The organism is Niallia sp. Sow4_A1 (assembly GCF_052116745.1).
Taxonomy (GTDB): Bacteria; Bacillota; Bacilli; order Bacillales; family Cytobacillaceae; genus Niallia; species Niallia hominis.
In genome coordinates, this window is sequence record NZ_JBQKKM010000003.1 from 1 (window position 1) to 57,671 (window position 57,671).

Here is a 57,671-nt window from a genome sequence, read left to right on the forward strand (position 1 = left end):
CCCTTTCCTAGACACCCAAATCAACACTTCGAACAAATCTATTTGAATACGAAGGTGATCATCTACCTTGAGAAGTTGAAAAGTCATTTACACAAAAATATTGACAGTACCACTAAAAAAGGTTATGTATGAAAAGAAAAGCTTACATATTCCAAAAAAAAACGCAAATAATTTAAAAATAATTTCTTAAGTAGCAGAATGAAAAATAAGTAAAGTAAAAAGGAGTTTTTAATATGTTAGAAGCAGCCATGTGGGGGGCAATTGCTAGCTCTTCATTGCTTGCAGGTTCTGTCATAGGATTATTTCTTTCCATTCCAAAAAGAATTATTGCCTATTTTATGGCTTTAGGAACAGGTATTTTAATAGGTGCCTCTTCTTTTGAACTTTTAATTGAAGCTGTAAATAAAAGTGGTATGTTTACTACTGCTATCGCTTTTTTAGCAGGAGCATGTTTATTTACCATTATTGAAATTTTCCTTTATCGAAAAGGCGGATCTAATCGAAAACGATCACATAAAAATCCAGAGGGACATTCAGGTTTAGCGATTTTTGTCGGTACTTTAATGGATGCTATTCCAGAATCCATGATTATCGGTCTTAGCTTGTTATATACACAAAAAGTGGATCTCCTATTTTTAATAGCAATTTTCATCAGTAACTTTCCAGAATCTTTATCTTCCACAGTAGGATTAAAAAAAGATCAATATTCACATAAAAAAATATTAATGCTTTGGAGTAGTGTGATTGTCATTTCTGCTATTAGTAGCTCAGTTGGGTATTTATTTTTAGAAAATGCTTCCCCTACTATGCTTTCAAGCATTCAGTCATTTGGGGCTGGTGGATTAATTGCGATGGTTTGCTCAACTATGTTGCCAGAAGCATTTGAGCAAGGAGGACCTACCGTAGGATTTGTTGCATGTGTAGGATTAATTTTTTCATTAAGCATGAGTCATATTGGATAGCGGCTGCCGAAAAACATGCTATGTTTTTCGGCAGTTTTACTAGAGGTAAATATAATTAGTATTACTTTGCAATAGATCTTGATGTAGTTACATGTAAAGCAGGATCTTTTGCTTTTCCTTTTTTCTTAGGAAAAATATATAAGTTTAGTGCACCTACAAAGAATGCCCCTCCAACAATATTACCAATCGTAACTGGGATGAGATTGTGCAATGCATTTGCAACGGTAATTGTTTCTGGATGAGGAACAATTAGAGAAATGGCGAAAAGAGCCATATTTGCAACACTATGCTCATAACCTGAAATCATAAAGGAAAATACAATTAATAATGTTGCAATTATTTTCCCGACATCTCCTTTAATATTCATTGGTATCCAAATAGCTAAACAAACTAACCAGTTACAAAGGATTCCTCTAATAAACAATTCTAGTGTTGTAGCACTCATTTTTGAATTGGCTACATCCATAAGCCAAGTTGTTTTGGGAGCTAAGCTAAATAATCCAGAATAATAGATTAATAAAGCAAAAAATAGCGCGCCAACTAAATTACCAAAATACGTAGTAACCCAATTATAAATGGTATCCTTCCAACTTGTTGCTCCAGACAAGGTGCTCATTGCAAAAGCCATGGTGTTGCCAGTAAATAATTCACCTCCACCATAGGAAATAAGTACAAGAGCCATACCAAAAAATAAACTAGTCATCATGTATGTTGCAGGTGAATGAACATCAAAAAAGGGTTGTGCTAAACGATAACATAGCATTAAAGCAAATCCGATATATATTCCTGCTAAAATTGCTTTTACAAAATAACGGAAAAAGGAATCATCAATTGTTTCTTTCTTTTTCATCGCATAGTTGATCGCTTTATCGATAGGGTGTATATCCATTGTAAAACCTTCCTTTCTGTATATAATAATTATACAAAAGGGAAAATGAATTACATTGTGAAAATATGAACATTTCTTAACAATTCATTTATTCCAAAAAGGCACACCCAATACTTTCAATATGATATGTACTTTTTGACCACATCCACTTACACAGCATAAGTTATCTTGATTAGTGTGTCGTGGTTGTTAATTTATTCTTCTGTTGAATGGCTACAGAAAACTGAGATCTTGGCTTTGTAAAGCTAATTTTGATACCGGATTTTTTCATTTTATTTACCAATTCAACTAGCTGTTTTTTAGCCATAGTAACTACTCCTTTACTTCTTATAATAGTTTTAGTGTACTAGAAATTTATGAAGAAATTATGAACAAATCATAAATAAATTTAGACATTATTCTTGTTATTTTAAAAATTTCTTAACCAAGATAATACGTTCTATATTATACATTCTATCCTTGGAAAGAAAACCCTTTATTTTTTGATTATTTTTTACCCTATCCACCTATTATGATAAACATGTTTCCTTTTTTCCATCAGACATATTACATATTTTTATATAAGAAATTCCTATACCGAACCTGGAAACTCTAAAACCAATTGCAATTAGACGCACTTCCTCTAAGAATATATTATTCCCTACTGTTATTTAAATAGATAGAATAGAACGAAAGAACAATTTGATATGTAAGCTTATGAAAATAATTCGCGCTTCTATTCTAAAAATGATATAATTTGAAGGATATTGTAGTTTGGAGGATTTTAAATGATAACAGTTACGAATGTAGGTCTTCGATATGGTGATCGTAAATTATTTGAAGATGTTAATATTAAATTTACACCAGGAAATTGCTATGGATTAATTGGAGCAAATGGTGCTGGAAAGTCCACTTTCCTAAAAATTCTTTCTGGTGAGCTAGAAGCACAATCTGGAAATGTTTCTTTAGGTCCTGGTGAAAGACTTGCTGTTTTAAAGCAGAACCACTTTGAATACGAAGAACATGAAGTGCTTAAAGTAGTAATTATGGGTCATGCAAGATTGTATGAAGTTATGCAGGAAAAAGATGCTATTTATATGAAAGAAAATTTCACAGATGAAGATGGTATGAAAGCAGCTGAGCTAGAAGGAGAATTCGCAGAACTTAATGGTTGGGAAGCCGAATCTGAGGCTGCCATTCTTTTAAAAGGTCTAGGAATTGGTGAAGAACTTCATTCTAAGACAATGGCTGAATTAAACGGTTCCGATAAAGTGAAGGTCTTACTTGCACAAGCTCTTTTCGGTGAACCAGATGTTCTTCTACTAGATGAGCCTACTAACCATCTTGATATAAATGCGATTAAGTGGTTAGAAGAATTTTTAATTAACTTTGAAAATACGGTAATTGTTGTGTCCCATGACAGACATTTCTTAAACAAAGTTTGTACCCATATTGCCGATTTAGATTTCAGCAGAATTCAAATTTATGTTGGTAACTATGATTTCTGGTATGAATCTAGTCAATTAGCAGCTAGAATGGCAAATGATGCAAACAAAAAGAAAGAAGAAAAGATCAAAGAGCTTCAAAACTTTATTGCTCGTTTTAGTGCAAATGCTTCTAAATCGAAACAGGCAACTTCTAGAAAGAAATTACTTGATAAAATTTCGTTAGATGACATTAAGCCATCTTCTAGAAAATATCCATATGTCGCCTTTACACCAGAGCGTGAAATCGGCAATGACTTATTAAGAGTTGAAAACTTATCAAAAACAATTGATGGAGTAAAAGTACTTGATAATGTAAGCTTTATTATGAATAAAGATGATAAAATTGCGCTCGTTGGTCCAAATGAAATTGCTAAAACCACTCTTTTCCGTATTTTAGCAGGCGAATTGGAGCCAGATAGCGGCACTTATAAATGGGGAGTTACCACTTCTCAAAGCTATTTCCCTGCTGAAAACTCAGAGTACTTTAGCAATGATGATGCTACACTTGTGGATTGGCTCCGTCAATATTCTCCAAATGACCAAACAGAAAGCTTCTTAAGAGGATTTTTAGGTCGTATGTTATTTTCAGGTGAAGAAGTGTTGAAAAAGCCTAGTGTTTTATCAGGTGGAGAAAAAGTTCGTTGTATGTTATCTAAAATGATGCTAAGTGGAGCAAATGTACTTCTTTTAGATGAGCCCACAAACCACTTAGATTTAGAATCTATCACAGCTTTAAATAATGGTTTAATTAATTTTAAAGGTTCGTTGATCTTCACTTCTCATGACCACCAATTTGTATCTACAATCGCTAATCGTATTTTGGAAATTACGCCTAGTGGACTTGTTGATAAGCAAATGAATTATGATGAGTATTTAGAAGATGCCGATTTACAAAAAAATATAGCTGCTATGTATAAGTAATAAAAAAAACCGGGATTCCCGGTTTTTTTCTTATCCTCTAAAAGAATGTGAAATGCTCTTCTCTAATTTAGCTATTTACAAATGCCCTTGTTTCCCATACTGGTTATCTACTTTATATAAATACTCAGGTGATATAGACACTCGAAGCGCCGAATAGGATACGAGCGATTACATATTATATTTGCTATTTAGTTTATTCTGCCTATCGAGGTTACCGTCTAATTGCTCTTCTCTTCATATAAAAAAGAAAGAATAACGCTAACGGAATAATAAAGACGATTCCGGGAAATGAAGATTTCTTCTCTTCTCTTACAGCTTCTTCAGGAATATCTTCTTTAAATGTTTCCTCTGCTGGCAACACTTTTGCTAATTGTATCGATTGTAGAATATCGCCTTTGTCATTTTCAATCATTAATACACCACTTGAGGATACTTCTTCTTCCCCATTTGTCCGAGCAACTGTAATTTTCTCCTCTTTCGTTGTTTCATAAGTTGTCCCATTTACAAAAAAAGATTTTCCAGCAGGAATCACTTTATGTGTATATTGATTAAAACCAAAATCAAATAAATCCTCCGTATCATTATATACATCCCGCTTATAATTCCCTTTTAATACAATAGCTACTAGTTGTAGCTCTCCATTATCTGCTGTTGTTGCCAATGTTTGTTTCGACTCATTAACAAATCCGGTTTTTCCACCAGTAACCTTATCATATGGTCTAGACCCATTTACCATTTGATGATGACTAACTAAGGTCGTGTCCCAAGATAATCCATCCCACTTTAATTCATTTGTTCCAAATATCTCTCTAAACGTTTCATTTCGCATTGCATATTGCGTAATTAATGCTAAATCGTTAGCCGTTGTATAATGCTCTTTATGAAAAAGACCATTGGGATTTTTGAAGTTTGTGGAATGAACATTTACTTCTTCTTTTAAAAACTGATTTATATTCTTTTCAAAATTACTAATTGAACCATCAAGATATTCTGCAATAGCTACTGCTGCGTCATTTCCAGAATTAATTAACATTCCATCAAGCAAATGTCTTAATGTTACTTGTTCCCCTTTTTCTAAATAAACTCTTGTCCCTTCTGTTGAATATGCGTTGTCACTAACTGTAATGACATCATCCATATTACCTTTTTCTATTGCATAAATTGCTGTTGCTATTTTGGTTAAACTCGCAGGATACATTCTCTTATATCCATTCTTTTCATATAATACTGCTCCCGTATCACTATCTAATAAGAATGCCGCCTCGCTTACTAGTTCTGGTTCCCCATTTTCTTTTGCTTGACTTATTGTAGGAAGACATACTAGTAGTAATACGAAACAGATCGTGCTGATTGTTTCTCTCATTTTCCCCCACCTATTATTTTTCTGTGTTTAAATACCATGACTATTGTACCAAATAAATTTAAATAATAAAGAACATCTATCATTTTGTCACAAAGTTGAAATCCTTTTGTATTTTAAACAATAAATATTGATCTATACGTAAAGGGTACTACTCACTTGTTAAGCCCCTTAGAATAGCTGTTGCATTTTTCTTGATCTTTTTACTGACTTCCATTAAGAGAAGGAATACTGCCATTAAAAATGGTAGGAGATAATAGCCGACACGATACAAAAATAGGACAATTAGCATCTGTTCTGACTCTACACCTAATGATTCAATCCCCCATAAAAATATTAATTCAAAAGAGCCCATTCCCCCTGGAATCATACTGATAATGCCTGTACAGGCAGCAACTAAAAATAACAAGAAGAAATCCCCGACAGAGACAGGAAGCGCAATTAGTTTTGCAATTAAAAATAAATAGGAAAACAAGAAAATCCATTCCATGAGCGACACACATATTAAACCAAGGATTTGTTCTCTTTCAAAAACAAAGTTATGTAATTTTACCTTCTGATAACTAACGACCAAAACAGGAAATATTAAGCCTACAACAATAATGCTAGCAAATATCCAAATATGTTCATCTATTAAATTTAATCTTTTACTATATAAGATAGCAATCCATGCCAAAATACTAATCCCTGTTAAATAAAATAAAGTTACAACAGCAATCCCTTTTAATAATTTCTTACGATCCGTTTCATATTGCTTGTAAAAAAAGTTTCGTAAAGCGATACCTATTAGTCCACCAAAACCAACTAAGTTAGAAATTGAATTGCTTATAAAAGAATATTTCCCTAATTCTACAAAGGGAATATCCTTCTTTAAATGCTTTGCAAGATAAAAATCGTAAAAAAACATTGGTAAGGTTGCCATGAACCCCCCTATCACAATATAAAACAAGCTCTGAATAGGGATTATCTGCAAGTATCCATATATAAGGTGTATATCTGTTGAAACAATCATATTCTTTATTTCTCGCACAACGATGATAAATAGGACAATTGGTAAGAGTATCTTAGCCATATTAATCCAGATTTTTTTCATACCGTTTGACATATTTACCACCTCTTACATGATGTTTGAATAATTCTATCCATTCTGACCTAGGATTAATCATATATTAAAAATATTAGTAAAGAAAAGGAAATTTTTAAAACTACTTTCTTTCTATCAATCGTTTATTTCTTATCAATAGTATGGTCAAAATGTAAATCACTATTCTATTAAAAGGAAAACTTCTCCTCTTCTCCAATTTTTACTGTATAAATTTTATACACCTTCACACTATTGTATAACAGTTTGATAAAATAACCAAAAAATTATATAACAGTTGTTTTCGATTTTTTTTACAACCCCTCCTTAACCATCTTTGCTTTTTCGTCTTAATCCCTTGATATTATTGATGTTCACATTTATGCCACAGAATATTCGCAAGATGTACACATTTATTGTGATAGTTATCACATAAAATCTGTTATAGTTAAAACAGAAAGAAAAAAGCTTTCTGTTATATATTTTTATTAAATCATGAGGTGATTATAATGGAAAAAGTAGAAACAACTAATTATTGGGAAGGCTTTAAAAAAGGTTCTTGGCAAAAAGAAGTAAATGTTCGTGACTTCATCTTAAAAAACTTTAAGCCGTATTTCGGAGATTCTACATTCTTATCTGGTCCAACATTAGAAACTACACAATTATGGGAACAAGTAATGGAATTAAGTAAATTAGAAAGAGAAAGAGGCGGTGTTTACGATTTAGATACTGATATCGTATCAACGATTACTTCTCACGGTCCTGGTTACTTAGATAAAGCAAAGGAAAAAGTTGTTGGTGTTCAGACAGATGAGCCTTTCAAACGTTCTTTCCAACCAAACGGTGGTATTAGAATGGCAGTTCAAGCTTGTGAATCTTATGGCTATAAAGCAGACGAAGAATTAGAAAAATTCTTTACCGAACACCGCAAAACTCACAATGCTGGAGTATTTGATGCCTATACTGATGAAATGAGATTAGCAAGAAAAGCTGCAATCATTACTGGTCTTCCAGATGCTTATGGCCGCGGAAGAATTATTGGTGACTATCGCCGTGTTGCACTATACGGAGTAGACTTCTTAATCAACGAAAAACAAAAAGATAAAAAAGCTACAAGCTCCGTTATGACAGAAGAAACTATCCGATTAAGAGAAGAACTTTCTGAACAAATTCGTGCATTAAACGAATTAAAAGAATTGGGAGCAAGCTACGGATTTGATTTATCAAAACCAGCAGCAAATGCTCAAGAAGCTTTCCAATGGGTATATCTTGGCTACCTTGCTGCAATTAAAGAACAAAACGGTGCAGCAATGAGCTTAGGACGTGTATCTACATTCTTAGATATTTATGTAGAAAGAGATTTGGAGAATGGCACCTTAACAGAAAAAGAAGCTCAAGAAATTGTCGATCACTTTATTATGAAGCTTCGTCTTGTAAAATTTGCTCGTACTCCTGACTATAACGAATTATTTAGTGGTGACCCAACATGGGTAACAGAATCTATTGGTGGTATGGCTAATGACGGAAGACCTTTAGTAACAAAGAACTCATTCCGCTTCCTTCATACATTAGACAATCTAGGACCTGCTCCAGAGCCAAACTTAACAGTTCTTTGGTCCACTCAGTTACCTGAAAACTTTAAAAAATTCTGTTCTCAAATGTCTATTCAAACGAGCGCTATCCAATATGAGAACGATGATATCATGAAACCTCAATGGGGAGATGATTACGGTATTGCGTGCTGTGTTTCCGCAATGGCAATCGGTAAGCAAATGCAGTTCTTCGGTGCACGTGCTAACCTTGCGAAATGTTTATTATATGCAATCAATGGTGGTAAAGACGAGAAATTTAAAATCCAAGTTGGTCCTAAATTTGCGCCAATAACTTCTGAATATCTAGACTACAAAGAAGTAAGTGAAAAATTCGATAATATGATGGAATGGTTAGCTGGACTATATATTAACACATTAAACGTTATCCATTATATGCATGACAAATACAGCTATGAAAGAATAGAAATGGCTCTTCACGACACAGAAATCCTTCGTACAATGGCTACAGGTATTGCAGGATTAAGCGTTGTAGCAGACTCATTAAGTGCAATTAAATATGCGAAAGTAAAAGTTATCAGAGACGAAAATGGTCTTGCTGTTGATTTTGAAACAGAAGGCGATTTCCCTAAATACGGAAACAATGATGATGCGGTTGATAGCATTGCGGTTGGTATTGTTGAAAGCTTTATGAAAAAATTACGTAAACATCAAACATATCGTAATTCTATGCATACTATGTCTATCTTAACAATCACTTCAAACGTTGTGTATGGTAAGAAAACTGGTAATACTCCAGATGGACGACGTGCAGGTGAACCATTTGCTCCAGGAGCTAACCCAATGCATGGACGTGATACAAAAGGAACTTTAGCTTCTCTATCTTCTGTAGCTAAATTACCTTACGATTACTCATTAGACGGAATTTCAAACACATTCTCTATTGTGCCGAAAGCATTAGGTAAAGAAGATGATATCCGTGTAAATAACTTAGTATCTATCCTTGATGGCTATGCAACAAAAGCGGGTCACCACTTAAATGTTAACGTATTTAACAGAGAAACATTATTAGATGCTATGGAACACCCAGAATTGTATCCACAATTAACTATCCGTGTATCTGGATATGCAGTAAACTTTATTAAATTAACACGTGAGCAACAACAAGACGTTATTAGTCGTACTTTCCACGAATCTATGTAATGTAAGTTTGGTCGAGGGATTATTCTTAATCCCTCTTCCCTACCTCTTACAGTATTACTTCGAAATTCCGTGGGTCTATTATAAGGAGGAATTAATCATGAACGGCAATATACATTCAATTGAAACATTTGGAACGGTAGATGGTCCTGGTATTCGCTATGTTGTGTTTACACAAGGCTGCTTACTTCGCTGCCAATTTTGTCATAACGCAGACACTTGGGAAATTGGTACTGGGAAACAAATGTCAGTTATGGACATTATGAATGATTTAAAAACATACCTTCCTTTTATCGAACCTTCTGGTGGAGGTATTACTGTAAGTGGCGGGGAGCCATTACTACAAATTCCATTTTTAATCGAGATATTTAAAGAATGTAAAAAACTCGGTATTCACACAACCATTGACTCTTCTGGCGGTTGCTATTCTAAAGCTCCCTTATTTCAAGAACAGTTAGACGAATTAATGAAATATACCGATTTAGTTTTACTCGATTTAAAACATATCGACCGTAGAAAACATATTAAACTAACAGGAATGGGCAATGATCATATATTAGATTTCGCTAAATATTTATCAAACAAAAAAATACCTATCTGGGTAAGACATGTATTAGTACCAACGATTAATGATACGGAAGAAGACCTAACAAGATTAAGTGATTTTATTGCCACATTAGAAAACGTAGAAAAAATCGATATTCTTCCTTACCACAAATTAGGTGTCTATAAATGGGAAACACTAGGACTAGAATATCCTCTACAAGGAATTGAACCACCTACCCAAGAATCTGTTGAGTTCGCTACTACTATTCTGAATAGAAGCATGTAGATAAAGCTTAAATAAAAGAGGCATGGTTTCACAGCATGAAACCATACCTCTTTATTATTCCTCTAATTAAACATCTCTGTTTGCATATGGAGGATAGGGCGGAAATGGTGGCTGCGGTCGGTTACCATGGTGTTTTTTTCCTATCTTAAATTCATATTCAAAGGATACAGGAATATTTAAAAAAACAAAATCAACATCAAAACCAAAAATTTTAAACATTTATTTCCCTCCTTTTGATTTTTTCGTACAATATATTATCATATTTACATATTTTGTACTTTCATTATAGAATATGCTAAATTTAAGGACATGCTTGTGCAAAGTTCTTATTTTGATAAAGAAATAATAGGATAATTAGCTTTTTATAAAAAAAGGAACCGAATAAATATTCGACTCCTCGTTTTTTCTATTATGCTTTCCACCATTCGTCAAACATAGAAACTGGAACTTGTCGTTTATGCTCTGTTACTAAATAGCGTGCTTCTATTTTTTCAGCAACGTCTGAACTAACTTCTTTTCCTTCTAAATAATCATCTAGTTGATCGTAAGTTATTCCAAGCTCTGTTTCATCAGCTTGTCCCGGTTTATTGTCTAATAAATCAGCTGTTGGAACTTTTAGATAAATTGCTTCTTCTGCATTTAATTCTTTTAATAGTTGCTTCCCTTGTCTTTTAGACAAGCCTGTTAAAGGTAGAATATCAGCACCACCATCACCATATTTTGTAAAGAAGCCTGTAACAGCTTCAGCTGCATGGTCCGTACCAATAACAAGTAGATTCTCCTGGCCGCCAATTGCATATTGAGCAATCATACGCATTCTAGCCTTTACATTTCCTTTATGATAATCGGATAATGATGTTTCACTCATTCCATCAAATACTTCTTTTACACCATCGACCGGCGTTTTTACATTAAATACATATTCTTTGTCCGCTTTGATAAATTCTAATGCACGTATCGCATCTACTTCATCTGCCTGAACTCCATATGGTAGTCTTACCGCAATAAAGGTTGCGTCATATCCTTCCTCACGTAATTGTTCCACTGCAAGTTGTGCTAATCTCCCAGCTAATGATGAATCTTGACCACCACTTATTCCTAAGACAAAGCCTTTCGCTTTCGCTTTTTTTGCATAATCCTTTAAAAACTGGACTCTTTTTTCAATTTCCTCTTTCGCATTAATTTCAGGTTGGACATTTAAATCCTTCATAATTTTTTGTTGTAAGCTACTCATGATTTTTCCTCCTTATTTTCGATTTTGAATAGTTACCTTTACTTTTTCTAAAAGATTCATTTTATTTTCCCAACATAATGGGCTTAAATCTACAGGGTATTCTTCTGGATTTAAAGAACGCTTATATTCATCCCATAGTATTTCTAAGCTTTGCTGTGAATACTTTTGAATCGCAAAGATATCAGGCGTATCATATACTAATTTTCCATTTATAAATATATCTTGGTGAATATCTACAGCTGTAAAATTCGTAACGAATTTACTGATATACGTATGGGTTGGATGGAACATCTTTAAACGCTCTTCCGTTTCTGGATGTTCCGATTCTAAACAAATATAATCCCCTTCTGACTTCCCATTTATATCGTTTATAATTCGATATACCCTTTTTAGCCCAGGTGTAGTCACTTTTTCTGGGTTGCCACTAATTTTTATCGTATCTTGCATCGTACCATCCTCGTCTTCTATCGAAACAAGTTTATAAACACCACCAAGAGCTGGTTGATCATATGCAGTAATTAATTTCGTGCCAATTCCCCAAATATCTATTTTTGCACCTTGTGCTTTTAAGTTAATGATTGTATATTCATCAAGATCATTACTTGCAACTATTTTTGCATCTGTAAAACCTGCTTCATCGAGCATTTTCCTTGCTTCTTTCGATAAGTAAGCAAGGTCTCCACTGTCTAAGCGAACACCGCGAAAATTAATGCTTTCTCCTAATTCTTTCGCCACTTTAATTGCAGTTGGCACACCAGAACGCAAAGTATCATAGGTGTCTACTAAAAACACACAGTCCTTATGTCTTCTTGCGTATTTGTGAAAAGCAATATACTCTTCATGATATGCCTGAATCATGGAATGGGCATGTGTTCCAGAAATAGGTATTCCAAATAGCTTCCCTGCTCTAACATTCGAAGTGGAACTAAAACCGCCAATAAAGGCAGCGCGTGTACCCCAGAGGGCTGCATCTAACTCATGGGCACGTCTGCTTCCAAACTCCATTGCTATTTCATCACCAATCACATTTTTAATTCTTGAAGCTTTAGTCGCAATCAATGTTTGGTAATTCACAATATTTAAAATAGCTGTTTCTACGATTTGTGCTTGCGCAAGAGGTGCTTCTATTCTCATTAATGGTTCATTTGCAAAAACAACTTCGCCTTCTTTAACTGAACGCAAGCTGCCAGTAAACTGTAAATCCTTTAAATAAGCAAGAAAATCCTCTTTAAACCCTTCTTGTCTTAAATAGTCAATATCATTTTCTGAAAAATGGAGACTCTCTAAATACTGAATAACTCTCTCCAGTCCTGCAAATACGGCATAGCCATTATGAAATGGTAATTTTCTAAAATAAACTTCAAAGACAGCATTCTTTTCTGCAATACCATCTTCCCAGTATGTTTCTGCCATATTAATTTGGTATAAATCGGTATGTAACATTAAACTGTCATCTTCATAATTAAAACTCATTATAATCCTCCTGCTACCCTTAAACGACTAAAGGATCCTTGCTCCTAGTACATTTTTAAAGTGCTCCAATGCCCACTGATGGCCAATTTCATTAAATGTTGCTACGGCATTTTCATATATATGGATATTATACCCATGATTATAAGCATCAACAGCAGTATGCAATACACAAATATCTGTACAAACGCCAACTAGATAGATATCTTTTATTGACCTTTCTTGCAATTTAATATGTAAGTCTGTGCCAGCAAAAGCACTGTATCTAGTCTTATCGATCCAATAAACATTGGTTAACTCTTTATTATTTTCATATGTTTTTTGAAGTGCTCCATACAACTCTCTTCCCTTGGTTCCAGCTATATTATGAGGTGGGAAAAGCTTAGATTCTGGATGATAATTATCATTTAATGTATGCAAATCAATGGCAAACACCGTATAATCTCCATTTTCGATAAAACGCTCTGTTATACTCACAATTTCTTTTTCTATCGCAATGCCAGGTATCCCACATGGTAAATTGCCCTCTACAAAGTCAAAAGTATAATCAATATTAATTAGAGCTTTCATTAAATCCCCCTTCATCTTCCACTTATGATAATAAAATAAGATGATTTCGCAAATTTTGTTTTATCTGAACAAATGGGAGTATATCTTATAATTGCTGATAGTTGATGCACTATTTAATAGTTACATCTATTACATCAAGTTCAGTAATAAACGAATTTATGAAACATCCGCGGTTTTATTTAAACTATCCTTTATTATACCATTCATTTTATTTTTTCCTATTGTAAATACTCAATTCTTCTGATTTTATTGAAAGGAAATCCTCCGCTTTTTATAAAATGGTAAATAATCACATTGTTTTTGTGTTACTAATAAATTGTCATAAATATTTCATAATCTCTTTAAAATTCTACTATAGTCCCAGTTGCAAATTGCTTTTCAACGGTGATTTCGATATAATTTTATTGTTCACTAATAATGAGGTGTATAAATGATTGATTTATTATTAGACTTTACATTTTTTCCTAGTTATCAAACGGTTTACTATACATTTTTAGTAGGTCTAGTACTGAAATACTTATGGGATTGGAATATAAAGACTACCATCCAACAGGAATTCTTTGCGACAGAACAGAAATTGTCGCTAGATGTTTCAATCACAACAATAAATATGAATGTTCAAAAATATAATACTCCTATTTTGCACTGGATTGTTAAAAATATCCGTAAAAGAATAGAGAGTTCTCATGATGATCCTGAAAAACCTAATTTCTCCATTGTTATCTAATATTTAACTAACAATTTGGAGGAATTACATTGAAAAAATTATCTAAAAACACTTTATTAATTATGCTGTTAAGTTTTTCAACTATTTTACTGAGTGCATGTTCATCTTCAACAACAGGAAATAATGATGGGTTTTTCCATAAAGTATTTGTAGAACCTTTCATAGCGATTATTCATGGGACTGCTGATGTCTTTGCTGGAAGCTATGGTCTTGCGATTATTCTTATCACATTAGTGATCCGCTTAGTCCTTATGCCATTAATGCTAAAGCAATATAAAAACCAACAGCATATGAAAGGAAAAATGGAACTTATTAAACCTGAAATGGATGCTATCCAGAAAAAAATCAAAAGCACAAAAGATCAAAAAGAGCAGCAAAAACTACAAATGGAAATGATGGATTTATACAAGAAGAATAATATTAATCCCTTAAATATCGGTTGTTTGCCTATGCTGATTCAAATGCCAATTTTAATGGGTTTCTATTATGCAATCCGCGGTTCTCATGAAATAGCTAGCCATTCTTTCTTATGGTTTAATTTAGGTCAATCTGACCTTATTTTAACTGCATTAGCAGGAATTGTTTATTATCTGCAGTTTAGAGTTTCTCAAAGTACTATGACACAAGAACAAAAAAAGCAAATGCGCATAATGGGATTACTATCTCCTGTCATGATCGTTATGGTTTCTTTAAATGCACCTGCAGCTTTACCGCTCTATTGGACTGTCGGCGGTATCTTTCTAACCTTTCAATCCTTGTTAGGGAGAAAGCTATATCCTCCACAACCCATTAACGCAAAAGTAGTTACAGAGAAATAATGATAAAGGACAAATTTTACTGAAAGCTATTCTAGTAAAATTTGTCCTTTTTCTTTCTTCCTATTTGAAAGACTTATTTATAAGATTAAAGCAAGTTTCCAACCTGCTAGACAAAATAAAATCCCTCCAAAAAAGGTTCCTAAAGAATAAAGGAAAAAAGCTCCATTTTTCTTTTCTCTCATTAATGTTACAGCTTCAACTGCTAATGTTGAAAAGGTTGTATATGCTCCCAAAAAACCAACTGCCATAATAAAATATATACTTGTATATACCTTCAATCCCACTAGTAATCCTAATAGGAACGATCCACTAATATTTACAATCATTGTTGGAATAGGGATACTTGACTGTATTCTTTTTTTCAATTCATTAATAAGTGCAAATCGACTGATGGCACCAAGAAATGCCCCCAACCCGACTAATAGAAGGTTATTAAGCATTTGATCGACTCCACTTTCTTTCTCCCAATTTTAATCCTATAACTGCAAACATAAATCCGAATACAGCACTACCAGCTACGTAAAATGTTGCAAGTAAATAATTCCCTACAGCTACTAACTGTACAGCATCCATGCTAAGTGTGGATAAAGTTGTAAAAGAACCAATCATTCCTGTTCCAATCGCTGTTGCATATACTGATTTAATCTTTTGTTTTTTGATAATTGCACTGGTGAACCATCCTAAAACAAAAGAACCAATAGTATTTATCACCATTGTCTGAAATGGAAATTCATACGGAAAAGGAACTTGGCCAACTACATATCTTAATATACTTCCAATTACTCCACCAAGCCCAACATAAAAATAACTCATGATTTATTCATCCTCTTGACTATTATATAAATTATAAAAAGGGTTGTAATGAAAAACAAAAAAGATGTCTCTAAAATGATATTCGTTATGTTTAAGGAGAGGGATTCTATTAGCGAATTGGTCCTCCTATTCATAACTGAATTGCTCATTTAAGACATCTAATCTTCTTATATTGTTTGAAAGTAATCCTTGTAAAATCCGCCGACTTTACCGGTATTATCAACTACAAAGTAAAATTCCTCTGTTTCGTTTTTCACTTCATATTCTTTTCCAACAGTTAACACTCTATTAACAATGTATTTGCTTGCATCGGTATGTATACATTTTACTCTTTTAATGGTTTGTTTATTTTCCCAATTTTGATGTATCATTTCTTTGCTCCTTTCATTCTAGTACTATCCTAGTATAAAGGGAAACCGATACATAGTGCAACATGTTCTCCTTATGAAACTAAATTCTCTTTTTCCTTTACCATCCACTTAATCTTATTTCTTTCAAAAGTAAACCATTTTCCTGTATATGCTTGTAGAAAAGTCACATAGCAAACGCCATTTATCCAATCTAAGCGTTTGAAATCCATTGCATAATAGGATGTATGATCATACTTGATAACATATAAATTATTATGTTCTTGAATATACATATTATGACCTTCTTTCTATGATGTCGATAGTAATCTATACCACAGAAGGAGTGTCCATTAAACCAAAAGAGTTATTATGTTAGAAACATTTTTTTGACTGTTTGTTTCTATATGCTCGCCAACTTCCCTCTGTTATTTCTTGTTGCAGCATTTCTTCTTGATTACAGACATATACAAATGCTTGCCAAGTTTCATTGTCCCTATATACTGTCACTTCTTTCCGTACATAGAGATTATCCTTTCCTTCAGGCTCATAATCTTCAAATGCATCAAGTATAGATACTTCTTCTACTGGGACTTCGTATAATTCTCCAAATACTTTTTTATGATTATCTATGATTAAAAAAGGATATTCTAAGCTAGCATCATATAATCTCCCGTAAATCCAAACGTCTTCAGCAACACATGTATAATTTGTCATCATAAAATAATTCACTTCATTCTTTAACAAGGAGCCATATACAAAAACTAGTACGGTGTCATTGTCTTTCATAATCTACTCCTTTCTTTTTAAAAGTTTAGAGGAAAAATTATTCAAGTATAAAAAGAATACAGGTGGTTTCCATGTGAAAACCACCTGTATCTATTTAAATCATTACTTATGCTTCAAATAATAAAGATTCTGGATCCTCTAGTAATGCTTTAATTCTAGCTAGGAAGGTAACGGCTTCTTTCCCATCGATAATTCGATGATCGTAGGAAAGCGCAAGATACATCATTGGACGATTTTCCATTCTTTCTGCATCAATTGCGACAGGGCGTAATTGAATTTTATGCATTCCGAGTATTCCAACCTGTGGCCCATTAAGAATTGGAGTAGATAACAAGGAGCCGAACACACCACCGTTAGTAATGGTAAATGTACCACCTTGCAAATCGCTCAAGGAAAGTTTATTATTTCTAGCTTTACTAGCAAAACCTAAAATTTCCCCTTCAATTTCTGCGAAGTTTTTTCGGTCCGCATCTCTTAATACAGGTACAACAAGTCCTTCGTCTGTTGAAACGGCAATACCAATATCATAATATTTTTTCAATACGATTTGATCGCCTTGAATTTCTGCATTTAGTAGCGGCGCTTTCTTTAAAGCAGCTACGACAGCTTTTGTAAAGAAAGACATAAATCCGAGCTTCACATCATTCTCTTTTTGGAACGTATCTTTCCGACGATTTCTAAGTGCCATAATATTTGTCATATCTACTTCATTAAAAGTAGTCAGCATTGCTGTATTTTGTTTTACTTCTAATAGGCGATTAGCAATAGTTTGTCTTCTTCTTGTCATTCTAACTCTTTCTACTCGGTTATCCATTTCAGCGGCAGGAGTGGATGTAGCTGCTTTAGGAGCTTGTGATGGCTGAGCTGCTGGAACTTCAACTTGCTTTTGCTCAAATGCTGCTACATCTTGTGCTCTAACTCTTCCTAACGGATCATTTGTTTTTACAGCAGCTAAATCAATTCCTCGCTCACGTGCCAATTTGCGAGCTGCTGGAGAAGCAATCGGAAGTTGTTTCGTACCCGATAAATCTTCTTGTACCTTAGGCTGTTCTGCTTGTGGAGCTTCTGTTATTTCCTCTGCAACTTGCTTTTCTTCTACTACTTCTACTGCTTTTGGTTGTTCAGCTGCTGCCCCTTGTGCATTTACAATCGCAATTGTTTCCCCAACTTGGACAGTGTCTCCTTCACTTGCTTTTAATTCTTGAATAATGCCACTTTCTTCCGAAATAATTTCCACATTTACTTTATCTGTTTCTAGTTCAACAATAAAATCTCCCTTTTCTACGTACTCCCCTGTTTTCTTCAACCATTGTGCTACTGTTCCCTCTGTAATGGATTCAGCTAATTCTGGTACCTTAATCTCTGCCATTTTATTTTTCCCCCTCAATTCATTCCATTGTCAATGCTTCATTTACAATTCTTGCTTGATCTTTACGATGAACATTTGGATCCCCTTCAGCAGGACTTGATCTTCTTCTTCTACCAACATATTGCAAGGAAACAGAATTTGGAATCAGCTTTCTAATTCTTGGTTCCATAAAGCTCCATGCCCCCATATTTTTTGGTTCCTCTTGCACCCATACAATTTCTTTTAAATGAGGAAAACGCTGAATAATTTCTGCTAGTCTTTCTTCCGGGAATGGGTAAATTTCTTCTACTCTTGCAAGATGAATGGCATTCGCGTTTTCAAGATTCTGATATGCTTTATATAAATCAATGGAAACTTTCCCTGTTGACAGAACTAATCGAGTAACAGCTTTTTGATTTTCCAATCCATCCTCTACTTCCAAAATAGATTGGAAAGCTCCATCACTGAATTCTAAACTATTTGAAGCAACATCTGGATTACGCAACAAGCTTTTTGGTGTCATAATAACTAGTGGGCGAACTTCTTCTTTTTTTAGAATAGCTGCCTGTCTTCTTAAAATATGAAAATATTGAGCTGATGATGATAAATTTGCCACTGTCCAGTTGTTTTCTGCTGCTAAAATTAGGAATCTTTCTAGTCTTGCACTGGAATGCTCTGGACCCTGCCCTTCATATCCATGTGGCAAAAGCATAACTAGACCAGATTTTTGTCCCCATTTCGCTCTGCCTGCTGCAATAAATTGGTCAAACATTACTTGAGCTGCATTTGCAAAGTCACCAAATTGTGCTTCCCATAACACAAGCGTTTCTGGTGCATGAACATTGTAACCGTACTCAAATCCTAAGACGGAACCTTCTGACAATGGACTATTATGAACAGCGAAAGATGCCTTTGCAGTTGATAAGGTGTGTAATGGTGAATACTGTTCTCCTGTCTGATAGTCATGTAGGATGATATTACGATGAGCGAAAGTACCACGTTCCGAATCTTGACCAGATAAACGTATAGGTGTACCATCCTCCAAAATCGTAGCAAATGCTAATGTTTCTGCTAAAGACCAATCAATTTTGCCATTTCCCTCTAACGCATCATTTCTTCTTTTTAAAACTTTCCCTAATTTATCAAAAATTTGAAATGGAGGAGGATAAGAAAGCAATTCATTATTAATATGTTTCAGTTGTTCAATCGAAACAGCTGTGTTTATTTGTGGTAATTGTCGTTCCACTGAATTAGGTGGATTTGTAATGATTGGATCCTCATGCTGTTTCGGCACTCGTTCATGTGCTTCTTTTAATTTTCCAATCACTTCATCCTTGATAGCTTGAACTTCCGTTTCTTGCATAATATTTTCTGTGACTAGTTTTTCACCATACAGCTTTGTAATAGTAGGATGTTCATGGATTAACTTGTACATTAATGGATTTGTTGTCATTGGTTCATCCATTTCATTATGCCCGTATCTTCTATAGCCAATTAAATCGATTAAGAAATCCTTTTTAAATTTTGCTCTATATTCACATGCGAGCTTCGCAGCTTTAATACAAGCCTCTGGATCATCTGCATTGACATGAATAATCGGTATTTCGAACCCTTTTGCTAAATCACTTGCATAGCGAGTAGATCTAGAATCACTCGATTCGGTCGTAAAGCCAATGGTATTATTGGCAATGATATGAATGGTACCTCCAGTTCGATATCCCTTTAATCCTGTAAGATTTAATGTCTCAGAAACAATCCCTTGCCCTGGAAATGCTGCATCCCCATGAATTAAGATAGCTAAAGATTTGTTTGAATCTTCTTCTGGAAATCCTGGTTTCGTTCTATCATCCTGTGAAGCACGTGTGAAGCCCTCTACAACTGCACCAACAAACTCGAGATGACTCGGATTATTAGCAAGTGTTAAACGGACATTCGACACATTATTCGCTTTAATTTGGCGATCTAAGCCTAAATGATACTTAACATCTCCTGTCCATCCAAAACTGATTCCGATGGATCCTTCAGAAGGAACTAATTGCTTATTTGGAGCATGCTGAAATTCAGAAAAAATCATTTCATATGGCTTTTCTAAAACATGTGCCAAAACATTTAATCGACCTCTGTGTGCCATTCCTATATTAATATTTTGTGCTCCATTGATCACTGATTCCGAAATAATCTCATCAATCAACGGTACCATTACATCAAGACCTTCAATAGAAAATCTTTTTTGCCCGACATACGTTCTATGTAAAAAACTCTCAAATTCCTCTACTTCAATTACTCTTTTTAGTAATTTCTTTTTTAATTCCTTATGACAAGCAGGCTTTAGACTTCCAGACTCCACTTTTGCCTGCAGCCAATTCTTTTCTTTAATATCATTAACATGATAGTATTCAAACGCAATCGTCTTCATATAAATATCTTTTAAATACTGAACAGCCTCAAAACCATTAACTACATGCTTTGGTGCGTCTGGACAAATTAAAGAGGCTGGAATTTTCACTAAATCTTCTTTTGTAAGATTAAAGCGCGATAGTTCAAATAAATCATATTCTCTTTTATGGTCCTTTAAAGGGTAGATATTTGCGGCTAAATGTCCATAAGCCCTTATCTTATTTACTAATGTAACCGCTGCAATAATTTTCTCAACTTGAACCTCGGATTGTAATGATAAATGATTTGTGCTAGTTTGTTCTTGATGATCAATCGGGGGACCCCATTGATCGAAGTGCTTTTTCATTTCTTCATCAACTGAATTCGGATCTTGAACATATTGCTCATAAAGCTCCATTACAAGCCCTAAATTTGGCCCGTAAAACTTTGGTTGGTATGAGACTGTACCACCAGATGGCTTCACCATGAAAATTTCCCTCCACCACTTTTAATATCATTTTTATCTTCCCTTTGTTATTGCACAATACACCTTTTATTAAAAAAACTTTTTTAAAACGTTTACATTACTATTCTATCATGGTTTAATTACAGCTTCAAAAGTTTTACACATTTTTATAGTAAAAAAATTAAAAATATTTTTTACCGCCCCTATCTTGGCAAAAAAAACAATCTTACTAGTAATCTTATGCGACTTTCATCATTACATGACAAAGGAAAAAAGGAAGTTCAAACCACGTATTTTACACGGTAGAACTTCCTTTTCTTCTATATATGAAATCGAACGATGACTTTTGTCCCTTGTCCAACTTTACTTTTAATCGTTATCGTCCCTTTATACAATTCTACAATTTTCTTAGCAATAGCCAATCCAAGACCTGTTCCGCCCTGCTCTCTGCTTCGGGCTTTATCTACACGATAAAACCGATCAAATACTTTATCAATGTCTTCTTTCGGGATACCAATTCCTTGATCACTAATCTCTAGAACAAAATGGTGGTCTGTTTCATACGTATGAAGAAAAATATTTTTTTCTTGAAAAGAATATTTCACCGCATTATCCATTAAAATTGTAATGATTTGCTGTAAATGCTGTTCAGACACCTTATAAAGATGAAGGGAATCAAGCTTCATTTGAAAGGTAAAATCCTGATGGAGCATTGCAAAATCACGGATTGTGTGTTCTAAAACCAACTTTACTCTTTCCGGCGTTAAATCGGATTCTCCTCTATTTTGTTCTAATCTCGATAAGTCTAATAAGCTGATGATCAATTTTTTTAATCTAGTTACTTCCTCGGTAGATGCCTCAAGGGACTCTTCTAAAATGTCCTTATTATTTTTTCCCCATCTATTTAGCATAGAAAGATGTCCCTCTAGCACAGAAACAGGTGTTCTCAGCTCATGGGAAGCGTCTTCAATAAATTGTTTTTGTTGCTGAAAGGACTGTTCAATCACATCCATCATCTCATTAAAAATAATCGTTAAATCGGATATTTCATCTTTTTGACGATAAACAGGCATTCTTTCTTTAAAGCCAGTATTCTTAATTTTTTTCATGGTTTTTGTCATGGAGTTGACAGGTCTTAATAATAAATAGGAAATAAAGTACCCAATAAGTCCACTTATTAATAACGCAGCAATTGTAAACAACATCATGGCAAAACGTAAATGTTCACGAACCTTATCTAATGATTGCAGAGATCTTATGATTTCAACTCTTCCTTTAAAAGATGGCATCTTTAATTCCTTACTGTATACTATTGAGTTCTGCTCACCAATAGAAATATAATGAAATTGCTCATCATTGTATATCTGATTAGGTTCAATGATGGGGAAATCACCATTCATATCAGAAAGGATGGCATGTCCATCATCATCCAATACACGAATAAGCTGATTGTTATTATTTAATTTCTCCAATAAAGCAATATTATCTGTCAGTTCTTCTTCTGTAAAATCTCTTTCCTTTATATTCAGCTGTTGGACGACTTGCTCCATCGCTTGCTTCATATCTGTTTCTTCCTGATTTAATAACCAAGAAGAAACAGTATGGAACTCAAAAAAAGAAAAAATAGAATAAGTTAAAAAAATGCTAACAGATAATGCTAGTGTTAATTTCCACTTCCAAGGTAAAAGAGACACTTTTTTTATAAATTTCATCTCATCACATATCCTATTCCTCTGACCGTTTCTATATATACTTCTTGTCCAGATGGATCAAGCTTATTTCTTAAATATCTTACATATACATCAATCACATTTGTTTCTACTTCTGATTCATATCCCCATATCTTTTCTAATAATTTATCTCTAGATAAAACGATATTTATATTGGTCATAAACATATAAAGTAAATCATACTCTCTTCTCGTTAAGGATAGAAGTGCTTCGCCTTTTTTGGCAATATGCGACTCCACCTCAAGCGTAATGTCTTTGTATGTTAGCTTTGTCACTACTTTATTGGAAGAATTACTTTGTGGATCAATTCTGCGAAACAACGCACGGAGTCTTGCAAGTAGCTCTTCAATAGCAAATGGTTTAATTAAATAATCGTCTGCGCCACTATCTAATCCAGATACTCTATCTAGAACACTATCTCGTGCAGTTATCATTAATATAGGGGTGTTTTTTGTTTGGCGGAGTCTTCTGCATACCTCAATTCCATTTAATTCTGGCAGCATAAGATCTAATAAAATGATATCCCAATCTTCCTCTAATGCCTTTTGAAGACCGCTTCTACCATCTGAACAAACCTCTGTTTTGTAACCTTCATACGTTAATTCTAATTCAATAAATCTCGAAAGATTTTTTTCGTCTTCAATTATCAAAATTTTTTTCATCATACCACGCTCTCTATATGTACATAGGTATCGTTATAAGCGTAATGTTGAAATTTAGGAGAAAAAAATTTCAACAAAACAGCTTTAACTTACCTAAAGATATCGTTATTTTATCATGTTAGAAGCTTGATATACAAAAATTGTTTACGACATTTAATTTTCTTTTGAAAACATAGAATCCATAATTGCGTGCGCTATTTCAACAAATTGAAAGCCAAATAAAGATGCAGCAGTTATGGAACTAAATACGATCATTGTAATGCGAAGAAAATTCATGTTTCATCTCTCCTTTTAATGAAATTTTTGCTTAATGCAATAAGGATATTTCCTATTTACCCATTGCAATGGGATAATTAAGCAACTATATTACTTCTGTTGATAATATAAACATATTTTTCAATGTGCTTAAGTGAATAAAATAAATGGTATACCTCTTTTTGTAAAAAGGCATGAAAGAAACATTAAAATTTGATGAGAAGAAAAAATCGGGCATAAAATTTTAGAAATTTAGCCATTATAAAGAAAGTATTATTCGTTCTTTAGAATAATTTGGAAAAAATAGCATAAGAAAATAGGTTTTTTTTAAACTCGTATGTCTATTGTTTTAATTTATTATTTAAGATGAAAGTATTATTAGGAAGTTTAGGAGGTTTCACAATGAATATTGGACGTGCGATCGAAATTATGAATGCGGCGGATATTGTGGATGTTAGTTATCAGGGAGAAAAGATAATCATTCAAAACGTTGATGAGAAAACGAAAAAAGCAAGAATATATACGAAAGCCAATCCTGATTATGAATTAGATGTAGATGTATATCAGCTTATTGAAGAAATATAACTTTATTTTCCGCTTATTTAAAATAAGAAGAATAAAGATTCTTTTCAGAAATAAAAAATAATTGTTGCTAACTTTTAAAATATATAGTAAATTAAGAAACAATTACATAAGTAATTCTTATCAAGAGAGGTAGAGGGAATGGCCCGAAGAAACCTCAGCAACCTTCAGTACCCTACAAAATACTGAAAAGGTGCTAATTCCATCAAGCATAATGGCTTGAAAGATAAGAAGAAGGACCAATAAATAATCAAAGTCTTCTTCTTATAAACGAAGGAGACTTTTTTTATGGATTTTTTCTTCTATTCTTTCTTGGTACGTACTTATTACATAAAAAATCCACATAAAAGAATAGGAGAGTTATAGAATGTATAATTTAGAAACGAAGTTAGCACAAATTGGAAATCGCAGTGAAACAACAACGGGTGCGGTAAATCCACCTGTCTATTTTTCCACCGCTTATCGTCATGCCGGTATTGGAGAGTCAACTGGCTACGATTATACTCGTACTGGAAATCCAACTAGAGAAATTTTAGAAAGAGCGATTGCTGATTTAGAAGAAGGAGATCAAGGATTCGCTTGTAGTTCAGGAATGGCTGCCATTCAAACAATCCTTTCTCTTTTCCAAAGTGGTGATGAGTGGATTATTTCCAAAGATTTATATGGAGGAACATACAGACTGCTAGAACAAGGCTATAAAAAATGGGGTCTGCGATGTACTTACGTCAATACCTCAGATACAAATGCCCTGCGTGCGGCAATATCCCCTAATACAAAAGCGATCTTCCTTGAAACTCCTACTAATCCTTTAATGGAGCAAACGGATATTTCTGAAGTTGCTTCCATTGCAAAAGAAAACGATATTTTACTTATTGTAGATAATACTTTTTATACTCCTATTATCCAACAGCCGATTCGCTTAGGAGCTGATATCGTCATCCATAGTGCGACAAAGTATTTGGGCGGTCATAACGATGTCCTTGCAGGTCTTATTGTAGCTAAAGGAGAAGCACTTTGTAAGGAGCTTTTTTTACATCATAATTCCGCTGGTGCTGTTTTAAGTCCCTTTGATTCTTGGTTATTAATGAGAGGAATGAAAACATTAGCGTTAAGAATGGAGAAACATGAAGAAAATGCAAAAACACTCTCTTCCTTCCTTCAAGAACACGAAGCTGTTGTAGATGTTCTCTATCCTGGTCGAGGTGGAATGATCTCATTTAGAATTCAAAACGAATCTTGGGTAAATCCATTTCTGCAAAATTTAACTCTCATCTCTTTTGCAGAAAGTTTAGGTGGTGTGGAAAGCTTTATTACCTATCCAGCTACACAAACCCATGCTGATATTCCATTAGAAGTAAGATTAGAAACAGGTGTTGATAACCAGCTATTGCGTTTTTCTGTAGGTATTGAAAATGTAAATGACTTAATAAAAGATTTGGATAAAGCATTTTCCATTGCAAAGGGAATTGCCAAGGAGGTAACAATATGAGCACACCATATACATTTGAAACGAAACTACTTCATAATAAGCATAAATTCGATCCAGAAACAGGAGCCGTTAGCGTGCCAATTCAGCACGCTTCTACCTTCCATCAAAAGGATATAGATGAATTTGGCAAATATGATTATAGCAGAAGTTTGAACCCAACAAGGGAAGCCCTAGAAGAAGTCGTAGCAGAATTAGAGGATGGTACACATGGATTTGCCTTTTCTTCTGGAATGGCTGCTATTTCAACTGCCTTCCTCTTATTATCACAAGGTGACCATGTTGTGATTTCGGAAGATGTTTATGGCGGTACTTATCGTATGGTTACAACTGTGTTAAATCGCTTTGGCATAGACCATACCTTTGTTGATATGACAAATTTAGAAGCTGTTGAAGCAGCGGTTTTACCAAATACAAAAGTTTTCTATGTAGAAACTCCTTCTAATCCGTTGTTAAAGGTTACAGATATTGAGGCAATTAGCCTTCTAGCAAAAAAGTACAATGCGTGGACATTCGTTGATAATACCTTTTTAACACCAGCCCTACAAAAGCCATTAACACTTGGAGCTGATGTCGTCTTACATAGTGCAACTAAATTCTTGTCTGGACATAGTGATGTTATTGCCGGCGTTGCAGTTGTAAAGGATCCATCCCTTGCCAAACAAATTGGCTATTTGCAAAATTCCTTTGGTGCTGTTCTTGGTGTACAGGATTGCTGGTTACTGCTTAGAGGAATCAAGACTTTACATGTCCGCATGAAGCATTCAAGTGATGGTGCTCGAATTATTGCAGAGCATTTACGAAATCATCCTTTAATCAAAAAAGTACATTATCCTGGATTTGAAGACCATCCACAATATGCCATCCAGCGAAAACAAGCGTCAAATCCAGGTGCTGTATTTTCCTTTGAGTTACATTCAGAAGAAGCAATGCGGACATTTGTTGAAAATGTGAAACTACCGGTTTTTGCTGTAAGTCTCGGTGCAGTCGAATCAATTCTTTCGTATCCTGCAAAAATGTCTCACGCGGCAATGGATCCTGCTGCTCGGGCAGAACGTGGAATTACAGATGCTCTTCTTCGCCTTTCCGTTGGACTAGAAAATCCTCAAGACTTAATCAATGACTTTGAGGCTGCATTGAAAAAAACAGCGGAGCTACATTATATTTAATGGAGGAATATTATGAGTTTTCTTGATCGACTAAAAAGCGAAATTTTAATAGCGGACGGTGCTATGGGTACCCTCCTCTATTCTTACGGAAAGGATACTTGCTTCGAAGCATTAAATATTTCTCATCGAGAACAAATTGAACAGGTTCATCAAGCATATATCCATGCAGGTGCAGATATTATTCAAACAAATTCATATGCTGCCAACTATTTAAAGTTACAGAGATATGGGCTTGAGGATAGCGTAAAGGAAATAAACAGTACTGCCGTTAAAATTGCCAAACAATCTTCAAAAGATAAGAATGTGAGTGTTTTAGGCACAATTGGCGGAAATAGAGGAATGAAGCCTCAAGCCATTAGCTTAGAAGAATTAAAGCGAAGTTTTCGAGAACAGCTTTATTGTTTACTTCTAGAAGGTGTCGATGGTATTCTCTTAGAAACATTTTATGATATGGAAGAATTAGAAACAGTATTACAAATTACAAAAAAAGAAACAGACCTTCCAGTCATAGCGCAGGTCTCCATACATGAAATCGGCGTGTTGCAAAATCAGTCGCCACTAAAGAATGCCTTTGAGAGATTAGAAGGTTTAGGAGCAGATGTCATTGGGCTAAATTGCAGATTGGGCCCACACCATATGATTGCATCACTCGAGCAGATTCCACTGCCAAAGGATGCCTATTTATCAGCATATCCAAATGCTAGTTTACCAACTTATATTGACGGAAAATTCGAATATAAGGACAATGCGGAATATTTCAGAAAATCAGCTGAAGAGTTCCGTAAACAAGGGGTTCGGCTATTGGGAGGATGTTGTGGAACAACACCTGAACATATAAAAAACTTCGCGGAAGTATTGAAAAATGCTTCCCCTATTACAGATAAACCTGTTACATCTAACAAAGCTATGGTAGATTCTATTGTCCTTCACTCCCCTCCCCCACGGGAATTCACACCCTTGGAGGAAATTGTAAAGGAAAGAGCTTCGGTCATTGTAGAATTAGATCCGCCAAGAAAATTAGATACAACACGTTTTTTTGAAGGAGCAAAAAAATTAAAAGAAGAAGGCATTGACGCCATTACGCTTGCAGACAATAGTTTAGCATCTGCTCGTATTTCCAATACAGCAATCGGTACATTAGTAAAGCAGAATATTGGCCTACGTCCCCTTATTCACATTGCTTGCCGGGATCGGAATATGATTGGATTGCAGTCTCATTTAATGGGATTACATACACTTGGCCTTCATGATGTCTTAGCAATTACAGGCGATCCTGCAAGAGTTGGCGATTTTCCAGGTGCTTCTTCCGTTTATGATATGACATCTTTTGATTTAATTTCGATGATCAAGCAGTTAAATGAAGGTCTCTCCTTCTCTGGAAAAAACTTAGGACAAAAGACAGCTTTTTCTGTCTCTGCGGCATTTAATCCAAATGTTCGCCAAGTGGATAAGGCTGTTAAAAGACTCGAGAAGAAAATTGCCTGCGGAGCTGATTATATTATTACACAGCCAATTTATTCAGAAGAAAAAATAGTTGAGTTATATGAAGCTACTAAACATATTGATATACCAATTTATATCGGCTTAATGCCTTTGACGAGCAGCAATAATGCCGAATTTCTTCACAATGAAGTACCTGGTATAAAAATAGAGGATTCGATTCGTCAGGCAATGGCAAATTTAAAAGACAATCCAGAAAAAGCAACACAAGAAGGTTTAACTATTACAAAGTCGCTAATTGATACTGCATCCACCTTCTTTAACGGTATCTATTTAATAACGCCTTTTTTACGATATGAGCTTTCAGTCGAATTGGCTCGCTATACTAAGTTACGAACTGCTGCAACTAGGAGGAAATGTGATGCAACAAATATCATTAGCTGACAAACTCAAACAAAAAATCATGATTATGGACGGCGCAATGGGCACAATGCTCCAACAAGAGGATTTAACAGCTTCCGATTTTGGTGGCGAGGAATTAGAAGGTTGTAATGAAAATCTAACATTAACAAGACCAGAAATCATTTCCAAAATTCATGAAGCATATCTTGAGGCTGGCGCTGATATTATTGAAACAAATACATTTGGCGCAACTAAACTTGTCCTAGATGAATATCATCTAGGACATCTTGCTTACAAACTGAACATAACTGCAGCAAAACTCGCCAAAGATGCTGCTTTGAAATATTCAACTCCCGATTGGCCGAGGTTTGTCGCAGGTGCAATGGGACCTACAACCAAAACATTAAGTGTTACTGGTGGCACTACATTTGATGAGCTTATCGCATCATATGAAGAACAAGCAACTGGTCTTATTGATGGAGGCGTAGATATTCTCCTCCTAGAAACAAGTCAGGATATGTTAAATGTAAAAGCTGGCTTTCTCGGAATTAAGCAGGCCTTTTCAAAGACAGGAAAAGAACTACCGTTAATGATCTCAGGCACAATTGAACCAATGGGAACCACCCTAGCTGGCCAGTCTATCGAAGCTTTTTACATTTCTGTTGAACATATGAATCCAATTGCAATCGGATTAAATTGTGCGACAGGGCCGGAGTTTATGCAGGATCATATCCGCTCTCTTTCTGGTCTTTCAAAGTATGCCGTAAGCTGCTATCCTAATGCCGGCTTACCGGATGAAGAAGGACATTATCATGAAACAGCATCCTCTCTTGCGAATAAATTAAGCGGTTTTGCAAAAGAAGGCTGGCTAAACATCGTCGGTGGTTGCTGTGGGACAACGCCAGAGCATATTCGAGCAATATCGGAAAAAATGAAGGAGATTTCCCCTCGGAAAGTAGCGGAAACAAACTATCATATGGTTTCTGGAATTGAGCCATTCATTTATGATGACCCTACATTAAGACCGATAATGGTTGGAGAACGTACAAATGTCATCGGTTCCCGGAAATTTAAGCGGTTAATAAATGAAGCGAAATTTGAAGAAGCATCAGAAATTGCAAGAGCCCAAGTTAAGGGCGGAGCACATGTTATCGATATATGTTTAGCAGATCCTGATAGAGATGAACTGGAGGATATGGAGCTTTTTATGAAAGAGGTTGTAAAAAAAGTGAAGGTGCCTCTTGTCATCGACTCAACTGATGAAAAAGTAATTGAAAAAGCCCTCTCCTATTCACAAGGTAAGGCAATTATTAATAGTATTAACCTAGAAGATGGGGAAGAAAGATTTCAAGCCATTGCCCCTCTCATCCACAAATATGGTGCCTCTGTTGTTGTAGGAACAATCGATGAAGATGGAATGGGAGTAACAGTGGAAAAAAAGTTAGAAGTAGCAAAACGCTCTTATGAATTATTAACGAACAAATATAAGATAAATGGCCAGGATATTATTTTTGACCCCCTTGTTTTCCCTGTAGGTACTGGCGATGAACAATATATTGGTTCTGCTAAAGCTACTGTAGAAGGAATCAAACAAATTAAAGAAGCTTGTCCAGATGTTCAAACGATTCTTGGAATAAGCAATGTTTCCTTTGGTCTCCCTCCTGTTGGCCGAGAAATACTAAATAGCGTCTTTCTTTATCACTGTACGCAAGCTGGTCTAGATTACGCCATCGTCAATACGGAAAAGCTAGAAAGATTCGCGTCCATTAGTAAAGAAGAAATTGAGTTAGCTGAAAAGCTATTATTTGAAACAACAGATGAAACATTAGCAGTTTTTACCGATTTCTATCGGGATAAGAAAAAAGAAAAGGTTAATTCACTAGAACATTTAACATTAGATGAACGATTGGCTTATTATGTCGTGGAAGGAACAAAGGAAGGTTTACTAGATGATTTGGCAATTGCGCTAAACAACTATAGTGCACCATTAGATATTATTAATGGACCGCTAATGAACGGAATGAAAGAAGTCGGTCGCTTGTTTAATGATAATCAGTTAATTGTGGCAGAAGTTCTCCAAAGTGCAGAAGTAATGAAAGCATCTGTTTCTTTTTTAGAAGGCTATATGGACAAAAACGTTTCAACCTCAACGAAAGGTAAAGTTATCTTAGCCACCGTAAAAGGAGATGTTCACGATATTGGGAAAAATCTTGTCGATATTATTCTCTCAAATAACGGCTATGATGTCATTGATCTAGGTATAAAAGTTCCACCAGCAGAGTTAGTTTCTGCAATTAAAAAGGAAAAGCCAAACATTGTTGGTTTATCTGGTCTCCTTGTAAAATCAGCCCAGCAGATGGTTTTAACAGCAGCCGATATGAAACAAGCAGGAATAGATATCCCTATATTAGTCGGCGGGGCTGCTTTATCAAGAAAATTTACTGATACGAAAATTACAAGGGAATATGATGGATTAGTACTTTATGCAAAAGATGCCATGAATGGACTCTCACTTGCAAATCAACTTACAAATAATGAAGAAGTGCTTTTACTTAAAGAAGAACATAACAGAAAAAAACAAGCACTTTTAACAAAGCCAATCAAGGACCCTGTAAAACCTATTATCACAGGCATAAAAAGAAAAACAATAAATCAAAATGCGCCTATCTTCATACCACAGGATACCAAAAGGCATTTATTAACCAATTATACACTTGGGCATATTAAACCATATATTAATAAACAAATGCTGCTAGGACACCATCTAGGTTTAAAAGGAAAAGTAGAAATGCTACTCTCTGCTAAAGATGAAAGAGCGGTCCAACTAAACAATATGATTGAACAGCTTTTACAGGAAGCAGAACAAAATAACTGGATATATCCTAAAGCCATTTACCGCTTCTATCCTGCTCAATCGGATGGAAATAAAATATATATTTATGATCCAGAGAATGCATCTAAGCTATTGGAAACCTTTGACTTTCCAAGACAAGAAAGAGAACCATATCTTTGTCTCGCAGACTATCTAAAGCCAGTCGAAAGCGGAATGATGGACTATGTTGCCTTTTTTGCAGTTACAGCTGGCACAGGAATACGAGAAGCAGCAGAACAATTAAAGCGGGATGGAAGATTTCTTGAATCCCATGCCCTACAATCACTAGCCTTAGAAACAGCAGAAGGTCTGGCAGAATTAATTCATCGCCAAATTAGAGATAGATGGGGATTCCCTGATCCAGCAACCTTTACGATGAAGGAACGCTTTGCTGCGAAATATCAAGGGCAACGATTTTCATTTGGATACCCAGCATGCCCTGAACTAGAAGACCAAAAAAAATTATTTGGACTACTTTCTCCAGAGGATATTGGCATTACTTTATCGGAGGAATGTATGATGGAACCAGAAGCATCTGTTTCTGCAATGGTATTTGCCCATCCAGATGCAAGATATTTTAATGTATTATCTAGTTCACTGTAATTTAGTAGAATGCCCTTTTCTTTATTTGATATGATTGGTAATGAAAACCAGCTGATATTGTTGTTTCAGCTGGTTTTTATTTGTGTTTTGTCTAGACTTTTTTAAACTCCCTTTTTAGAATATATCTTTGGAGTTGTAATTTTTTTGATGTGGATGTTATATTCGTTGGTTTATTTGCATGTGGATTTTATCGCTTGTTTTTAATATTAGTTTATGTTGGTATTGTTGCGGTTTTGGTTTTCATCTTGCGGATGAACGCCATTTTCTTTGACTCCTACTGCTAATATGGTGTTCATCTCCCTAATGAACACCACTTTCCACGCTTCTACTGCTAATGTAGTTTTCATCCCCCCCTCTTGACGCCACTTTCCTTCCCTCATCCAAGCAATACTATCCAATCTCTTTACAAAATCATTAATAAAACAATTCTTAACTCTATTTAAATTCTAAATATTATGGTAAACTTACAAATAATTATTTTATAGACAGAAAGAAGGTTACATAAATGATTCGAGAACTTACAGAGAAAGATCATTCCATTGTCATGGAATTTTTGTTCCAGAATCCTTCAATCAATCTATTTATTATTGGCGATATTGAAGCGTTCGGCTACCATGCAACATTCCAAAAGCTTTGGGGAGAATTTAAAAATGGGGAAGTAACTGCAGTTCTGCTAAAATACTTTGAAAGCTATATATTTTATTGTCAAGATAAGGACAATTTTGATGTAAACGGCTTTGCTACAATTATGTATTCTAATAACAAGCCTGTTACCTTGTCTGGTAAAGCTGAGTTAGTGGAGAGATTTGAAAATCACCCTAACATTACATTAGGAAAGAAAAGAGTCACATATTTTGCACAATGTGGAACAAAAAGAGAATTACAAGCAACCGAAACAATCAAAAACGCAACGATTGTTGATATTGACAGAATTGTAGCATTACAGCATTCCATCGATGAATTTAGCACGACAGATGAAACAAAAGAAATGTTAAAAAAAGCAATTGAATTTAAAACCGGACGCACATATTTTCTTGAAAATGATAGAGGAAATATTATTTCAACTGTTTCAACTACAGCCGAAAATTCCCAATCGGCAATGATAGTCGGTGTATGCACACACAAAGATTATCGGAATAATGGGTATGCTAGTAAGTTAATGACAGCACTTATTAATGATGTATTAGCTGAAAAACAATATGTCTGCTTGTTTTATGACAATCCAGAGGCAGGAAAGATTTATAAAAAAATCGGATTTGAAGATATTGGATTATGGACGATGTATCGTTAAATTATAAATAACAACAAATCCCTTTTGCTGATGTTAAAAAGCAAAAGGGATTTCTCAGTAATTTCCTATTAATTTTATAAGGCTGTTTTCGTAAAGTTTGTTGCGATTACCCGCAGCCGGAATACACTTCGCTTTCCGTGGGGCTAAGCTTAAGCCTCCGGGGTCTCAGACTGTCTCGCTAGTCCCACAGGATTCTTCATGTATTCCGGCTGCTAATTGTTTCCAACTAATTCTTTTTTTCCTATTGAAAAAACAATAATCCTTTAGAAAACAGCCTTTTATAAAAATAAGAACATCAATTTCCCCACTGATATGCTTATCTCCACTACTTAAGCAGCAATTCTAAATCTGTAAAAAGGGAAATGATTTTCTGTAAATGTCTCCATTCTTTTGATTGTATATTTACTAAATCAACAGTGTAAGAGGCATTTACAGTAACTAACCGAACTGTACATTTAACTGAATCAATTCCCAAGAGCTCTTCTTCCCAATTCCAAATTTTCAATCGATATAATTCCATCTTTAAAGCATCGTATTCGTATGGCTCGATTTTATTAAAAACTGGTGGAATGACAATTGGAAATTGACTCCATTCTTGAATTAAATAATTGTGAAGGTCAAAATCGATATGAATACTAAAAGAGTGTTCTTGATTAACCTTATATTCAACAATTAATTTTGTAATTTCTTTATCTGGATGAATCGATACAATATCATCACAAACCTCGAATAAGTCTTTCTTGCGAGAAAGGACAGACTTAATGGAGGACATTGAAATCGGTGTATCATCCTCTCCTAAATAGCGATTTAATTCATTATAAATGACGGAAAGGGTTGTTGGTCCATTAAGCTGCAAAACATCAATTATTTTTTCATACAAAGTATTCATCCGTTTTTCCTCCACTATTTAAATCGATGTATTGATAACTGTTTGTCTCTTTATCTTAAAGCAATATCCAATAATATTCCACAGCTAGTTTTGCTAAATAATGGATAGATAGGTTAAAACGAAAAAGTCCGAATGCTATTAGGATAACTGCTCTTTTTGTCCACCAGTTAAGCGCAGCATTTCTTCAAAAATAACATTACTCATTTTTTTATAACCCGCTGAATTTAAATGAATGCCATCATCACTAATAAAATCAGCAATATTCCCAGCTTTTATAAGAGCTGTTCTTACATCAATGCTAGGAAGATTTAATTGTTCAATTAAATTATTCAAATGAAAATTATATAAACTATGCCAATGTTCAATGCCTCCACAGCAACTTATCCAATGACTAATGGTTGTCCCATATCGATCAGCAATAAACTTATAATAACGTACTGGATCGAGCGGTGGTAATGTTAACAAAATTGGCGTGATATTAGATTGTTTCATTTTCGCTACCATATTGCCGATATTTTCAATGTATTGATTAATTGGCACAATTGGATCGTGGTTACTATCAGGATTTTCCGCCACTTCCTGCCATTTAAAATTGCAATCATTTCCGCCAACATTTAACAATACATAATTTGGTTCTTCTGAAAGAACATCTTTCTCCAATCGTTTCATTAATAAATCAGAATTATCATTAAACACACCTTTATTTAAAATAATGGTGTCTTCTGGATTCCTTACAGAAAATAATTTTTCAAGTATAGCGGGATAATTATCTTTAATGATTCTTACCCTACCTTTTACAAAGGAGACACCCCTTGTTAAGCTATCTCCAAAACAGATGATTTTCATTTAGCATCCCTACTTTTTTTCATTCAATTACTATAATTTATTATAACAGAAAAAAGGTTGTGCGAAAAAAATTTCGATTGTAACAAATTTTTCATAATTATTCTAAATAAAAAGGCTGTATCCAATTAATTTGGATGACAGCCAATATGATTCTTCTTAAGAGTTTTGTATATCGAGTACTTTATCTTCTTCTTTCTCCTCTTTAGGAGTAGCCTGATTTGTTGTACGTAGCGGGATTTCTTTTAAGAAAAACACTAATAAAAAGGCTACCACTAATACGATTGTACCTGTTAAAAATACAGTTGATAACGTATCACCTAAAGCGTCTCTAATACCCTCAATCATTTTTGTAAAAATCGGTTGAACATCTGCAGGTAGACTTGCTTCTGTTTGTTCAAGTAATGGCTTATTCATTAGAGCTTGCGGATTTGCAAAGCCAACAATTTGTTCAGTAATCTTAGGATCAACAGTTGCTAAATCTTTTACTACTGAAGAATTTTGCATCGTATTCTCCAAGTTTGTTTTTAAATTGTTGGACATAACTGTTCCCATTACTGCAATCCCGATTGTACCACCTAGGTTTCGGAATAGCTGTGTAGAAGCAGTTACTACACCTAATTCTTTATGAGACACAGCGTTTTGTGTTGCAATCGAGAATACCGGCATTCCTATACCAAGACCTATGCCAAATACTATCATACTTAAAATAGCCATTGGTACACTATTCATAAAGATCATAATCGCCATACCAGCTATCATCGTTGGTACTCCAATTAATGCAAAGCGTTTATATTTCCCTGTTTTCGAAATTAATTGACCAATGATAGTACTTGAAATAACCATTACAATAGACATTGGCATTGTTACATAACCAGCATAAGTCGGTGAAATACCTAAAACTCCTTGAACGAAGAACGAAAGATAAATCATTGCACCCATCATCCCAAAGTTCATAATAAAGCCTATTATATTTGAAACAGTAACGATATTATTTTTGAATAAATGTAACGGTAATATTGGATTTTTCGCATTTTTTTCTACCAACACAAATACAATGGCGAAAATGATACTAGCAGCAATTAATCCAAGGATTTGAACAGATCCCCATGCATAATCTGTTCCTGCCCATGAAAAAGCTAACAATAATGGCACAATTGCAATCGTCATAAAGAACGAACCAATATAGTCGATGCTTTGTTTGCCGCTACCCTCTACTTTAGGGAATAATACCATAATCATTCCAAATGCGATAATACCAATCGGTAAGAAGATCCAGAATAGCCAATGCCAATCTAGGTGATCCACTAAATATCCACCTAATAGAGGTCCAAGCACACTGGAAAAACCAAATACTGCTGTTAATAAGCCCATCCATTTTCCACGCTCGCGTGGCGGGAATAAATCTCCAACTGCTGTGAAGGCTGATGATTGAATTATTCCGGCTCCAATCCCTTGAATACCACGGTATGCGATAAATTGAAATACATCATTAGAAGTACCCGTTAAAAAAGCACCAACCATAAATAATAAAATACCAATCAATAAGAATGGCTTACGGCCATACATATCAGATAGCTTTCCAACTAAAACGGTAGCAATAGTGGATGTAAGCATATAGATATTGATCGTCCATGTATAATAATCCATACCATCTAGTATAGATATAATTTTTGGCATTGCAGTACTTACGATTGTTTGGTTAATCGCTGCAAAAAACATCGCTGCCATTATGGCAATCATAATCGACAGTTTTTTCTTTTGTGTTAAATGTTCCATTGCATTCTCTCTTTTCTTTATGAAATTATTAGAAATTCTCGTTTAATAGCTTGAAAATTCGTTTTAAGTGTTGAATATCTTCCTCCGTTAACTTTCGGAAATGTTCCTTCATCTTATACTGCTGCTCTTTTTTCATATTATTTACTATCTTTCTTCCCTTATCGGTAATAGTAATATTGACCACTCTTCGATCAGTCTTTGATCGATCTTTAGTAATATAATCATCGGCCAATAATTGATCGGTAATAGTGGTAACTGCAGCATTTGTAATGTGTACGCTTTTCGCAAGATCTGAGACATTTTGGGCGCCTTCTTTTTCTAAATGAAAAAGAAGTTTATATTGTGTAATATTTAAATCATTGCTATTTTTATTAAAATCACTTGTTAAATTTTTTATAAATGTGCCAAACATTGCTGCGACTTCAAAAAGCTCTTCGCCATTATGCACTTATCCCCCGTCCTTTCTGTAATTAATTCACAAATAAATAATTAAGAAGTTAATTATTAAGCAATAAATAATATATAACTTAATTATTTACATGTCAATTATTATTTTTATGTTTGTGGCAAATTCTTTTTAGACTATATGAGGAAGGGGACTTCCCTTAAGATGATTTGCTCGTTAACTAAGTTTTTTAGTACATAGACAGAGAAATTCACCGTTACGGAAAAACAAAAAAATGTCTTATTTAACCATCGATTAGAAGCGGGATGTTTATCCCTCTCCATCAATAAATTAAATAAGACATAACGAATTTTATTTAGTTTTAAAAGGGTTTTTCCATTCCATTAAAACTGCGTGATTCATTGAATCTTCGTCTTCCAAATATTGTGGCAATATGGTAACAGGTGTTCTTCCACACCGCAATAAAAACGTAATAACAGGATCTTTTACATGACCTGCGAGAACCTGCTCCAAATATTCCTCTGGGGAGAGCTCCTTTCTATACCTTTTATAGCCAGGCATCCTTCCCCCTCCAAGTAATCGGTCTAATCTTAATTCAATAGTTAAGTAATAAGCATGTTGCAAAAGTATCTTTCCAAAACCGAGTTTTCGGAATTTTGGGCGAATGCTGATATCCACCACATATAAGGCATCTCCATGTTCATCATTTGTAGTAATATATCCATTGTCCGTTATTTCTTCCCATGTATGATGAGGCTGATTTGGATTATAAGCGACTTGAAGACATGTTAAGGAACCTGCAAGCTCCCCATCCACTTCCACACAGATTGCTCCTTCAGGAAAATGAGAAAGATGACTAGACAATTGCTCAACATTCCACCATAGCTCCTCTGGAAATGGTGGTGGGAAGCATTCTGATTGAATAGCAATTAATTCGTGAAAATCTTTTTCCAGATAATTTCTGACCGTACATGGAATTGGCTGACCTGTGTCAAAAAGATAAAATTCACTATGAAGCGTCATAATTAGCCTTCCACGGTAGAATTCCAGTCAGGATAAAGATCTGTTCTTCTATCTCTCCAAGTTGTTACAGAACCTTTTTCTCTTACTTCATACAATAAAGACAAATCAAGGTCCGCTGTTACAACCATATCATTATTAAGCTCACCCTCTACAAGAATTCCTTTTGGTGGAAACGGGATATCATTAGGCGTAATGACTGCTGCCTGCCCAAAATTTGCACGCATAAAGTCAACATTTGTAAGCGTGCCAATTGTTCCAGTTACTACAACATATACTTGATTTTCAATTGCTCTTGCATGGCAAGTATAGCGTACACGATGAAAACCGTGGCGATCATCCGTACACGATGGGCAAAAAATCACATCTGCTCCTTTTGCCTTTGCCATACGAACGATTTCAGGGAATTCAATATCATAACAAGTTAAGATGGCAATTTTTCCTTTCTCTGTATCAAATATGCGAAAGGAATCCCCTTTTTCCATATTCCATTCATATTCTTCTGTAGGCGTGATATGAAGCTTTGCCTGCTCTTCTATTCTTCCATCTGGATAAAATAGATGTGCTACATTATACAATTTCTCTTCTCTGCGAATGACATGAGTTCCACCGATAATATGCATTCCAGTTTGAACAGCAAATGACCTGAATAAATCTTGATATTGATCTGTAAATCCAGGTAGTTCATTAATCGTTAATGCGTTCGTCTCATCTCCCATTGATAAAAGCTGTGTTGTAAAAAATTCAGGAAATAAAACAAATTCCGCACCAAATTCACTTGCTGTTCGAACATAATGCTCACATTGTTTTGCAAATGCTTCAAAAGACTTAATGTTTTCTAATTTATACTGTACGGCAGAAACTCTTATTTTCATTTTCCATCTCCCTTTATATAGCGTATTTTTTTATCCCCAACCCAATGTTTCAACTAACCATCACTGGGATTTAAAAAAAGATCTTCCTCTGATGACAACTGCACTATATCCCGATTAACGGGTAATATCACTTCTAATGAATTAGAAGTGTTTTTTATTAAAAAAAGAATGTTTCAAAATAAGATTATGAGTTATTTTTCTATATTTTTCAATGGTTTCACATCAAATTTTTTTATGAATTTTCTTTTTATACTTATGTTCTGAAAAGTGAAGTTGTTCATATTATTTTATAATCGATCATTGTTTACATTACACCAAAAAAAGGAATAGAAAAGTAGCTGGAGATTTAAGGAGGGAAATGAATTTGATTGTTTTTATTTATGCTTTCCTTGGTTTGATTTTGATAGAAGAACTAGTAGTTATCGGGCTAAAAAGATACATAAATGGATCGTTTAGAATGGAAACATATTTCCGTCATCTTTATCAAACATACAAAGTAAGAGCTGATTTAAAAAAAGTGAGTTAAACCCTGGTTTCTGAACGAAATCAACAATGAAAAAAATAGCCAAACTACCTTATCAAGTAATTTGACTACCATTATTTAAAGATTGCTCGTTGGCAATCTTTTTTACTTGCTTTCGTTCATTTCATTTAATGATTTTACTGCGAGCTGTTCGATTGTCATATCGTCCATTGGTGGATTATGTAAGCCTGCTCGTACGTCTCGGTAGTATCTTTGTAGTGGGCTTTTTGCGGACAAGCTACGTGCACCGACAATGCGCATGGCGATATCGACTACTTCGATTGCTATGTTTGTTACAACTAATTTCACTGCACTTAATTCTGGAAGAAGATGAGATTGCTGTTCTACAGATGATTCATCCCATTTTTTACTTACAGAATATAAAAAGTGTTTCGCTGTTTGCATTTTCAATTCCATTTCCCCAATTTTTGCTCGTACACTTGGGATATCGCTAATGGTTCCGTTTATACTATTTGGAGAATAATTTTTCGCAAAAGTCACTGCTTCCGTTTGTGCAGCTCCTGCGATTCCTAAATAGCATGCTGGAATATGCAATAGCCATGGATTAACTTTTTTCCGTCTTTCCAATTTTTCCACAAAATAATGTGCAGGAATTTCTACTGCTTCAAAATACACATCATTGCTTCCAGTACCCCTTAAAGCAATGCTATCCCATGTGTTTTCTATGCGTATTCCATTACAATCCTTTGGTATCAAAAAATTGCCTACTTCGTCTGTACCCTTGATAGATGCAGTAACAAGAAAAAAATCCAATACAGGAGACATCGTGGTAAAGGATTTATGTCCATTAATCACCCAATTTTCTCCATTCTTTTCGGCAGTAGTTTGTGGTTTTCCACCTCTTGTTGGACTTCCTGTTTGTGGCTCTGTTGCGGCACCATTTATTAATGCACCATTTAGCAATTGGTTATAGACTTCTTTAAGCGTCTCCTTTTGCCAGTTTGCCTCATACATATTTCTAACAACGCCCATATGCCATCCGATAGATAAGGCAGTAGATCCATCCCCTTGTGCAATTACCTCTTGGAATCTTACTAATTCATACAAAGAAATTTCTTGTCCGCCAAACTCTTTAGGTATTGTTAAGGTTGTGTAACCAGATTGCTGCAATTCCTTCATGTTTTCAAAGGGAAAAGATCCATTTTCATCAACTTCCTTTGCTCTCTCAAAAAAATTTCTACTTAATTCAGAAAGCTTACTTACTCTTTTTATGAAATCTTTTTCTTCATTAAAAAAATCAGTCACTATACCGACATCTCCCTTATCAGTTCATTTATAAAGCTATCATAGCATTATTTCCATTGACTGATAAGCAAAATGCAATGTCAGCATTATAGAAAGATACTTAGCTTCTATTTATGATATTTGTTCTATTTTCCATGCCCGGTGGTTCCTCTGTATAGCCTTTTTTGGCCATTAACTCTGCCCCATGTACCCCATAATCATAAATTTGCGTAATAAGGGGGATAAAGGTTGCCGATAAGTCCTTCCGCAAACTAAATGTTGTTCCAATAGCATTACTGCCTAGTCCAAAACTACAAAACAAACTAATGATATACAACATTAATTTGTCTGAAAAGGGAGCAATGGTAGAAACGGTTGGGCTTCCTACCCAGGCTATCGGAACTTGAATATCATCATCCATTAATTTTTTCGAAAGCTTCGTAATAATTTTCTTGGAAAGCTCTTTTCCTTGTGTGAAGAATTTTTTTATCTCTGGGTCTCTAGTTACTTGGGCAAACCCAGTAATTAATTGTTGTCCAATACTGTTGCTTTCAATGGATTGATAGAGAAAAGAAACTTCTACTGTATTTAACACTCTTTTATCCCCAAAGATACTATTTCCTTTTAAGTATTGTGTACTTACAACCATGTCCACTTGTTCTGGCATAGACACTTGTGGTGGACGGCTCAATGCACCCTTTTCAATTAAAAGCTCGGTGCACTCTTCATAACAATGCTGCGTTGTTACAGATAATTCTTGGAATAATTGAATAATGTCTTTTCGATAAGATCTTGCTAAATGTAATGCATGTAGTCCCATGCCAATTTCTGAAAGCATTCTCATTATTTGAAGAGAAAAAGTTGGTTGAAACAGTGGGGGTGCTTGTTTATTTACATCTTTCTCAGAAAATCCATTTGGAATTTTTGCTCCATCTGCTTTTAAAATTGTTTCAATTTTTTGTATCACCTTCGATAGTTTAAGCATATGGCTTTCATAATAGTTTTTTTCTTTTTTATCTTCATTAACAGAATGGAAATATTCTACCATTCGCAAAAACATCGTTTTTTCTTGATAAGTCATCCATAAAGTTGCGAGTTCGGATGATGTCAATATCTCTTTTTTATTCATACTGTACCCTCCAATTCATTCATAGTATTATTATTTGAAATGAAATAGAAATTATGAATAATAAAATTAATAAGTTGTGAACCATAAAACCCTCTGTAATCGATAGACAATATAGCGAAAGAAAGGTAATTTACTTTGTGTATCTACATCCCTTGTATATTCTGCACCATCATTTGTCCATAATCTTTGAAAGTAGGATTTCGTTTCTATCGCTACTTTTGTTTCTTTTTTGGCGATAATTTTAATGTCTGTTTCCAAGTTAAAATCATAAAGATTTCTACGCGTAAAATTAGCGGAACCACTAATAATGGTATCTGCTGTTTCTCTTTCTATTAGCATAATTTTCGGATGATATTGTTCTTTTCCTGTGTTATACCATTTAATATGAATATTTTTAGATACTTTTGATTTTCTTAGCTCTGCTACAACTGGAATATTGGGCAAGCCACTTTTTTTATTGCCAAAGGAATTTTGATTTGGATCCAATAGTAAATAAATATGCACCCTTCTCGCTGCCGCTGCTTTGATTTCATCGATAACATTTCGATCTGCTAAATAGAGGATTCCTATCCAAATAGAATCTTTGCTATCTGTTTTACTGATTTCTTCTAATACATGTTTGCCTATTTTCCCTTCTGTCAGTAATTGAATTTCTATCTGTGTATTTGTTTCAGGTTGTTTTGGGATCCGTGGCAAATGGAGATGTTCATTCAATCTAGCTCCACTCTCTTCACTTTCAAGTAAATCATTAATTATGTTTCCGTCAACACGAAAAGCTATGTTTGAATGATAGCCACTTGCATTATGAATATTCCCACTCGATATGATTGCAGCATTTTCCGTAATTAATAGTTTTCGATGATTTGCTTTTACGTTTAATAGTTCTAAATAGGATAGCACGGTAATCTTTTGCCCACTTTTTGCTAAAAGATTAGGTAAATGACCATTCCCATTTGTTTTCCCCCACTGTCCAAACATTCGCCAAAAAGCAGAATAAAGTGGATTAGAATCTCGCAGCTTCTTTACATTTGTTTCGATAACTTTAATACCTATTTGTTTTAAATCATTTAATTCCTCTGATGGATAGGAACCATAGATTGTATTGATTTTATCCGTTAATAAAACAATACTAATGGAAGGATTATCCGTTTTTTTCTTTATTAGCGCTTTTGTAAATTCTTCTACTAAGGGTGGATAGACTTGGTCTTCATTTGTATCTTTATTAAATAAAAACATATCCACTACTATAAATTTCTTCGCTTGTTGAATGTCCTTTAGCATCGTATGAAACACTTCATGTTGAACAACTCTTTTATTCTGTTTATTTTTGTAGGTGATGTCTGTTAATAGCTCAATATCTTCTACTTGATGGATAGCTCCCTCTACTGACATCCCAATTGGAAGAGGTTTTTTCACATGATAATATATAGTACTACTATATATAATGATAAAAAGCAGGAATAAAATACCAACTATCCGTTTCATCATTTTCCTCCCCATTTGCTTCATTTCTAAAGCGGTTTTCGTTGTTAAAGACTTGCCATTCACTTTTCACGGGGCTAATTCTCAAAATCAGTGATTTATGGTTGCTTAATATCTATTTAGTTTTTGCAATAATAGGAAGGATAATCATCTGTGGATGTAGAATATTTTTTTGAAAAAATGATGAGTTTTCGCAAATACATGATACAATATAAAAGCAAAAAGCATTTACATAGGTGAAGGAGATTACGAAAATTGATTATTGGACTATTAATTATACTCGCTTATTTAATTGGATCTATTCCTTCTGGACTAATAATAGGCAAAACCTTTTACAATAAAGATATACGAGAACATGGTAGTGGGAATTTAGGCGGTACCAATTCATTTCGAGTTCTTGGCAAGAAGGCAGGCTTTGCGGTAACAATTTCCGATATATTGAAAGGGACAATCGCAACATTGTTGCCAATACTTGCTACTCTTATATGGAACATTGACATAGAGATAAACCCGCTAATTTTTGGGATATTTGCAGTAGTTGGTCATATGTATCCAGTATTTGCTGGTTTTAAAGGTGGAAAAGCAGTTGCTACGTCTGCTGGCATTCTTCTTGGTCATGAACCACTTTTATTCCTTATTATTTTAGCGGTATTTTTTCTTACACTATATATATCAAAATATGTTTCTTTATCTTCTATGGTTGCTGGTCTCGCGGGACTTATCTATTCCCTTATCCTTTGGGACGATAAACTATTAATTTTTATTCTCGCCGTTCTAACGATTTTTGTAGTTTATAGACATCGTGCCAATATAAAGAGGATCATTAATAAAACGGAGCCAAAAGTAACCTGGCTATAAAAAGGACCGATTTCGGTCTTTTTTTTATTTTACAAGTTTAATTTGACATTAAATGATTTATTTCGTCATACCTTTTACTATAATCGTTAAAGGGGCGAATAAGGATGACCAATCATACTGTAAATTACAAGAGTACTATTGAAGTTGCAGAAGACTTTGAAAATAAATTAGAAATGGTGGAAACGAAACTTCAGGAACAAAAAGCAAATATGGAGCATTTAATCGAATGTCTACAATCCTTAACTCTTTCTACAACCTATAGTGAAAATATAGCCAAAATGGTTTGTAGCATAACACATGAAGTACGTAACCCGCTTACGTCTATTAGCGGATTTTTGCAACTAATAAAACAAACAAATAATCTTCATTCCATTCATCAATACACGGATTTAGCACTAAGTGAATTAACACGAGCCAATGACTTAATTACCGATTTTTTAAATTTATCTAAATCTCAATCAAAGGAAAGTCACCCACTATCTATAAATAAATTAATCAAGGAAATGTCTTCTGTTTTTAAGAGCGAAGCAAATTTAAAAGGAATAATCTTACATATTGACTTAATATCAGACGAACCATCATGTATAATCCATGAACAGCATCTTACCCAAGTAATCGTTAATGTTGTAAAAAATGCCTTTGAAGCAACGGAAGCAAATCATTCATCCAATCAAAAAGAGGTGGTTATTCAAACAAAAGTTTCTAGGGACCATCTCTTGGTTATAGTAAAAGATAATGGATGTGGCATGACAGAGGAACAGCTGAATCATTTATATACTCCGCTTAAAACGACGAAAAAAAATGGAACCGGCATGGGCCTTTATGTCTGCAAAAAGCTGATTGAGAAATATAATGGTACTATGAAGGTCCAAAGTGCTATAGAAAAAGGGACAACCATTACCATACAGCTGCCATTCTACTTTTTAAAGGAACAATAACTTCCTTTGTGATAGAGTACAGTGGCAGAAAAAAATCAATCAATTCCTTGTTCTTTACTTACAAATGTATCAATATTTGTTATGCTATTATTTGTAAAGTGATTTTAAAATTGTTTTAAAGAGGCTGATGATGAATAAAAGAAAAATAATCTACATGTTCTTCCTGATTGTTGCATTATGCATACTAGTGAGTGTGGGGATGTCAAAGTTTTCCCCTTCTACCAGCAAAGAATCTCATTCTATTTCAGGTAGAAACATTCATGAATTAGCAAAAGAAGAAAATAAAAAAATTACATTAGCAGCTATTGGCGATATACTTATCCATGATCGAGTCTATAATGATGCTCGAGAAGGAGATTATTATAATTTTGATAAAATGTTAGCTAATCTATCCAGTGAATTAAAAAAACCTGATTTATTGCTTGCAAACCAAGAAACAATTGTCGCTGGAGAAACGATTGGGTTATCTGGCTATCCTACTTTTAATAGTCCCCACGAAATTGCCGATACCATAAAAAAAGCAGGTGTTGATATTGTTACTACTGCAAATAATCATGCTTTAGATCGCGGAGTAAAAGCGCAAAAGCTTTCCATTGATTATTTAAATCAAATAGATCTTCCCCATGTTGGAACCTATTTAAATAAAGATGATCAAGATAAGATAGTTGTTTTAGAAAAAAATGATGTCAAGATTGCTTATTTAGCTTATACCTACGGTTTAAATGGGATTCCCGTTCCAAAAGGAAGCGAGTATATCGTTAATGTAATAGATAAAGAAAAAATGAGTAACGAAATTCAACGGGCCAAAAAAGTTGCAGATGTTATAGTAATGGCAGTTCATTGGGGTAACGAATACGAGCGTTATCCATCTAATGAGCAAAAAGAATTGGCACAGTTTTTTATCGATGAAGGTGTTCATATTATTTTCGGAAGTCATCCGCATGTTCTTCAGCCAATCGAATGGCTAGAAGGAAAGAATGGGCAAAAAGGTTTAGTTGTTTATTCGTTAGGGAACTTTTTATCTGGACAGGATGAAGAATATCGAGATATCGGTGGAATGGTAACTATTACGGTGAATAAACTGCAGAGAGGAAATTCGACTACTATTACATTGGATCAGCCTACCTTCTATCCTACCTTTGTTGCAAGTAAGAATGAAAGCAATTATATCATGCATCCATTGGTTACTTCAGAAGAAGCCGTTGATAAATATGGTGCTTCTATTTATAAAAAAATAATGGATCATATGCTAATAGAAGGACAAGCAGAGTAAAACCAAATGCAATTATTCGATAATTATAATAGAATCCTTTATAATTGAAATATACCAATAGTAATAGATTGCTTCCTTAGCATTTAAGGAGCAAAATTCATAAGAGGTGTGAAAACATGAAAATTGTGATTAGTGATAAAGCTGCCGAATGGTACAAGGATGAAATGCTGTTAAAAGATGGAGACTTTATTCGTTTCTTTGCTCGTTACGGCGGATGCAGTACAGTGCAGCAAGGTTTTTCTTTAGGAATTTCCAATGAACAGCCTGTAAATATTGGCGTAGAAACGGTAAAGGATGGAATTCATTATTATATAGAAGAAAAAGATTTATGGTATTTTGATGATAAAGATCTATTTGCAGATTTCAATGAAGTAGCAAACGAACCAGAATATCGTCACGCATAGTAAGTTTTGAGCTAATGATAAAATACCTAAAAAACAGCGAAAAGGTAAGTTTCTCTCACCTTTCGCTGTTTTAATTTTGGTTATTTCAAAAAATAAGCTCGATATAATAAGCGATTCTGTATTGTTTATAGTTTGAACATTTTCCATTCCATACATTTACGCTTTAGAAAGTAGCATTCAAAAATCTATTTTAAACGCTCGGAAATACCCTCTTCTTTCAAAATTTTCTTTTGTGTATCACCCAATAAGTCAAAATGAGAATAGCCATCTTTCCGATAATGGATCCATTCTTCCTTTAACCCATACTTTTCGCCCCAGCTTTTTAACTTTTTTATATCGGAACATCCTACTTTTGTAACTGTCTTACAATCTGGGAAGCGATCATCTAACCAGTAATGAGTTAAAAATGCAATTTCCCCATTATCTATTCTTCTTTTCCACTCTGTCAGCTCTTGTCTTTTTAATCCAAAGGCCATGAAAGTAATCTCCTTTATATGGCTTTACTTGTCTGTTGGTTGCTTTTTAATTTCTTCATATTTATGAAACCATTCGGGAAAAATCTTCTTAAAAGGTTTCGGTCTAAATGTTTCCTTCGATACGATAATATGTGTCGTAGTTCCTTCCACACAGATTTCTTCATTCTGGTTGATAATCTGATATCCGTAAACTGTTTTTATCCCATCATTTGTTTCCACCCAAGTTTTAACCTTTGCTTGGTCTCCATAACGTAACGGCTTTTTATACATTGCATAGACATCATAGACTGGTGCAAAATACCCTTTATTTTCCATTTCTAAATAATCATAGCCAATGTCCTCAATTAGCCCTGTTCTACCTCTTTCAAAAAATTTAAGATAATTCGCATGATATACAACACCCATAGCATCTGTGTCTGCATAATATAATTCAATGTCTCTTATTGAAATAAAAAAATTATCCATTTGTTTCATACCGTCCTATTCTTCGATTTTCCGTTTATATCCTTGTAAAACATTTTCTATATCTTCAGCAATCAGTGTAGAAACATCTGCTTCCATTCCTTGCTCTAATTGCTCGGACAGTCGTAATGCTTGTAATTGCACTGCTTCATCGATAATATTAGTGGCAAATCTTCCATTTCCTTCAGTCGAAACTTTAGGCAGTTGATTCTTTAATATGGAGATAGCTTCTTCTGATAACGAATAATCATATTTCGCTGCATACATTTTCATTATGTCAATCAATTCCTCCGCTACATAATCAGCAAAATGGATAAACTTTTTAAACCTAGAAGTTAAGCCAGGATTGCTTTGTAGTAATGCAGTTATTTCATTTGGGTAGCCAGCCAGGATTACAACTAGATTCTCATTATGCTTTGTCATTTCCATCACTAATGTATCTATGACCTCTTTACCAAAATCTTGTCCACCATTTCCTAATAAGGAGTAAGCCTCATCAATAAATAACACGCCACCAAGTGCTTCTCTAATTTTTTTTCTCGTTTTTATAGCAGATTGACCTACATATCCCGCTACAAAGTCTGCCCTGCTTGTTACAACCAAGTGTCCTCTCTTTAAGATTCCACAATCTTTAAGGAACTGAGCATATAATTTCGCAACAGTAGTCTTTCCAGTACCTGGATTCCCTGTAAATACAGCATGTAGTTGTATGGGCAAATTCTTTTGCGCCTTCTTTTGTCTTAATTGCTGAACCTTTACAAATGCTATAATTTTCTTTATTTCTTCTTTCACTTTCGATAATCCGATTAGTTCATTTAATTCTGTCGCTGGATTGATTGGTTTTTCCTTGTCATCACTAACAAAATCCGATTCTTGTAGCAATGTATATTTTAAGATTTCTTGTTGATTTGATTTACGGGAACCTTTGCTAAATATGGCATCAAGAACAATATTGCGAACAGCTCGAGCGTTTCCAAAGCTTTCATCCACTTGTTCCCTCTCAAGTCTTTTTAATAATGCTTTTTTACCATCTTCTGTCATAACATAGTCATTACTCGAAGCCATTCTTTCACCAATTGCTAATAATTCACTAGGTGTATAATCAGGTAAATGAATCATATTAGAGGCTGGAAAACGACTTCTTAACCCATGATTACCATCTAGGAATTGACGCATTTCCTCTGGGTAGCCTGCTAAAATAACAGCAAACTTACCACCAAACTCAGACCCTGTCATTAAGGAAACAAGCGTATCAATTGCTGTCTGGCCATAATCATTACCAGATTGTCCCTCACGTTTTAAGCTATAAGCTTCATCAATAAACAGAACGCCGCCAACTGCTTGTTTAACAACAGAACGTACATTTTCTTCTGTTTGTCCCATATAGCCACCTATTAATTGGGATCGATCTGTTTCTACAACCTCTGCGCTAGGCAATACACCTAGTTCATGATATATCTTGGCCATTAGACGGGCAAGCGTAGTTTTTCCAGTACCTGGATTACCTGTAAAGATCATGTTTAGACTTAATTCATCCTGAATCATATAGCCTAATTTTTTTCTTGCTTTTTGGTAGCTTAAAAACTGATAAAAATCCTGTACTCTTTTTTTTACTGTTGCAAGACCGACCATTTGCTCAAGTTGCTCTAACGAGGAAAGTGTCGTCTGTTTTTCTTCCTTTTCTTCTACAAAAAGGCTTGCCCATTCCTTTTTAAGTTCTTGAAGCTCTTCTATTAACGTTTTTACACTTTCATAGTAAATCGATGTATGAAACACACCACTAATAGATTCGGCATACTCTTCAGCAGATTTCAATAGCTCAGACGTTTTCTCAATCACTATTTTTAGCGTTTGTTCAATGGTTTCATATTTCGCAACTGCCTCTTTATTATCGTAAACAGTAGCATTTATTCTCTGTTTCTTAATATGTGCCACTTCATCTTCCATTTGCTCTAAAAATGCGCGACAATTATTTATATATTGCTCTGCAATTTTGCGTTTTGCTGTTCGATTATCGGTTTCGCGAATATTAGGGAAGACAAGCTGATCGAGCAAGTGGCTGAAATTCTTCCAATCATATTGGGAAAGATATTTAAGAGCCATTGTATTGTCTGGGTTTAGCTCAATAGCTTTGTTTAACCATGCGACCGCAATTGTATCCTTTTGATTCCCATGCACCCTGGATAATGCCGCTATCGTTAATAATTGGGAAATTTCTTTTCCATTCTGTGCTTCATTTAGCGTTTGAATCGCATCTAAGATTTTTTTTTCATTTTCTACGAAACCATGCTCTTCAAACTCTTTCTCTAACAGATAAATTTCTTGATCTTTTATATTTGGTTTTACTTGTTCGTTATTCATATGTTCACTTCACTTAATAAATTTAGGATATACCTTTTTAATACTAACATATTCCTTTATTTTCGTTAATGATTATGTACCTTTCTCATAGGATTTATCTTAGTAAAGTACCTTTCATCCCTAATATCATTAGTACAAGCATTTTTTCCTTTTTTCCGTCAAAAATAAAGACAGCAATTACTCATTCTTTTCATCAAAAAAATGAGTGATTGCTGTCTAATTATGGTTTATATTTTGAGGAGACAATTATTCCCCTTTTGTTTGAATTACTTGAGCATGTTGTCCTGATTTATCTTGCATTTGCTTTCCTTTGTTTCCACCAAAGCTTCTTGATTTTGTCCCAATATGGCTTGGTACAAAGTGTTTGCTATCTTTTTTAGGATTACTCATCTAATCAACTCCTTCTTTTATATTTTGTACAAAAGTACAAGCAGAATAGATGGTAATTTCTAGATTTTAATATTAACGAGCTTTTTTCAAATGCTTTCTTTCTAATCGTTCTTCAATTTTTTCAATTGCTTCTCTATCCTTTAATAATTGCATTTTATTCTCTAATACTAATTCTTGAAATGAACGTTTGCGAGGTTTTCTCATGGCTCATTCTCCTTTATAAAAAATTTGTATTATCATATTTCCCAATAAGTAAAATAATTATTACATGAAAAGAAATAATTTTTGAATCTATTTGAAAAGTTTTTGTTTTCTGATAATTAAAACAAGGGGTGCACTCCTTATTACTACATTTGTAATTATAGTATATCACCAGCAGTTTGTAAAGCGCTTACATGCTAATTTATATTATTTTCATTATTTTTTACTTTTTGTCAATTCTCTCATTTCTTTGAGGGTTAACATCGTAAAATGCTTATGGATGATATCTCCTTCTCTATTTAGGAAATAGGTGGTTGGTATACTAAGTATATGATATTGATTAGCAACCATATCTTTCTTGTCCATTAAAACTGGAAAAGTTAATTTTCTCTCCTGGACAAATTGTCTAACCCCTGCTTCATTTCCGCCATCAACATTTACAGCAAGGACAACCCAATCATTTTGTTTTTCCTTTGAAAAGGTTTCTATATCAAGCATTTCTTTTTTACACGGTGGGCACCAGGTTGTCCAAAAATTGATCATAACAAATTTACCTTTAAAATCGGATAACTCTACTTTATTTCCATTAAGATCTTTTAATGTAAAATTTGGAGCTTTGTCTCCAATGTTTAAACCATTCTTAGCTAGCATAACATCATTTGGTGTTGTAATAATAAGCATAGCCATTAGCAGCATAAGGAAAAATACTCGTTTAGGTGACATAACAGCCTCCTTTTATAATTAAATGAATTGTAAAAGATAACTTTATTAAGTCTTTCTTATAGATTATCCCAAATTTTTTTATTTATTATATTGAGTGCGTAAAATTATTTAATTATTATAATAATTAAATTTCCATAATGGATCAGTTAAGCAAATGCTGTTGTTACCAAGTTAGCAATGTAATTAGCATACATACTTTAACATTCTTTATTTCGAAAAAAACAGCCCAATTAAATGGACTGTTTCTTCTTTTCATCATTTAGCACCTTTTATTGTTCATTAAAGGCTTCTGTTAAGACTGGTACGATTTGTTTTTTGCGTGACACAACACCTTTTAATAAAGCTGTGTTCGTTTCTAGCTGTACGTTAAATGCTTTTTCTACTGCCTGTGCTTTATTACCTAAAGCAACAGCAACAGAATCATTATTTAGAATATCTGTTACAACAAGCAGGAATAAATCTAAGCCTTTTTTAGCAATGATCGCTTGAATAGAAGATTCTAATTCTGCTTGTTTAGAAATTACATCATTTGTGTCAACTGCATTTACTTGGGCAATTTCCACTTTGTATGTACCCATTGAGAATTCTTTCGCATCAATGCTTAATAATTGATCAACTGTTTTGTCGCTTAGATCTGCACCGGCTTTAAGCATTTCTAAACCATACTCTTCCACATTTACACCAGCAATCTCTGCTAATTCTTTAGCAGCTTGTACATCTTGCTCTGTGCATGTTGGAGATTTAAATAATAATGAATCAGAAATGATTGCGGAAAGCATTAGCCCAGCAACTTCTTTCTTAATTTCCACATTATTTTCTTTATACATTTTATTCAAAATAGTAGCTGTACATCCTACTGGTTCTGCACGATAGTATAAAGGATCACTTGTTTCGAAGTTTGCAATACGATGATGATCAATAACTTCTAAAATTGTTACATCTTTAATGTCTTCCACACTTTGCTGAAACTCATTGTGGTCAACTAAAATAACAGACTTTGTTTCTGAACTTGCTTTTTCGATGAAACGAGGAGCTTCCTTTTTAAAATAATCTAAAGCGAACTTTGTTTCGCCGCTAATCTCACCTAGACGAACAGCTTCCGCTTCCACTCCAAGCTCTTTTTTTAATTCTGCATATGCAATAGCAGAGCAAATAGTATCCGTATCCGGATTTTTATGACCAAAAATCAATACTTTTTCCATTTAGCAAATCTCCTTATTACCATAATCTGATGACGTAATAACTAAAATCATACATCCCACTTTATTTTATCATAACTTACCAAAATTTAAAGAAAAGAACAGAAAAAAGAGGCGATTTTGCTTGGCATTTAATCACAATTTAATGTTTGAAAAGTAGAATGCCACACTAGCTAAACAACAGACCCCATTTATCTATACTTATAAAAGAAATAAATAAAACTGCAAACAAACTACCCATACAGGTGTTTATTTGCAGTCTAATAAGAGTTTGAAGCTCCTATTCTATTTAACTAGTATATTAGAATTTATATTGATAGTTTTCGATTTCCCAAGCATGAATTGTAGTACGGTAGTTATCCCACTCTTCTTTTTTAGCAGCTACATATTCAGTAAATACGTGCTCTCCAAGAGTTTTAAGACCAATTTCCCCAGCTTCAAGTTCTGCGATTGCAGCATCTAAACCACCAGGTAAGCTATCAATGCCAAGTTCTTCACGACGTTCATCTGTCATATGGAAGATATCTTCGTTAATTGGTGCTGGAGCCTTCAAGCCTTTTTCTACTCCATCTAATCCTGCAGAAGCAATAACAGCAAATGTTAGATAAGGGTTTGAAGATGGATCTGGACAACGAAGTTCAACACGAGTTGCCATTCCACGTTTTGCAGGAATGCGGATTAATGCTGAACGGTTGGATGCAGACCATGCTAAGTAACAAGGTGCTTCGTAACCAGGTACTAAACGCTTATAAGAGTTTACTAGCGGATTCGTAATAGCTACGAAATTTTTAACATTTTCTAATACACCAGCAATGAAAGAATATGCAGTATCAGATAACTCTAAATCATTGTTTGCGTCATAAAAACTATTGTCTCCATCCTTAAAGAATGACATGTTAACATGCATTCCAGAACCATTTATTCCAAATACTGGTTTTGGCATAAATGTAGCATGCAAACCATATTGAGCAGCAATTGTTTTTACAACCCATTTATATGTTGTAGCTAAATCAGCAGCTGTTAATACATCTGCATATTTGAAATTAATTTCATGTTGCCCTTCTGCTACTTCGTGGTGAAGTGCTTCAATTGTGAAGCCCATTGCTTTCAAAGTTTTGAAAATTTCCACACGAACTTTTTCCCCTAAATCTTTTGGTGATGGCTCAAAATAACCGCCTTTGTCACCTAATTCAGTAGTTGGATATCCATTTTCATCCGTAGCAAATAAGAAGAATTCTAATTCAGGTCCAACTGAAATCGTATATCCTTTTTCAGCTGCACGTTCAACAGTTTTCTTAAGAACATTTCGTGTATCGCCTTCAAATAAAGTACCATCTGGGTTTGTAACAGAGCAAAGGAAACGAGCTTCTGAATAACCTTCTGTTTCTGTCCAAGGTAATACTGCAAATGTGTTTAAATCTGGTAGTAAATAAGAGTCTGATTTGTTAATGGGAGAAAATCCTTTAATGGATGAACCATCAATCATGATTTTTCCTTCTACAGCATCATCTAATTGTTGTGCAGTAATAGTAATGTTTTTTAAAATGCCTTCAATGTCCACAAATTGTAGATGTAATAATTCTACACTTTTTTCTTTAACGATACTTTCAATTTTCTCTAATGTAAATTCAGCCATGTTAACTTACCTCACAATTCATGTTCTATTATCTAACTTGCTTTCATTATAAGGAATTATTTCTCTTAAAACAATGTTTTTTTATAATTTTTTAAAAATTATATTAGGTAGCGCTTTCATCCCTTTTCGTCGTTTTTCTCCTGTTATTGACACTATTCGCTAAGTGGATAAAGTAGGCATATGTCGAAATAATAGATTTGTATGATTCTTTTCCATATAGCTACTTTTGTAAGAATTAGTAAGCATAAAGTAAAGTGGATCTACCATCTGTAACTATTTCCACTATACTCTCTGTTGCGTAGTTAAACTATCCAGACCTTTAACGGCTGTTAAATAACCACCTACCCTCCCTTAACTCTTATAGTCATATTGTTTTTCCTATTTCACTTCTGAATTTCGTGTATTAAATAATTTTTATTATAAATTAATAAAATTCCGAATTTTTGTTATTTTATGTACTTTTTATCTTCTAATCTCTTGTTTTCTTTTATTTTTAAAGTTTTTTAATATTTCCCATTACGAAATAAATAGCTTATATTAATTGAAATAGCCTTTTTAAGAAAAGGAGTGACTTATTATCCTTTTAACAAGCAATGAACGCATTAGATAGTAAAGCTCTCTTTAATTTTTTTAAAATAATATATGGACGGTGGTAAACATGCATCTATTAAAGCAATTTTCATTTAGTAAAAGGTTCCCTGAAATAGAAGTTGTCGGTTCTGCTTTTGCAGGGAAACAAGATGATCTAATCCCTTTATCTTTTGGCTTTCCTGCACCAGAATCTCTTCCAGTTGATAAAATGACCGCAGCGACAGAAGCTGCAATGATTACACAAGGAAGACAAGCTTTGGCTTATAGTGGTGGAACTGGTCCTAAGAACATCCTAAATTGGATTAAAGAGCGATCTAAGCTGAGAGAAATTGAAGCAACAGAAAAAGAAATTATCGTTACTGCAGGAAGCTCCCAAGCGATTGATTTAATCACAAGAACACTCACAGATCCTGGTGATGAAATATGGGTAGAAGCACCAACCTTTTTTGGAGCCCTTAAAACATTTCGCTTAGCGGAAACGAATTTGCTTTCTTTTCCAATCGACGAACATGGCTTACGAGTGGATCTAGTCGAACAAGAGCTAATTCAACGGGTAAAAAATAATCTTCCTTTGCCAAAATTGATGTATATCATTCCAAATTACCAAAATCCAGGTGGCGTCAATTTATCTATTGAAAGAAGAAAACGCCTTGCTGAATTGGCTTATGAATACAATTTCTTTATTATTGAGGATGACGCCTATGTGGAGCTTTCCTTCAATAAAAACTACACTCCAGCTATTTATTCATTTGGACCTGAAAGAGTTATTTACTTAAGTACTTTTTCAAAGATAATCGCACCTGGCTTACGACTTGGTTGGGCAATTGGATTAAAAGAAATAATCGAAAAAATGCAAATTTTAAAAATAGATGGGTTAACAAGTGTGTATGTACAAGAAGTCACAAAGAATTTACTTGAACAAATAGATATGGATGAACAAATCAATAATTTGAATTCTATCTATCTTTCACGTAAAAACGCGATGGTTTCTGCGATAAAGCAACACTTTGGTGAAGATGTTTCCTTTCATGAACCACAAGGAGGTTTCTTTCTTTGGCTTACTTTCCCAGATGACATTGATACTAGTGAGTTTGTTGATGCCGCAATGCTGGCTGGTGTTTCCTATATCGCTGGTAAGCATTTCTTCTTACAAAACGAGGGATACAATCATATGCGTTTATGTTTTACTTTCTGTGAAGAAGAAATTATCCAAGAAGCAATTAAACGACTTGCAAAAACCTATTATGAGCATGTTAATAGTAAACAAATGATTGAGGAAGCAAATTAATGACTAATGTATCAAATATGCCTAAAATTTATATCAGAAGAACTATACCAGAAAAGTATCTTGCTCAAATATCTGCATTAGGAGCAGAAGTTATTGTGGATCATTGGGAATACGGAGAACCTGAACCACCGATAAGCCAGGATATTAGTGACTGTAATATTGTGTTAACTTTAGGTTTAACTGATACCCTATCGATTTTGAAAAATGCCCCAAATATAAAATGGGTGCAATCATTAAGTGTTGGTCTGGATGCTCTTTTACATGAGGAAGTAAGAAAGAGTGATATTGTTATTACGAATACAAAGGGTTGCACATCTGTTCCAATCGCAGAACATACAATTGCGATGATGGCTAGTTTGGCAAGAGGAATACACTTAATGATTCGAAACCAGCTGGACAATAGATGGGCGCCCACTCCTATTACGGACCTTTCAGGCTCAACAGTTGGAATAATTGGCTATGGGGAAATTGGAAAACAAATTGCTAAACGGGCAAAAGCATTGGATATGTTTGTCATCGGCTGTAAGAAAAGACCTTCCAAATTATCTGGTGAGGATCCTGCAGATAAAATCGTTGGTCTGGACCATATAGATGATGTGATAGCAGAGGCTGATTTTCTTATTCTTGCTTTGCCTTCAACCCCTGATACATACCAGCTGATTAACAAGGAAAGATTAGCAAAAATGAAAGAAAGTAGTTTTCTAATTAATATTGGAAGAGGAAATACGATCGAAGAAGAGGAACTCATCCATTTATTAAACGAGAAAAAAATTGCTGGAGCTGCATTGGATGTATTTGAGGTAGAGCCTTTGCCACATGAACACCCATTATGGGAGGTGGAAAATGTTGTTATATCTCCACATAATGCCTTCTTTTCGCCAAACACTATAGATCGTTACATGGAGGTATTTCTAGAAAATATCCAGCGATTTAAAGATGGCAAAGACCTAATCAATGTAGTTGATAAAC

55 protein-coding genes and 1 riboswitch (1 of these 56 running past the window's edge) are annotated in these 57,671 nt (G+C 34.3%); of the genes, 19 read left to right on the top strand and 36 right to left on the bottom strand.

Annotated features, from left to right (window positions below; genetic code table 11):
* Positions 1-233: 233 nt before the first annotated feature.
* Positions 234-962 carry a ZIP family metal transporter gene (locus ACTQ5K_RS02175; RefSeq protein ID WP_031536555.1) on the top strand — a complete coding sequence of 243 codons (729 nt, stop codon included), beginning with the start codon at positions 234-236 and terminating at the stop codon, positions 960-962.
* A 61-nt stretch (positions 963-1,023) separates the two neighbouring features.
* Here the strand turns inward: ACTQ5K_RS02175 and ACTQ5K_RS02180 are convergent, their stop codons facing one another.
* Both ACTQ5K_RS02180 and ACTQ5K_RS02185 read right to left on the bottom strand, forming a co-directional pair.
* On the bottom strand, positions 1,024-1,851 hold the full coding sequence (locus tag ACTQ5K_RS02180) for a formate/nitrite transporter family protein (RefSeq protein WP_031536556.1): 828 nt from the start codon (positions 1,849-1,851) through the stop codon (positions 1,024-1,026).
* Between the two features lie 172 nt (positions 1,852-2,023).
* Positions 2,024-2,158, bottom strand: a complete 135-nt coding sequence (locus tag ACTQ5K_RS02185; RefSeq protein ID WP_349204560.1) for a hypothetical protein — start codon at positions 2,156-2,158, stop codon at positions 2,024-2,026.
* A 460-nt stretch (positions 2,159-2,618) separates the two neighbouring features.
* Between ACTQ5K_RS02185 and ACTQ5K_RS02190 the strand changes: the two genes are divergently transcribed.
* On the top strand, positions 2,619-4,238 hold the full coding sequence (locus ACTQ5K_RS02190; RefSeq protein WP_031536557.1) for an ABC-F family ATP-binding cassette domain-containing protein: 1,620 nt from the start codon (positions 2,619-2,621) through the stop codon (positions 4,236-4,238).
* 211 nt (positions 4,239-4,449) lie between these two features.
* Here the strand turns inward: ACTQ5K_RS02190 and ACTQ5K_RS02195 are convergent, their stop codons facing one another.
* Together ACTQ5K_RS02195 and ACTQ5K_RS02200 are read right to left on the bottom strand one after the other, a co-directional pair.
* On the bottom strand, positions 4,450-5,601 hold the full coding sequence (locus ACTQ5K_RS02195) for a D-alanyl-D-alanine carboxypeptidase family protein (RefSeq protein ID WP_251630136.1): 1,152 nt from the start codon (positions 5,599-5,601) through the stop codon (positions 4,450-4,452).
* 148 nt (positions 5,602-5,749) lie between these two features.
* Positions 5,750-6,703, bottom strand: a complete 954-nt coding sequence (locus ACTQ5K_RS02200) for a lysylphosphatidylglycerol synthase domain-containing protein (RefSeq protein WP_031536559.1) — start codon at positions 6,701-6,703, stop codon at positions 5,750-5,752.
* A gap of 485 nt (positions 6,704-7,188) precedes the next feature.
* On the opposite strand from ACTQ5K_RS02200, the gene pflB reads away from it, so the two are divergent.
* Both pflB and pflA read left to right on the top strand, forming a co-directional pair.
* A complete protein-coding gene (gene pflB / locus ACTQ5K_RS02205) occupies positions 7,189-9,432 on the top strand; it encodes a formate C-acetyltransferase (protein WP_031536560.1) in 2,244 nt (747 codons plus the stop codon).
* A 97-nt stretch (positions 9,433-9,529) separates the two neighbouring features.
* On the top strand, positions 9,530-10,261 hold the full coding sequence (gene pflA, locus ACTQ5K_RS02210; protein WP_031536561.1) for a pyruvate formate-lyase-activating protein: 732 nt from the start codon (positions 9,530-9,532) through the stop codon (positions 10,259-10,261).
* Between the two features lie 66 nt (positions 10,262-10,327).
* On the opposite strand, the gene ACTQ5K_RS02215 is transcribed toward pflA, so the two are convergent.
* The 4 genes from ACTQ5K_RS02215 to ACTQ5K_RS02230 all read right to left on the bottom strand — a co-directional run bounded on the left by ACTQ5K_RS02215 (position 10,328) and on the right by ACTQ5K_RS02230 (position 13,535).
* The gene (locus ACTQ5K_RS02215; RefSeq protein ID WP_155986767.1) at positions 10,328-10,480 is read right to left on the bottom strand and encodes a hypothetical protein; all 153 of its coding nucleotides are present in this window, start codon (positions 10,478-10,480) and stop codon (positions 10,328-10,330) included.
* A 190-nt stretch (positions 10,481-10,670) separates the two neighbouring features.
* Positions 10,671-11,495: an ammonia-dependent NAD(+) synthetase gene (nadE, locus tag ACTQ5K_RS02220; protein WP_031538740.1), complete on the bottom strand. Its 825-nt coding sequence runs from the start codon at positions 11,493-11,495 to the stop codon at positions 10,671-10,673.
* A 12-nt stretch (positions 11,496-11,507) separates the two neighbouring features.
* A complete protein-coding gene (locus tag ACTQ5K_RS02225) occupies positions 11,508-12,968 on the bottom strand; it encodes a nicotinate phosphoribosyltransferase (protein WP_031538738.1) in 1,461 nt (486 codons plus the stop codon).
* Between the two features lie 27 nt (positions 12,969-12,995).
* Positions 12,996-13,535 carry a cysteine hydrolase family protein gene (locus tag ACTQ5K_RS02230; RefSeq protein WP_031538736.1) on the bottom strand — a complete coding sequence of 180 codons (540 nt, stop codon included), beginning with the start codon at positions 13,533-13,535 and terminating at the stop codon, positions 12,996-12,998.
* Positions 13,536-13,965: 430 nt separating this feature from the next.
* Between ACTQ5K_RS02230 and ACTQ5K_RS02235 the strand changes: the two genes are divergently transcribed.
* Positions 13,966-14,262, top strand: a complete 297-nt coding sequence (locus ACTQ5K_RS02235) for a hypothetical protein (protein WP_031538735.1) — start codon at positions 13,966-13,968, stop codon at positions 14,260-14,262.
* A gap of 29 nt (positions 14,263-14,291) precedes the next feature.
* Positions 14,292-15,080 carry a membrane protein insertase YidC gene (gene yidC, locus ACTQ5K_RS02240; protein WP_031538734.1) on the top strand — a complete coding sequence of 263 codons (789 nt, stop codon included), beginning with the start codon at positions 14,292-14,294 and terminating at the stop codon, positions 15,078-15,080.
* A gap of 77 nt (positions 15,081-15,157) precedes the next feature.
* On the opposite strand, the gene ACTQ5K_RS02245 is transcribed toward yidC, so the two are convergent.
* The 10 genes from ACTQ5K_RS02245 to ACTQ5K_RS02290 form a co-directional block, all read right to left on the bottom strand.
* Positions 15,158-15,520 carry a fluoride efflux transporter FluC gene (locus tag ACTQ5K_RS02245; RefSeq protein WP_441993481.1) on the bottom strand — a complete coding sequence of 121 codons (363 nt, stop codon included), beginning with the start codon at positions 15,518-15,520 and terminating at the stop codon, positions 15,158-15,160.
* Positions 15,513-15,893, bottom strand: a complete 381-nt coding sequence (locus ACTQ5K_RS02250) for a fluoride efflux transporter FluC (protein WP_031538730.1) — start codon at positions 15,891-15,893, stop codon at positions 15,513-15,515. Before ACTQ5K_RS02250 ends, ACTQ5K_RS02245 begins: the two co-directional genes overlap by 8 nt.
* Positions 15,894-16,060: 167 nt before the next feature.
* Complete coding sequence (locus tag ACTQ5K_RS02255) at positions 16,061-16,264, bottom strand: DUF6501 family protein (RefSeq protein ID WP_031538728.1); 204 nt, start codon at positions 16,262-16,264, stop codon at positions 16,061-16,063.
* A 71-nt stretch (positions 16,265-16,335) separates the two neighbouring features.
* Positions 16,336-16,536: a hypothetical protein gene (locus ACTQ5K_RS02260; protein WP_031538726.1), complete on the bottom strand. Its 201-nt coding sequence runs from the start codon at positions 16,534-16,536 to the stop codon at positions 16,336-16,338.
* 79 nt (positions 16,537-16,615) lie between these two features.
* Positions 16,616-17,029 (bottom strand): gamma-glutamylcyclotransferase family protein, encoded by a 414-nt coding sequence (locus tag ACTQ5K_RS02265; protein WP_441993484.1) that lies wholly within the window; start codon positions 17,027-17,029, stop codon positions 16,616-16,618.
* A 106-nt stretch (positions 17,030-17,135) separates the two neighbouring features.
* Positions 17,136-18,398 carry a 2-oxoglutarate dehydrogenase complex dihydrolipoyllysine-residue succinyltransferase gene (odhB, locus tag ACTQ5K_RS02270; RefSeq protein ID WP_441993486.1) on the bottom strand — a complete coding sequence of 421 codons (1,263 nt, stop codon included), beginning with the start codon at positions 18,396-18,398 and terminating at the stop codon, positions 17,136-17,138.
* 19 nt (positions 18,399-18,417) lie between these two features.
* Positions 18,418-21,240: a 2-oxoglutarate dehydrogenase E1 component gene (gene sucA / locus ACTQ5K_RS02275; RefSeq protein ID WP_441993488.1), complete on the bottom strand. Its 2,823-nt coding sequence runs from the start codon at positions 21,238-21,240 to the stop codon at positions 18,418-18,420.
* 299 nt (positions 21,241-21,539) lie between these two features.
* Positions 21,540-22,931, bottom strand: coding sequence for a HAMP domain-containing sensor histidine kinase (locus ACTQ5K_RS02280; RefSeq protein WP_441993490.1), 1,392 nt, complete (start codon positions 22,929-22,931; stop codon positions 21,540-21,542).
* On the bottom strand, positions 22,928-23,611 hold the full coding sequence (locus tag ACTQ5K_RS02285; protein ID WP_441993691.1) for a response regulator transcription factor: 684 nt from the start codon (positions 23,609-23,611) through the stop codon (positions 22,928-22,930). The genes ACTQ5K_RS02280 and ACTQ5K_RS02285 overlap by 4 nt, the downstream gene beginning before the upstream one ends.
* A gap of 153 nt (positions 23,612-23,764) precedes the next feature.
* On the bottom strand, positions 23,765-23,887 hold the full coding sequence (locus tag ACTQ5K_RS02290; protein WP_441993492.1) for a hypothetical protein: 123 nt from the start codon (positions 23,885-23,887) through the stop codon (positions 23,765-23,767).
* 381 nt (positions 23,888-24,268) lie between these two features.
* Between ACTQ5K_RS02290 and ACTQ5K_RS02295 the strand changes: the two genes are divergently transcribed.
* The 5 genes from ACTQ5K_RS02295 (at position 24,269) to metH (ending at position 32,420) form a co-directional block, all read left to right on the top strand.
* On the top strand, positions 24,269-24,451 hold the full coding sequence (locus tag ACTQ5K_RS02295) for an H-type small acid-soluble spore protein (RefSeq protein WP_031538716.1): 183 nt from the start codon (positions 24,269-24,271) through the stop codon (positions 24,449-24,451).
* A gap of 114 nt (positions 24,452-24,565) precedes the next feature.
* A riboswitch (SAM riboswitch) is annotated at positions 24,566-24,681 on the top strand.
* A 134-nt stretch (positions 24,682-24,815) separates the two neighbouring features.
* The gene (locus tag ACTQ5K_RS02300) at positions 24,816-25,937 is read left to right on the top strand and encodes a methionine biosynthesis PLP-dependent protein (protein ID WP_031538715.1); all 1,122 of its coding nucleotides are present in this window, start codon (positions 24,816-24,818) and stop codon (positions 25,935-25,937) included.
* Complete coding sequence (metC, locus tag ACTQ5K_RS02305) at positions 25,934-27,103, top strand: cystathionine beta-lyase (protein WP_031538713.1); 1,170 nt, start codon at positions 25,934-25,936, stop codon at positions 27,101-27,103. Before ACTQ5K_RS02300 ends, metC begins: the two co-directional genes overlap by 4 nt.
* A 12-nt stretch (positions 27,104-27,115) precedes the next feature.
* Complete coding sequence (locus tag ACTQ5K_RS02310; RefSeq protein WP_031538711.1) at positions 27,116-28,987, top strand: bifunctional homocysteine S-methyltransferase/methylenetetrahydrofolate reductase; 1,872 nt, start codon at positions 27,116-27,118, stop codon at positions 28,985-28,987.
* Complete coding sequence (gene metH / locus ACTQ5K_RS02315; protein ID WP_031538709.1) at positions 28,965-32,420, top strand: methionine synthase; 3,456 nt, start codon at positions 28,965-28,967, stop codon at positions 32,418-32,420. Before ACTQ5K_RS02310 ends, metH begins: the two co-directional genes overlap by 23 nt.
* Positions 32,421-32,626: 206 nt before the next feature.
* Here metH and ACTQ5K_RS02320 read toward each other — a convergent pair whose 3' ends face one another.
* Positions 32,627-32,767, bottom strand: coding sequence for a hypothetical protein (locus ACTQ5K_RS02320; protein ID WP_155986766.1), 141 nt, complete (start codon positions 32,765-32,767; stop codon positions 32,627-32,629).
* Positions 32,768-32,925: 158 nt separating this feature from the next.
* On the opposite strand from ACTQ5K_RS02320, the gene ACTQ5K_RS02325 reads away from it, so the two are divergent.
* The gene (locus tag ACTQ5K_RS02325) at positions 32,926-33,711 is read left to right on the top strand and encodes a GNAT family N-acetyltransferase (RefSeq protein ID WP_441993497.1); all 786 of its coding nucleotides are present in this window, start codon (positions 32,926-32,928) and stop codon (positions 33,709-33,711) included.
* Between the two features lie 325 nt (positions 33,712-34,036).
* On the opposite strand, the gene ACTQ5K_RS02330 is transcribed toward ACTQ5K_RS02325, so the two are convergent.
* The 6 genes from ACTQ5K_RS02330 to ACTQ5K_RS02355 all read right to left on the bottom strand — a co-directional run bounded on the left by ACTQ5K_RS02330 (position 34,037) and on the right by ACTQ5K_RS02355 (position 39,523).
* Entirely contained in the window at positions 34,037-34,600 is a 564-nt protein-coding gene (locus ACTQ5K_RS02330) for a hypothetical protein (RefSeq protein ID WP_031538705.1), read from the bottom strand.
* Positions 34,601-34,738: 138 nt separating this feature from the next.
* On the bottom strand, positions 34,739-35,446 hold the full coding sequence (locus ACTQ5K_RS02335) for an SGNH/GDSL hydrolase family protein (RefSeq protein WP_235249281.1): 708 nt from the start codon (positions 35,444-35,446) through the stop codon (positions 34,739-34,741).
* A gap of 156 nt (positions 35,447-35,602) precedes the next feature.
* Positions 35,603-37,222, bottom strand: a complete 1,620-nt coding sequence (locus ACTQ5K_RS02340; RefSeq protein WP_441993500.1) for an MDR family MFS transporter — start codon at positions 37,220-37,222, stop codon at positions 35,603-35,605.
* Between the two features lie 28 nt (positions 37,223-37,250).
* Positions 37,251-37,670: a MarR family winged helix-turn-helix transcriptional regulator gene (locus ACTQ5K_RS02345; RefSeq protein WP_441993502.1), complete on the bottom strand. Its 420-nt coding sequence runs from the start codon at positions 37,668-37,670 to the stop codon at positions 37,251-37,253.
* Between the two features lie 309 nt (positions 37,671-37,979).
* Positions 37,980-38,651, bottom strand: coding sequence for a GNAT family N-acetyltransferase (locus ACTQ5K_RS02350; protein WP_349204564.1), 672 nt, complete (start codon positions 38,649-38,651; stop codon positions 37,980-37,982).
* Positions 38,652-38,653: 2 nt separating this feature from the next.
* Positions 38,654-39,523, bottom strand: coding sequence for a carbon-nitrogen hydrolase family protein (locus ACTQ5K_RS02355; protein ID WP_235249292.1), 870 nt, complete (start codon positions 39,521-39,523; stop codon positions 38,654-38,656).
* Between the two features lie 364 nt (positions 39,524-39,887).
* On the opposite strand from ACTQ5K_RS02355, the gene ACTQ5K_RS02360 reads away from it, so the two are divergent.
* On the top strand, positions 39,888-40,049 hold the full coding sequence (locus tag ACTQ5K_RS02360; protein WP_441993505.1) for a hypothetical protein: 162 nt from the start codon (positions 39,888-39,890) through the stop codon (positions 40,047-40,049).
* 102 nt (positions 40,050-40,151) lie between these two features.
* Here ACTQ5K_RS02360 and ACTQ5K_RS02365 read toward each other — a convergent pair whose 3' ends face one another.
* The 3 genes from ACTQ5K_RS02365 to ACTQ5K_RS02375 form a co-directional block, all read right to left on the bottom strand.
* Positions 40,152-41,312 (bottom strand): acyl-CoA dehydrogenase family protein, encoded by a 1,161-nt coding sequence (locus ACTQ5K_RS02365; RefSeq protein ID WP_441993507.1) that lies wholly within the window; start codon positions 41,310-41,312, stop codon positions 40,152-40,154.
* A gap of 100 nt (positions 41,313-41,412) precedes the next feature.
* Positions 41,413-42,420 carry a DUF3231 family protein gene (locus ACTQ5K_RS02370; RefSeq protein WP_235249296.1) on the bottom strand — a complete coding sequence of 336 codons (1,008 nt, stop codon included), beginning with the start codon at positions 42,418-42,420 and terminating at the stop codon, positions 41,413-41,415.
* Positions 42,421-42,486: 66 nt separating this feature from the next.
* On the bottom strand, positions 42,487-43,905 hold the full coding sequence (locus tag ACTQ5K_RS02375; protein WP_441993509.1) for a phospholipase D-like domain-containing protein: 1,419 nt from the start codon (positions 43,903-43,905) through the stop codon (positions 42,487-42,489).
* Positions 43,906-44,157: 252 nt separating this feature from the next.
* Between ACTQ5K_RS02375 and plsY the strand changes: the two genes are divergently transcribed.
* The 4 genes from plsY to ACTQ5K_RS02395 all read left to right on the top strand — a co-directional run bounded on the left by plsY (position 44,158) and on the right by ACTQ5K_RS02395 (position 47,375).
* Complete coding sequence (gene plsY, locus ACTQ5K_RS02380) at positions 44,158-44,760, top strand: glycerol-3-phosphate 1-O-acyltransferase PlsY (RefSeq protein WP_031540131.1); 603 nt, start codon at positions 44,158-44,160, stop codon at positions 44,758-44,760.
* 104 nt (positions 44,761-44,864) lie between these two features.
* The gene (locus ACTQ5K_RS02385; RefSeq protein ID WP_441993512.1) at positions 44,865-45,698 is read left to right on the top strand and encodes a two-component system sensor histidine kinase NtrB; all 834 of its coding nucleotides are present in this window, start codon (positions 44,865-44,867) and stop codon (positions 45,696-45,698) included.
* 130 nt (positions 45,699-45,828) lie between these two features.
* Complete coding sequence (locus ACTQ5K_RS02390; RefSeq protein ID WP_441993514.1) at positions 45,829-46,971, top strand: CapA family protein; 1,143 nt, start codon at positions 45,829-45,831, stop codon at positions 46,969-46,971.
* Positions 46,972-47,087: 116 nt separating this feature from the next.
* Positions 47,088-47,375, top strand: a complete 288-nt coding sequence (locus ACTQ5K_RS02395; protein WP_235249310.1) for a HesB/YadR/YfhF family protein — start codon at positions 47,088-47,090, stop codon at positions 47,373-47,375.
* Between the two features lie 185 nt (positions 47,376-47,560).
* Here the strand turns inward: ACTQ5K_RS02395 and ACTQ5K_RS02400 are convergent, their stop codons facing one another.
* The 8 genes from ACTQ5K_RS02400 to glnA all read right to left on the bottom strand — a co-directional run bounded on the left by ACTQ5K_RS02400 (position 47,561) and on the right by glnA (position 54,823).
* Positions 47,561-47,851: a hypothetical protein gene (locus ACTQ5K_RS02400; protein WP_031540135.1), complete on the bottom strand. Its 291-nt coding sequence runs from the start codon at positions 47,849-47,851 to the stop codon at positions 47,561-47,563.
* Positions 47,852-47,875: 24 nt separating this feature from the next.
* The gene (locus ACTQ5K_RS02405) at positions 47,876-48,316 is read right to left on the bottom strand and encodes an acyl-CoA thioesterase (protein ID WP_035416767.1); all 441 of its coding nucleotides are present in this window, start codon (positions 48,314-48,316) and stop codon (positions 47,876-47,878) included.
* Between the two features lie 15 nt (positions 48,317-48,331).
* The gene (locus tag ACTQ5K_RS02410; protein ID WP_441993517.1) at positions 48,332-50,674 is read right to left on the bottom strand and encodes an AAA family ATPase; all 2,343 of its coding nucleotides are present in this window, start codon (positions 50,672-50,674) and stop codon (positions 48,332-48,334) included.
* 246 nt (positions 50,675-50,920) lie between these two features.
* Positions 50,921-51,064: an acid-soluble spore protein N gene (locus ACTQ5K_RS02415; protein ID WP_016205356.1), complete on the bottom strand. Its 144-nt coding sequence runs from the start codon at positions 51,062-51,064 to the stop codon at positions 50,921-50,923.
* A 72-nt stretch (positions 51,065-51,136) separates the two neighbouring features.
* On the bottom strand, positions 51,137-51,268 hold the full coding sequence (locus ACTQ5K_RS02420; protein WP_031540139.1) for an FbpB family small basic protein: 132 nt from the start codon (positions 51,266-51,268) through the stop codon (positions 51,137-51,139).
* 213 nt (positions 51,269-51,481) lie between these two features.
* On the bottom strand, positions 51,482-51,988 hold the full coding sequence (locus ACTQ5K_RS02425; RefSeq protein ID WP_031540140.1) for a TlpA disulfide reductase family protein: 507 nt from the start codon (positions 51,986-51,988) through the stop codon (positions 51,482-51,484).
* A gap of 269 nt (positions 51,989-52,257) precedes the next feature.
* The gene (locus ACTQ5K_RS02430; protein WP_235249327.1) at positions 52,258-53,190 is read right to left on the bottom strand and encodes a manganese-dependent inorganic pyrophosphatase; all 933 of its coding nucleotides are present in this window, start codon (positions 53,188-53,190) and stop codon (positions 52,258-52,260) included.
* 298 nt (positions 53,191-53,488) lie between these two features.
* Complete coding sequence (gene glnA / locus ACTQ5K_RS02435; RefSeq protein WP_031537647.1) at positions 53,489-54,823, bottom strand: type I glutamate--ammonia ligase; 1,335 nt, start codon at positions 54,821-54,823, stop codon at positions 53,489-53,491.
* A gap of 658 nt (positions 54,824-55,481) precedes the next feature.
* Here glnA and ACTQ5K_RS02440 point away from each other — a divergent pair.
* The gene (locus tag ACTQ5K_RS02440) at positions 55,482-56,702 is read left to right on the top strand and encodes an aminotransferase-like domain-containing protein (RefSeq protein WP_441993521.1); all 1,221 of its coding nucleotides are present in this window, start codon (positions 55,482-55,484) and stop codon (positions 56,700-56,702) included.
* Positions 56,702-57,671, top strand: the 5' portion of a protein-coding gene (locus ACTQ5K_RS02445; protein ID WP_441993523.1) for a D-2-hydroxyacid dehydrogenase. Its footprint extends 14 nt past the window's final position; the window shows 970 of its 984 coding nt (coding positions 1-970); it begins with the start codon at positions 56,702-56,704; its stop codon lies off the right edge, out of view. Before ACTQ5K_RS02440 ends, ACTQ5K_RS02445 begins: the two co-directional genes overlap by 1 nt.

Excerpts from the sequence above, each read along its gene's own strand:
- ACTQ5K_RS02180 (WP_031536556.1), bottom strand. The coding sequence starts at position 1,851 with ATGGATATACACCCTATCGATAAAGCGATCAACTATGCGATGAAAAAG.
- ACTQ5K_RS02190 (WP_031536557.1), top strand. The coding sequence starts at position 2,619 with ATGATAACAGTTACGAATGTAGGTCTTCGATATGGTGATCGTAAATTA.
- ACTQ5K_RS02390 (WP_441993514.1), top strand. The coding sequence starts at position 45,829 with ATGAATAAAAGAAAAATAATCTACATGTTCTTCCTGATTGTTGCATTA.
- ACTQ5K_RS02375 (WP_441993509.1), bottom strand. The coding sequence starts at position 43,905 with ATGAAACGGATAGTTGGTATTTTATTCCTGCTTTTTATCATTATATAT.
- ACTQ5K_RS02355 (WP_235249292.1), bottom strand. The coding sequence starts at position 39,523 with ATGAAAATAAGAGTTTCTGCCGTACAGTATAAATTAGAAAACATTAAG.
- pflB (WP_031536560.1), top strand. The coding sequence starts at position 7,189 with ATGGAAAAAGTAGAAACAACTAATTATTGGGAAGGCTTTAAAAAAGGT.
- glnA (WP_031537647.1), bottom strand. The coding sequence starts at position 54,823 with ATGGCTGAATTTACATTAGAGAAAATTGAAAGTATCGTTAAAGAAAAA.
- ACTQ5K_RS02195 (WP_251630136.1), bottom strand. The coding sequence starts at position 5,601 with ATGAGAGAAACAATCAGCACGATCTGTTTCGTATTACTACTAGTATGT.
- odhB (WP_441993486.1), bottom strand. The coding sequence starts at position 18,398 with ATGGCAGAGATTAAGGTACCAGAATTAGCTGAATCCATTACAGAGGGA.
- metC (WP_031538713.1), top strand. The coding sequence starts at position 25,934 with ATGAGCACACCATATACATTTGAAACGAAACTACTTCATAATAAGCAT.
- ACTQ5K_RS02330 (WP_031538705.1), bottom strand. The coding sequence starts at position 34,600 with ATGAATACTTTGTATGAAAAAATAATTGATGTTTTGCAGCTTAATGGA.
- ACTQ5K_RS02250 (WP_031538730.1), bottom strand. The coding sequence starts at position 15,893 with ATGAGTTATTTTTATGTTGGGCTTGGTGGAGTAATTGGAAGTATATTA.
- ACTQ5K_RS02350 (WP_349204564.1), bottom strand. The coding sequence starts at position 38,651 with ATGACGCTTCATAGTGAATTTTATCTTTTTGACACAGGTCAGCCAATT.
- ACTQ5K_RS02430 (WP_235249327.1), bottom strand. The coding sequence starts at position 53,190 with ATGGAAAAAGTATTGATTTTTGGTCATAAAAATCCGGATACGGATACT.
- ACTQ5K_RS02440 (WP_441993521.1), top strand. The coding sequence starts at position 55,482 with ATGCATCTATTAAAGCAATTTTCATTTAGTAAAAGGTTCCCTGAAATA.
- ACTQ5K_RS02420 (WP_031540139.1), bottom strand. The coding sequence starts at position 51,268 with ATGAGAAAACCTCGCAAACGTTCATTTCAAGAATTAGTATTAGAGAAT.
- ACTQ5K_RS02185 (WP_349204560.1), bottom strand. The coding sequence starts at position 2,158 with ATGGCTAAAAAACAGCTAGTTGAATTGGTAAATAAAATGAAAAAATCC.
- sucA (WP_441993488.1), bottom strand. The coding sequence starts at position 21,240 with ATGGTGAAGCCATCTGGTGGTACAGTCTCATACCAACCAAAGTTTTAC.
- ACTQ5K_RS02335 (WP_235249281.1), bottom strand. The coding sequence starts at position 35,446 with ATGAAAATCATCTGTTTTGGAGATAGCTTAACAAGGGGTGTCTCCTTT.
- ACTQ5K_RS02225 (WP_031538738.1), bottom strand. The coding sequence starts at position 12,968 with ATGAGTTTTAATTATGAAGATGACAGTTTAATGTTACATACCGATTTA.
- ACTQ5K_RS02425 (WP_031540140.1), bottom strand. The coding sequence starts at position 51,988 with ATGTCACCTAAACGAGTATTTTTCCTTATGCTGCTAATGGCTATGCTT.
- ACTQ5K_RS02285 (WP_441993691.1), bottom strand. The coding sequence starts at position 23,611 with ATGAAAAAAATTTTGATAATTGAAGACGAAAAAAATCTTTCGAGATTT.
- ACTQ5K_RS02245 (WP_441993481.1), bottom strand. The coding sequence starts at position 15,520 with ATGCTTAATAACCTTCTATTAGTCGGGTTGGGGGCATTTCTTGGTGCC.
- ACTQ5K_RS02340 (WP_441993500.1), bottom strand. The coding sequence starts at position 37,222 with ATGGAACATTTAACACAAAAGAAAAAACTGTCGATTATGATTGCCATA.
- ACTQ5K_RS02215 (WP_155986767.1), bottom strand. The coding sequence starts at position 10,480 with ATGTTTAAAATTTTTGGTTTTGATGTTGATTTTGTTTTTTTAAATATT.
- ACTQ5K_RS02200 (WP_031536559.1), bottom strand. The coding sequence starts at position 6,703 with ATGTCAAACGGTATGAAAAAAATCTGGATTAATATGGCTAAGATACTC.
- ACTQ5K_RS02325 (WP_441993497.1), top strand. The coding sequence starts at position 32,926 with ATGATTCGAGAACTTACAGAGAAAGATCATTCCATTGTCATGGAATTT.
- ACTQ5K_RS02370 (WP_235249296.1), bottom strand. The coding sequence starts at position 42,420 with ATGAATAAAAAAGAGATATTGACATCATCCGAACTCGCAACTTTATGG.
- ACTQ5K_RS02255 (WP_031538728.1), bottom strand. The coding sequence starts at position 16,264 with ATGATACATCAAAATTGGGAAAATAAACAAACCATTAAAAGAGTAAAA.
- ACTQ5K_RS02410 (WP_441993517.1), bottom strand. The coding sequence starts at position 50,674 with ATGAATAACGAACAAGTAAAACCAAATATAAAAGATCAAGAAATTTAT.
- ACTQ5K_RS02235 (WP_031538735.1), top strand. The coding sequence starts at position 13,966 with ATGATTGATTTATTATTAGACTTTACATTTTTTCCTAGTTATCAAACG.
- ACTQ5K_RS02395 (WP_235249310.1), top strand. The coding sequence starts at position 47,088 with ATGAAAATTGTGATTAGTGATAAAGCTGCCGAATGGTACAAGGATGAA.
- ACTQ5K_RS02320 (WP_155986766.1), bottom strand. The coding sequence starts at position 32,767 with ATGAAAACTACATTAGCAGTAGAAGCGTGGAAAGTGGTGTTCATTAGG.
- ACTQ5K_RS02230 (WP_031538736.1), bottom strand. The coding sequence starts at position 13,535 with ATGAAAGCTCTAATTAATATTGATTATACTTTTGACTTTGTAGAGGGC.
- ACTQ5K_RS02415 (WP_016205356.1), bottom strand. The coding sequence starts at position 51,064 with ATGAGTAATCCTAAAAAAGATAGCAAACACTTTGTACCAAGCCATATT.
- ACTQ5K_RS02260 (WP_031538726.1), bottom strand. The coding sequence starts at position 16,536 with ATGTATATTCAAGAACATAATAATTTATATGTTATCAAGTATGATCAT.
- ACTQ5K_RS02310 (WP_031538711.1), top strand. The coding sequence starts at position 27,116 with ATGAGTTTTCTTGATCGACTAAAAAGCGAAATTTTAATAGCGGACGGT.
- ACTQ5K_RS02280 (WP_441993490.1), bottom strand. The coding sequence starts at position 22,931 with ATGAAATTTATAAAAAAAGTGTCTCTTTTACCTTGGAAGTGGAAATTA.
- nadE (WP_031538740.1), bottom strand. The coding sequence starts at position 11,495 with ATGAGTAGCTTACAACAAAAAATTATGAAGGATTTAAATGTCCAACCT.
- ACTQ5K_RS02175 (WP_031536555.1), top strand. The coding sequence starts at position 234 with ATGTTAGAAGCAGCCATGTGGGGGGCAATTGCTAGCTCTTCATTGCTT.
- ACTQ5K_RS02290 (WP_441993492.1), bottom strand. The coding sequence starts at position 23,887 with ATGAATTTTCTTCGCATTACAATGATCGTATTTAGTTCCATAACTGCT.
- ACTQ5K_RS02405 (WP_035416767.1), bottom strand. The coding sequence starts at position 48,316 with ATGGATAATTTTTTTATTTCAATAAGAGACATTGAATTATATTATGCA.
- pflA (WP_031536561.1), top strand. The coding sequence starts at position 9,530 with ATGAACGGCAATATACATTCAATTGAAACATTTGGAACGGTAGATGGT.
- ACTQ5K_RS02265 (WP_441993484.1), bottom strand. The coding sequence starts at position 17,029 with ATGAAAGACAATGACACCGTACTAGTTTTTGTATATGGCTCCTTGTTA.
- ACTQ5K_RS02300 (WP_031538715.1), top strand. The coding sequence starts at position 24,816 with ATGTATAATTTAGAAACGAAGTTAGCACAAATTGGAAATCGCAGTGAA.
- ACTQ5K_RS02385 (WP_441993512.1), top strand. The coding sequence starts at position 44,865 with ATGACCAATCATACTGTAAATTACAAGAGTACTATTGAAGTTGCAGAA.
- ACTQ5K_RS02295 (WP_031538716.1), top strand. The coding sequence starts at position 24,269 with ATGAATATTGGACGTGCGATCGAAATTATGAATGCGGCGGATATTGTG.
- ACTQ5K_RS02400 (WP_031540135.1), bottom strand. The coding sequence starts at position 47,851 with ATGGCCTTTGGATTAAAAAGACAAGAGCTGACAGAGTGGAAAAGAAGA.
- metH (WP_031538709.1), top strand. The coding sequence starts at position 28,965 with ATGCAACAAATATCATTAGCTGACAAACTCAAACAAAAAATCATGATT.